This window comes from Flavobacterium pectinovorum, assembly GCF_900142715.1.
Taxonomy (GTDB): domain Bacteria; phylum Bacteroidota; class Bacteroidia; order Flavobacteriales; family Flavobacteriaceae; genus Flavobacterium; species Flavobacterium pectinovorum.
Genome location: NZ_FRBX01000003.1, coordinates 634386 through 692056, shown reverse-complemented (window position 1 = coordinate 692056; position 57671 = coordinate 634386). Strand labels below are relative to the sequence as shown.

General features: G+C 33.1%; 56 protein-coding genes and 1 tRNA gene (1 of these 57 only partly in view). 28 read left to right on the top strand and 29 right to left on the bottom strand.

Features of this window, described 5'->3' with window-relative positions:
* Positions 1–209: 209 nt before the first annotated feature.
* Both BUE22_RS13645 and ribD read right to left on the bottom strand, forming a co-directional pair.
* On the bottom strand, positions 210–812 hold the full coding sequence (locus tag BUE22_RS13645) for an HAD family hydrolase (RefSeq protein ID WP_073395474.1): 603 nt from the start codon (positions 810–812) through the stop codon (positions 210–212).
* Positions 805–1854, bottom strand: a complete 1050-nt coding sequence (ribD, locus tag BUE22_RS13640; protein ID WP_073395523.1) for a bifunctional diaminohydroxyphosphoribosylaminopyrimidine deaminase/5-amino-6-(5-phosphoribosylamino)uracil reductase RibD — start codon at positions 1852–1854, stop codon at positions 805–807. Before ribD ends, BUE22_RS13645 begins: the two co-directional genes overlap by 8 nt.
* Positions 1855–1981: 127 nt before the next feature.
* On the opposite strand from ribD, the gene BUE22_RS13635 reads away from it, so the two are divergent.
* The 3 genes from BUE22_RS13635 (at position 1982) to BUE22_RS23615 (ending at position 3930) form a co-directional block, all read left to right on the top strand.
* Positions 1982–2467: a GNAT family N-acetyltransferase gene (locus tag BUE22_RS13635; protein ID WP_073395473.1), complete on the top strand. Its 486-nt coding sequence runs from the start codon at positions 1982–1984 to the stop codon at positions 2465–2467.
* Positions 2468–2547: 80 nt separating this feature from the next.
* Positions 2548–3411: a peptide chain release factor N(5)-glutamine methyltransferase gene (gene prmC / locus BUE22_RS13630; RefSeq protein ID WP_042565141.1), complete on the top strand. Its 864-nt coding sequence runs from the start codon at positions 2548–2550 to the stop codon at positions 3409–3411.
* A gap of 294 nt (positions 3412–3705) precedes the next feature.
* Positions 3706–3930, top strand: a complete 225-nt coding sequence (locus tag BUE22_RS23615) for a hypothetical protein (protein ID WP_124020534.1) — start codon at positions 3706–3708, stop codon at positions 3928–3930.
* Between the two features lie 182 nt (positions 3931–4112).
* Here the strand turns inward: BUE22_RS23615 and BUE22_RS13620 are convergent, their stop codons facing one another.
* The gene (locus BUE22_RS13620) at positions 4113–5357 is read right to left on the bottom strand and encodes an ABC transporter permease (protein WP_042565142.1); all 1245 of its coding nucleotides are present in this window, start codon (positions 5355–5357) and stop codon (positions 4113–4115) included.
* Positions 5358–5552: 195 nt separating this feature from the next.
* On the opposite strand from BUE22_RS13620, the gene hisS reads away from it, so the two are divergent.
* From hisS to BUE22_RS13560, 12 genes are all read left to right on the top strand, one after another.
* The gene (gene hisS, locus BUE22_RS13615; RefSeq protein WP_073395471.1) at positions 5553–6980 is read left to right on the top strand and encodes a histidine--tRNA ligase; all 1428 of its coding nucleotides are present in this window, start codon (positions 5553–5555) and stop codon (positions 6978–6980) included.
* 291 nt (positions 6981–7271) lie between these two features.
* Positions 7272–7342, top strand: a tRNA-Trp gene (locus BUE22_RS13610).
* A 626-nt stretch (positions 7343–7968) separates the two neighbouring features.
* Positions 7969–8547: a nucleotide exchange factor GrpE gene (locus tag BUE22_RS13605; protein ID WP_042565144.1), complete on the top strand. Its 579-nt coding sequence runs from the start codon at positions 7969–7971 to the stop codon at positions 8545–8547.
* 80 nt (positions 8548–8627) lie between these two features.
* A complete protein-coding gene (gene dnaJ / locus BUE22_RS13600; protein WP_073395470.1) occupies positions 8628–9740 on the top strand; it encodes a molecular chaperone DnaJ in 1113 nt (370 codons plus the stop codon).
* A 164-nt stretch (positions 9741–9904) separates the two neighbouring features.
* Positions 9905–10831, top strand: a complete 927-nt coding sequence (locus tag BUE22_RS13595; protein ID WP_073395469.1) for an ABC transporter ATP-binding protein — start codon at positions 9905–9907, stop codon at positions 10829–10831.
* A 78-nt stretch (positions 10832–10909) separates the two neighbouring features.
* On the top strand, positions 10910–12226 hold the full coding sequence (locus BUE22_RS13590) for an ABC transporter permease (RefSeq protein ID WP_073395468.1): 1317 nt from the start codon (positions 10910–10912) through the stop codon (positions 12224–12226).
* Positions 12227–12416: 190 nt separating this feature from the next.
* Positions 12417–13580 carry a sigma-54-dependent transcriptional regulator gene (locus BUE22_RS13585; protein WP_042565148.1) on the top strand — a complete coding sequence of 388 codons (1164 nt, stop codon included), beginning with the start codon at positions 12417–12419 and terminating at the stop codon, positions 13578–13580.
* Positions 13581–13732: 152 nt separating this feature from the next.
* Positions 13733–14395, top strand: coding sequence for a DEAD/DEAH box helicase (locus BUE22_RS13580; protein ID WP_073395467.1), 663 nt, complete (start codon positions 13733–13735; stop codon positions 14393–14395).
* An 84-nt stretch (positions 14396–14479) separates the two neighbouring features.
* Positions 14480–15295 carry an alpha/beta hydrolase gene (locus tag BUE22_RS13575; RefSeq protein WP_073395466.1) on the top strand — a complete coding sequence of 272 codons (816 nt, stop codon included), beginning with the start codon at positions 14480–14482 and terminating at the stop codon, positions 15293–15295.
* Positions 15296–15314: 19 nt separating this feature from the next.
* The gene (locus BUE22_RS13570) at positions 15315–15533 is read left to right on the top strand and encodes a putative signal transducing protein (RefSeq protein WP_042565152.1); all 219 of its coding nucleotides are present in this window, start codon (positions 15315–15317) and stop codon (positions 15531–15533) included.
* Positions 15534–15606: 73 nt separating this feature from the next.
* On the top strand, positions 15607–16434 hold the full coding sequence (locus tag BUE22_RS13565) for a Cof-type HAD-IIB family hydrolase (RefSeq protein WP_073395465.1): 828 nt from the start codon (positions 15607–15609) through the stop codon (positions 16432–16434).
* On the top strand, positions 16418–16945 hold the full coding sequence (locus BUE22_RS13560; protein ID WP_073395464.1) for a GNAT family N-acetyltransferase: 528 nt from the start codon (positions 16418–16420) through the stop codon (positions 16943–16945). The genes BUE22_RS13565 and BUE22_RS13560 overlap by 17 nt, the downstream gene beginning before the upstream one ends.
* Positions 16946–17052: 107 nt before the next feature.
* Here BUE22_RS13560 and BUE22_RS13555 read toward each other — a convergent pair whose 3' ends face one another.
* Positions 17053–17583 (bottom strand): hypothetical protein, encoded by a 531-nt coding sequence (locus tag BUE22_RS13555; protein WP_042565155.1) that lies wholly within the window; start codon positions 17581–17583, stop codon positions 17053–17055.
* A 505-nt stretch (positions 17584–18088) separates the two neighbouring features.
* On the opposite strand from BUE22_RS13555, the gene mtaB reads away from it, so the two are divergent.
* On the top strand, positions 18089–19423 hold the full coding sequence (mtaB, locus tag BUE22_RS13550; protein ID WP_042565156.1) for a tRNA (N(6)-L-threonylcarbamoyladenosine(37)-C(2))-methylthiotransferase MtaB: 1335 nt from the start codon (positions 18089–18091) through the stop codon (positions 19421–19423).
* Positions 19424–19569: 146 nt separating this feature from the next.
* Here the strand turns inward: mtaB and BUE22_RS13545 are convergent, their stop codons facing one another.
* From BUE22_RS13545 to BUE22_RS13510, 8 genes are all read right to left on the bottom strand, one after another.
* Entirely contained in the window at positions 19570–20079 is a 510-nt protein-coding gene (locus BUE22_RS13545; protein ID WP_073395522.1) for a hypothetical protein, read from the bottom strand.
* Positions 20080–20372: 293 nt separating this feature from the next.
* The gene (locus BUE22_RS13540) at positions 20373–21089 is read right to left on the bottom strand and encodes a 3-ketoacyl-ACP reductase (RefSeq protein WP_073395463.1); all 717 of its coding nucleotides are present in this window, start codon (positions 21087–21089) and stop codon (positions 20373–20375) included.
* Positions 21090–21204: 115 nt separating this feature from the next.
* On the bottom strand, positions 21205–21792 hold the full coding sequence (locus BUE22_RS13535; RefSeq protein WP_073395462.1) for an LURP-one-related/scramblase family protein: 588 nt from the start codon (positions 21790–21792) through the stop codon (positions 21205–21207).
* Positions 21793–21829: 37 nt separating this feature from the next.
* Complete coding sequence (locus BUE22_RS13530; RefSeq protein WP_073395461.1) at positions 21830–22531, bottom strand: SIMPL domain-containing protein; 702 nt, start codon at positions 22529–22531, stop codon at positions 21830–21832.
* A 249-nt stretch (positions 22532–22780) separates the two neighbouring features.
* A complete protein-coding gene (locus tag BUE22_RS13525) occupies positions 22781–24946 on the bottom strand; it encodes a VWA domain-containing protein (RefSeq protein ID WP_073395460.1) in 2166 nt (721 codons plus the stop codon).
* Between the two features lie 81 nt (positions 24947–25027).
* Positions 25028–25993, bottom strand: a complete 966-nt coding sequence (locus BUE22_RS13520) for a hypothetical protein (protein ID WP_073395459.1) — start codon at positions 25991–25993, stop codon at positions 25028–25030.
* 2 nt (positions 25994–25995) lie between these two features.
* On the bottom strand, positions 25996–26496 hold the full coding sequence (locus BUE22_RS13515) for an RNA polymerase sigma factor (RefSeq protein WP_042565163.1): 501 nt from the start codon (positions 26494–26496) through the stop codon (positions 25996–25998).
* Between the two features lie 444 nt (positions 26497–26940).
* Entirely contained in the window at positions 26941–27777 is an 837-nt protein-coding gene (locus BUE22_RS13510; RefSeq protein WP_073395458.1) for a DUF6929 family protein, read from the bottom strand.
* A gap of 136 nt (positions 27778–27913) precedes the next feature.
* Here BUE22_RS13510 and BUE22_RS13505 point away from each other — a divergent pair, with 136 nt between their 5' ends.
* Entirely contained in the window at positions 27914–28795 is an 882-nt protein-coding gene (locus BUE22_RS13505) for a PPK2 family polyphosphate kinase (RefSeq protein ID WP_073395457.1), read from the top strand.
* Positions 28796–28967: 172 nt separating this feature from the next.
* Here BUE22_RS13505 and BUE22_RS13500 read toward each other — a convergent pair whose 3' ends face one another.
* Positions 28968–29486: a hypothetical protein gene (locus BUE22_RS13500; RefSeq protein ID WP_042565167.1), complete on the bottom strand. Its 519-nt coding sequence runs from the start codon at positions 29484–29486 to the stop codon at positions 28968–28970.
* 368 nt (positions 29487–29854) lie between these two features.
* On the opposite strand from BUE22_RS13500, the gene BUE22_RS13495 reads away from it, so the two are divergent.
* Positions 29855–30082 carry a hypothetical protein gene (locus BUE22_RS13495; protein WP_017495128.1) on the top strand — a complete coding sequence of 76 codons (228 nt, stop codon included), beginning with the start codon at positions 29855–29857 and terminating at the stop codon, positions 30080–30082.
* A gap of 60 nt (positions 30083–30142) precedes the next feature.
* On the top strand, positions 30143–32080 hold the full coding sequence (locus BUE22_RS13490) for an LTA synthase family protein (RefSeq protein ID WP_073395456.1): 1938 nt from the start codon (positions 30143–30145) through the stop codon (positions 32078–32080).
* Between the two features lie 60 nt (positions 32081–32140).
* Here the strand turns inward: BUE22_RS13490 and meaB are convergent, their stop codons facing one another.
* From meaB to BUE22_RS13475, 3 genes are all read right to left on the bottom strand, one after another.
* Positions 32141–33238 (bottom strand): methylmalonyl Co-A mutase-associated GTPase MeaB, encoded by a 1098-nt coding sequence (gene meaB / locus BUE22_RS13485; protein WP_073395455.1) that lies wholly within the window; start codon positions 33236–33238, stop codon positions 32141–32143.
* Between the two features lie 171 nt (positions 33239–33409).
* Positions 33410–34051 (bottom strand): NAD(P)-dependent oxidoreductase, encoded by a 642-nt coding sequence (locus tag BUE22_RS13480; protein ID WP_073395454.1) that lies wholly within the window; start codon positions 34049–34051, stop codon positions 33410–33412.
* Between the two features lie 55 nt (positions 34052–34106).
* On the bottom strand, positions 34107–34514 hold the full coding sequence (locus tag BUE22_RS13475; protein ID WP_073395453.1) for an Rrf2 family transcriptional regulator: 408 nt from the start codon (positions 34512–34514) through the stop codon (positions 34107–34109).
* 224 nt (positions 34515–34738) lie between these two features.
* Here BUE22_RS13475 and BUE22_RS13470 point away from each other — a divergent pair, with 224 nt between their 5' ends.
* Complete coding sequence (locus BUE22_RS13470; protein ID WP_073395452.1) at positions 34739–35650, top strand: AEC family transporter; 912 nt, start codon at positions 34739–34741, stop codon at positions 35648–35650.
* Between the two features lie 111 nt (positions 35651–35761).
* Complete coding sequence (locus tag BUE22_RS13465; protein ID WP_042565174.1) at positions 35762–36400, top strand: peroxiredoxin; 639 nt, start codon at positions 35762–35764, stop codon at positions 36398–36400.
* Positions 36401–36485: 85 nt separating this feature from the next.
* On the opposite strand, the gene BUE22_RS13460 is transcribed toward BUE22_RS13465, so the two are convergent.
* From BUE22_RS13460 to BUE22_RS13445, 4 genes are all read right to left on the bottom strand, one after another.
* Positions 36486–38723 carry a cation:proton antiporter domain-containing protein gene (locus tag BUE22_RS13460; protein ID WP_042565175.1) on the bottom strand — a complete coding sequence of 746 codons (2238 nt, stop codon included), beginning with the start codon at positions 38721–38723 and terminating at the stop codon, positions 36486–36488.
* 152 nt (positions 38724–38875) lie between these two features.
* Entirely contained in the window at positions 38876–40222 is a 1347-nt protein-coding gene (gene purB / locus BUE22_RS13455) for an adenylosuccinate lyase (protein WP_073395451.1), read from the bottom strand.
* 90 nt (positions 40223–40312) lie between these two features.
* Complete coding sequence (locus BUE22_RS13450) at positions 40313–40900, bottom strand: sterol desaturase family protein (protein WP_243396846.1); 588 nt, start codon at positions 40898–40900, stop codon at positions 40313–40315.
* A gap of 101 nt (positions 40901–41001) precedes the next feature.
* Positions 41002–41703 carry an SIR2 family NAD-dependent protein deacylase gene (locus BUE22_RS13445; RefSeq protein WP_073395449.1) on the bottom strand — a complete coding sequence of 234 codons (702 nt, stop codon included), beginning with the start codon at positions 41701–41703 and terminating at the stop codon, positions 41002–41004.
* 121 nt (positions 41704–41824) lie between these two features.
* Here BUE22_RS13445 and cysC point away from each other — a divergent pair, with 121 nt between their 5' ends.
* From cysC to BUE22_RS13420, 5 genes are all read left to right on the top strand, one after another.
* Positions 41825–42358, top strand: coding sequence for an adenylyl-sulfate kinase (cysC, locus tag BUE22_RS13440; protein WP_073395448.1), 534 nt, complete (start codon positions 41825–41827; stop codon positions 42356–42358).
* A gap of 16 nt (positions 42359–42374) precedes the next feature.
* Positions 42375–43058, top strand: a complete 684-nt coding sequence (locus tag BUE22_RS13435) for an aspartyl/asparaginyl beta-hydroxylase domain-containing protein (protein WP_073395447.1) — start codon at positions 42375–42377, stop codon at positions 43056–43058.
* Positions 43059–43066: 8 nt separating this feature from the next.
* The gene (locus tag BUE22_RS13430) at positions 43067–44026 is read left to right on the top strand and encodes a sulfotransferase family protein (RefSeq protein ID WP_073395446.1); all 960 of its coding nucleotides are present in this window, start codon (positions 43067–43069) and stop codon (positions 44024–44026) included.
* A gap of 173 nt (positions 44027–44199) precedes the next feature.
* Positions 44200–44481 (top strand): hypothetical protein, encoded by a 282-nt coding sequence (locus BUE22_RS13425; RefSeq protein ID WP_124020533.1) that lies wholly within the window; start codon positions 44200–44202, stop codon positions 44479–44481.
* A gap of 59 nt (positions 44482–44540) precedes the next feature.
* Positions 44541–45203, top strand: a complete 663-nt coding sequence (locus tag BUE22_RS13420) for a TrmH family RNA methyltransferase (RefSeq protein ID WP_073395444.1) — start codon at positions 44541–44543, stop codon at positions 45201–45203.
* Between the two features lie 76 nt (positions 45204–45279).
* Here BUE22_RS13420 and BUE22_RS13415 read toward each other — a convergent pair whose 3' ends face one another.
* The 7 genes from BUE22_RS13415 to BUE22_RS13385 all read right to left on the bottom strand — a co-directional run bounded on the left by BUE22_RS13415 (position 45280) and on the right by BUE22_RS13385 (position 55022).
* Positions 45280–46887: a PepSY-associated TM helix domain-containing protein gene (locus BUE22_RS13415; protein WP_073395443.1), complete on the bottom strand. Its 1608-nt coding sequence runs from the start codon at positions 46885–46887 to the stop codon at positions 45280–45282.
* 110 nt (positions 46888–46997) lie between these two features.
* Complete coding sequence (locus tag BUE22_RS13410; protein ID WP_073395442.1) at positions 46998–49157, bottom strand: TonB-dependent receptor; 2160 nt, start codon at positions 49155–49157, stop codon at positions 46998–47000.
* A gap of 97 nt (positions 49158–49254) precedes the next feature.
* Positions 49255–49632 (bottom strand): hypothetical protein, encoded by a 378-nt coding sequence (locus BUE22_RS13405; RefSeq protein WP_242607202.1) that lies wholly within the window; start codon positions 49630–49632, stop codon positions 49255–49257.
* Positions 49633–49761: 129 nt separating this feature from the next.
* Positions 49762–53106: a preprotein translocase subunit SecA gene (gene secA / locus BUE22_RS13400; RefSeq protein WP_042565187.1), complete on the bottom strand. Its 3345-nt coding sequence runs from the start codon at positions 53104–53106 to the stop codon at positions 49762–49764.
* 89 nt (positions 53107–53195) lie between these two features.
* Positions 53196–53417, bottom strand: coding sequence for a DUF2795 domain-containing protein (locus BUE22_RS13395; RefSeq protein WP_007138072.1), 222 nt, complete (start codon positions 53415–53417; stop codon positions 53196–53198).
* 264 nt (positions 53418–53681) lie between these two features.
* Positions 53682–54251: a cob(I)yrinic acid a,c-diamide adenosyltransferase gene (locus tag BUE22_RS13390; protein WP_042565188.1), complete on the bottom strand. Its 570-nt coding sequence runs from the start codon at positions 54249–54251 to the stop codon at positions 53682–53684.
* A gap of 84 nt (positions 54252–54335) precedes the next feature.
* Positions 54336–55022 carry an ABC transporter ATP-binding protein gene (locus BUE22_RS13385; protein WP_073395441.1) on the bottom strand — a complete coding sequence of 229 codons (687 nt, stop codon included), beginning with the start codon at positions 55020–55022 and terminating at the stop codon, positions 54336–54338.
* A 316-nt stretch (positions 55023–55338) separates the two neighbouring features.
* Between BUE22_RS13385 and BUE22_RS13380 the strand changes: the two genes are divergently transcribed.
* Positions 55339–55995, top strand: a complete 657-nt coding sequence (locus BUE22_RS13380) for a DUF6565 domain-containing protein (RefSeq protein WP_042565190.1) — start codon at positions 55339–55341, stop codon at positions 55993–55995.
* Between the two features lie 115 nt (positions 55996–56110).
* Positions 56111–56629 carry a hypothetical protein gene (locus tag BUE22_RS13375; RefSeq protein WP_073395440.1) on the top strand — a complete coding sequence of 173 codons (519 nt, stop codon included), beginning with the start codon at positions 56111–56113 and terminating at the stop codon, positions 56627–56629.
* Here the strand turns inward: BUE22_RS13375 and BUE22_RS13370 are convergent.
* Together BUE22_RS13370 and BUE22_RS13365 are read right to left on the bottom strand one after the other, a co-directional pair.
* On the bottom strand, positions 56622–57404 hold the full coding sequence (locus tag BUE22_RS13370) for an O-methyltransferase (protein WP_073395439.1): 783 nt from the start codon (positions 57402–57404) through the stop codon (positions 56622–56624). The two genes, BUE22_RS13375 and BUE22_RS13370, sit on opposite strands and share 8 nt — an antisense overlap.
* A gap of 104 nt (positions 57405–57508) precedes the next feature.
* Positions 57509–57671, bottom strand: the end of a protein-coding gene (locus BUE22_RS13365) for an ABC-F family ATP-binding cassette domain-containing protein (protein ID WP_042565192.1). Its footprint extends 1700 nt past the window's final position; 163 of the gene's 1863 nt are visible here — the last part of the coding sequence; its start codon lies beyond the right edge, outside the window — the gene reads right to left on this strand; its stop codon occupies positions 57509–57511.

The window sequence follows — 57671 nt, the reverse complement described above, 5'->3', positions numbered from 1 at the left end:
GTTTTTTTACTGAGTTAATTTTACCGCAAAGTTCGCGAAGGTTTTATTGTTAGTTGTCTGTTTGCAAGCTTTGAAAGTTCGCAAAGCTAAATCATACAAAGCTTTGCGAACTTTGTATTCTTAATTCGTTAAAATCTTGGTGAACTTTGCGTATCCCGATAGCTATCGGGATTGCGTCTTTGCGGTAAATTCTCGCCAAATTCACTTTACTACAATATTTTTTTATCAAATAAATCCACGACATCTTCCTGGCCCACTTGTAAATTCCAGACATGAAGACCTAAAGCTGCGGCGGCATCTGTGTTTTCTTTTTTATCATCTACAAACAAAGTTCTTTTTGGAGATAATTCGTGTTTGTTAATAATGTATTGATAAGCTTCAGGATTTGGTTTTCGTTTTCCAATTTCAAATGAAAAATAAACCTTTTCAAAGCATTGGTAAAAATCGCTGTAGAATGAAATCCCGGTTGTATTTTGAAAAGTTTCAATATGAATAGAATCGGTATTGCTCAATAAAAACAAACGGTATTTTTTCGAAAGCATTTGCAGAAATTCTAATCGGTACAAAGGAAAATCAGCCAAAACGGCATTCCATGCCTGCAGGATTTCTTCTTTAGAGGCATTTGGAAGCTGTTCCTGAAAACCTGCCAAAAAATCATCATACGAAATATCTCCCGTTTCAAACAAAAGATTTAATCGGTCAAATTCAGAATTCCATTCCGTCATTCCTAATTTCTGTAATCCCGAAATAGTGGCTTGTTTATCTAAATTGATAAAAATATCTCCAAAGTCAAAAATTATAGTATCAATCATGATTTCTAACGTATATTAATTCATCGTCCTGAATGAAAGTTTTGGTTGTATTTTTCTTCGAAATGATTGGAGCTTTAGTTCCTTTTTCAAAAGAAGTTTTTCCGATAAAAATTCTCGCTTCATCCCAAACGTTTTCATCTATAAAAGATTGTAAGGTTTTTAAACCGCCTTCAATAATAATCGATTGAATTTGATTTTGATATAAAACATCTAAAATCTGCTGAATTATATTCTGATCAAAATCAATTATTTCAAAAGTTGTGTTTTCTGTAGAAGAGTTGCTTTCAGATTTTGTAAATACAATCGTTTTTACGCTGTCATCAAAAATAAAACTGTCTTTAGAAATTCTATTATTTTGATCTAAAACTACTCTCACCGGATTATTACCAGCCCAATCTCTTGTGTTCAATTTTGGATTGTCATCAATAACCGTCTGTGTTCCCACTAAAATTGACTGTTCCTCACTTCGCCACTTATGAACCAATTGTCTCGAATATTGATTGGTAATCCAAACTGGTTTTCTGCCCTGGTTTATATCTTTTTCGGGCGCTAAAAAACCATCCTGACTTTCCGCCCATTTCAAAATAATATAAGGCCTTTTTTTATTATGAAAAGTAAAAAAGCGTTTATTGAGTTCGTTGCATTCTTTTTCTAAAACGCCAACCGTAACATTGGCTCCGGCGGCAATTAATTTCCTGATTCCGTTTCCGGCTACTTTTTCATTGGGATCGACAGTTCCCACTACAACATTCGGAATTTCATTTGCAATAATTAAATCACAGCACGGAGGCGTTTTTCCAAAATGACTGCAAGGTTCTAAACTCACATAAATTGTTGCTTTTTTTAAAAGTGATTTGTCTTTTACAGATCGAACGGCATTGACTTCGGCGTGAGGTTCTCCGGCTTTTTTATGCCATCCTTCGCCAATAATTCTATCTTCATAAACGATTACACTTCCCACCATCGGGTTTGGATATGTAGTTCCAAAGCCATTTCGGGCCAATTCAATGCAACGCTTTATGTATTTCTCATGTATATTCACTTTACAAAAGTAGTTATTTTTGCCTTTATTGTCGATAGATTTGGTATAGTTGTGAAACATTCTGATTTGTTATAAAACTATCGGAAAAGTATTTCTACTTTTGTAATATATCAGACGAATTTGAAATATGGAAAATTGGATTATCAGAAGAATTATAAAAGAAGACAATCAGGCAGTTGCCCAATTAATAAGATCGGTTTTTGACGAAATGGAAATTCCGAAAGTAGGAACAGCTTATGCAGATCCGTATTTAGATTTGATGTTTGAAGAATATAACAAACCACAATCTGTTTATTTTGTTGTGGAAAATGAAGGTGAAATTGTAGGCTGTTCCGGCATTGCGCCTTTAGAAAATGGTGATCCAAAAATTTGCGAATTGCAAAAGATGTATTTTTTGCCTAAAACCCGTGGATTAGGAATTGGAAGTGAAATGATGGAAAAATGCCTGTCGCAGGCCAGAGATTTTGGCTTTGAGAAATGTTATATAGAGACGATGCCTTTTATGCATGCCGCTCAAAAATTATATAAAAAATCAGGTTTTGAGTATTTAGATGCTCCGTTAGGTTGTACTGGACATAGTTCTTGTCCGGTTTGGATGTTGAAGGAATTGTAAAATAAGATTGTAACAATTTTTAATTTGCACTACTTATTGTAGAACAGGGTTGGATTTAGCTAAAAAATGCTCAAAACGAAATGAGAATCAAACAATATAGAACTCAATTTATAAAAGAACTTTCTCCTTTTTATGATGCTTATGAAGCAGAGAGTTTTTTTTATTTAATATTAGAAAATAAACACAAGCTTAGGCAAATTGATTTGGCGCTCAATCATGAATTAACTTTTTCAGATGCTGATCTTGCTATTTGGGGTGGTTTTTTAAACGAGCTGAAAAAAGAAGTTCCGATTCAGTATTTACTTGGGAAAACAAATTTTTATGGGTTGGATTTTGAAGTAAATGAAAATGTTTTGATTCCGAGACCCGAAACGGAAGAATTGGTCGAATGGATTATTAATGAAAACAAAGAAGGGAAATCTAAAAAAATAAAAATTTTAGATATCGGAACCGGTAGTGGGTGTATTGCAATTTCTTTGGCAAAAAATCTCCCAAATGCCGAAGTTTACGGAATCGATGTTTCAAAAAAAGCGATAGAAACCGCAAAAAGGAATGCCATCAATAACAATGTAGATGTTACTTTTATGTATCAGAATATTTTAGATACAGATGTGCTTACCTGTAATTTTGATATTATTGTTTCTAATCCGCCTTATGTTCGTAACTTAGAAAAAGAAGAAATCAAAAAAAATGTCTTGGATTACGAACCGCATTTAGCACTTTTTGTAGATGATAACGATGCTTTGATTTTTTATAGAAAAATAGCTGCTTTGGCAAAAAGCGGACTTAAAGATAAGGGGCAATTATTTTTTGAAATCAATCAGTATTTAGGAAATGAAATGACTGATTTACTGGAGAAAATGGATTTTAAAAACATCGAATTAAGAAAAGATATTTACGATAATGACCGTATGATTTCCTGCAAGGTTTCTAAAAACTTGTAGGTATAGAACTATAGTTTATAAATGAAAACAACTATAAAGAATAACTACGATTCATCTCAAATGTCTGAAAAGATAGATATTATAATTCCTTCTGAAAATTCATCAAGTTTAAGGGTTTCATATGTTGATTTCAAATTTGATGAATATCCGAACCACGATTTAACTGTAAAAATATTTCTCAATGAAGATATTGATGAATTAATAGAGTTTAACTTTTGTCATTTTAAAAATATTGATCTGGTTTTTTATAGATTTATGTATCAGTGGTGAATAATTGATTTAAAAAACAGAGAATTGAAAAGAAATATTTTTGACAGATCTCTGGACTTTCCGTTTTTTTATTTACATGAAAATTGCATTTTGATAGTTGACGATTTGTTTGCTGAAACTATGACTTTTGATGGCGACACAATTGATATAATTAGTAATGAGCAAACTCATGAAATTGAAGAGTATGAAAAGTATTTTGAATTTGATATAATAGGAGTAGAGAAAAGAAAACTCATGAAAACAAAATAGGTGAATTCTATCTTTAAAATTTTATAAACTTTACAAAGAAGTTCTTGAAAAGTTGAAACTTCTAAATTTAGCCCCGATAGCAGTGGAAATCCTTTTTTGTTGGGGTTCAACAAAAAAGATTGAAACGAATAGCGGGAAAGAAGGTCTTATAAAATGATTATTTCTGCTTCAAATAAATAAAACTACTCATAACGTAAAGCTTCAATAGGATCAAGTTGCGAAGCTTTTATCGCTGGATATAATCCAGAAACAATTGCAACCATAAAGCTAGTTGCAAAAGCAGCAAAAATCGCCATCCACGGAATCACAAATGCAAAACTCATTGCGGCCGCAAAAGCAAAGCCAATTAGGATTCCCAATACAATTCCGACCAAACCGCCAATTTGTCCAATCAATAAAGTTTCGATAAAAAACTGAACTGAAATTGTGATTTTTGTTGCGCCCAAAGCTTTTCGAACACCAATTTCGCGCGTACGTTCTGTAACCGAAACAATCATAATGTTCATTAAGGCAATTGATGAACCTAAAATCGTAATAACGCTAATAATCCAGGAAGCCCAGCCCAGATATTTCGTGATGCCGAGAATTCTATTAATTAAATCGTCGCTTCGGCCAATGCCAAAATTATTATCACGAACCGGACTCAGTTTACGAACTCTTCGCATGGTACTTGTTGCATTGTCAACAGCTTCGTCTAAAAGTTCTTTTTTAGAAACCATTACACTCATTGTATAATTGATATTTGGTGCAGTAAATAAAGAACGTGCGACCTGAATTGGAATCAAAACACGTAAATCCTGACTGTTTCCAAACGTTGAACCTTTTTCTTTTAAAACACCAATAACTTTAAAACGTGCTCCGCGAATTGAAATAACTTTGTCAATCGGGTTAATATCTTTTAATAAGCCTTTTTCAAAATCAGAACCTACAATACAGGAATAAGTATTGTTGTCAATGTCAAATTGGTTGAAAGAACGCCCTAAAGTGGTTTCTAACCCTGAATTTGAAATAAAATGCTCGTCGACACCAACAATGGTAATTTCCGGATCTGTTTTTTTATCTGAATATTTTACCTCTGCCGTTGTAGTTGCGGTAAAAGACAACGATGTTTCGGTAAAAGGATATTTGAATTTGTTTTTGAAAGCAACCGCTTCAGGATATGAAATAATCGGATTTATAATTTCGCGTTCATTTCCTCCTCGGTTTTTAACATTATTTTCGTATTGATTGATGTTGAAAGTATTAGCTCCCATTGAAGCAAAATTGGTAGAAACAGTATTTTCAAGCGCTGTTACAACGGTCAAAATTCCAACCAAAGCTGTAATCCCGATAGCAATAATTAATACTGTAAGAATGGTGCGCAGCAATTGTGTTTTGATTGAACCAAAAGCAATTCGGATATTTTCTTTAAATAATTTTAGCATCATGACCAATTTGTCACGAAAATACGTTTTTTGTTACAAGTTTGTTTTCGAACTGCCAATATTTATTTTAAAAAATAAGATATTTGCAGTCCATTAGAAATAGAGAAATCTAAAAATAAATAATCCAAAAAAGATTTTAATTCAGATTTGCAATAAAATCTAAAATCTAAAATCAGAAATCTAAAATATCAAAAAAAGATGGCTTCAAAACCAAGCATACCACAAGGAACAAGAGATTTTTCGCCTGCAGAGGTGTCAAAACGTCAATATATTATTCAGACGATAAAAAGTAATTTTGAGAAATTTGGCTTTCAGCCAATTGAAACTCCGTCGTTTGAAAATTCAGATACCTTAATGGGAAAGTATGGGGAAGAAGGAGATCGCTTGATTTTTAAAATACTGAATTCAGGTAATTTTTTCTTCAATAAAAATAAAATTGAATTACCGGAATCAATAGCATCTTTACAAGTTAATTCTGCAGAAACGATTGATTTGAATCAAAGAATTGAGTTGAATAAATTTACCGGAAAAATTTCTGAGAAGGCTTTACGTTACGACTTGACAGTTCCGTTTGCAAGATATGTTGTACAGCACCAAAACGAAATTGAATTTCCTTTTAAAAGATATCAAATTCAACCGGTTTGGAGAGCAGACAGACCGCAAAGAGGTCGTTACAGAGAGTTTTATCAATGTGACGCCGATGTTGTAGGTTCAAAATCACTTTGGCAGGAAGTTGAATTGGTTCAGTTATATGACACTGTTTTTACTTCTTTAGGTTTAGAAGGCGTAACCATTAAAATCAATAACAGAAAAATTTTATCTGGAATTGCAGAAGTTATTGGCGCTTCAGATAAATTGATCGATTTTACGGTAGCTCTTGATAAGCTGGATAAAATTGGTGAAGATGGCGTTAAAAAAGAAATGATTGAAAAAGGAATTGCCGAAGAAGCATTGGTTAAAGTACAGCCGCTTTTTAATTTTACAGGAACATTTGCAGATAAAATCAATCAGCTTTCAGATTTATTAGCTTCATCAGAAGAAGGAATGAAAGGTGTAGAAGAATTGAAATTTATTTGTGACAATGTGGCTACTTTAGGTTTAGCGACTGCGACATTAGATCTTGACGTGACACTAGCGCGCGGACTAAATTATTATACCGGAGCTATTTTTGAAGTAGCAGCGCCAAAAACGGTTTCGATGGGTTCTATCGGCGGTGGCGGAAGATACGATGACTTGACTGGTATTTTTGGTTTGAAGAATATGAGCGGTGTCGGAATTTCTTTTGGACTAGACAGAATTTATTTGGTTCTGGAAGAGTTGCAATTATTTCCTGAAACTGTTGCTGCAACATCAAAAGCATTATTTATTAATTATGGAGATGCTGAGGCTTTATATGCTTCGCAGGCAATTCAGAAATTAAGAAAAGAAAATATAAAAGTAGAATTGTATCCGGATAATGTAAAAGTAGGGAAACAGTTTCAATATGCAGATAAACGCTTGATTCCGTTTGCAGTAATTGCGGGCGATCAGGAAATTGCTTCCAATTCATATTCACTTAAAAATTTAGTTTCAGGCGAACAGGTTTCTGTTGATTTTGAAGGATTGAAAAATGCTTTGTTGTCATAATTGAATGGTAAAGTGTTTTACCACTCCCGATAGCTATTGGGATAAAAGGATTATTAGATTTTTATTTCACGCAGATTTTGGCAGATTTAATTTGATTGTTATATAAATAAATCTGCTTTAATCTGCCAAAATATTTTTTAAAATCTGCGTGAAATAAAAAATATAGGTTAACTATTTGAAGCAAAGGTTTTTGCTTCGGATCGTGCATGTTTAAAGGATTTTCTTTTTAAATCTCTGCCTGAAATAGTTGGTAGAGAAGAAAAAAAACTTTTAATTTGCCGACCTTAAGTTACGGGCGTAGTTCAAGGGTAGAATAGCGGTCTCCAAAACCGTTGATGGGGGTTCGAATCCCTCCGCCCGTGCAATATTTCTTTACCGCAAAGAACGCAAAGATTTATATCTAAGAATAATTTTAAAATCATATCCCGAAGCTTCGGGACGCAAAGCTAAATAATACAAAGCTTTGCGAACTTTTCGTTTTTGAAGATCAAGGCTAATTTTTTTGGAGAACATTAAAAAATATACATACAAAGTATTTTTACCGCAAGGAACGCAAAGGTTTTTCGCAGAGTTCACTAAGATTTAAAGTTGTGTTTACACAATCTAAGTGCGCAAAGCTTTGCGAACTTTGTATTTTTTATAAAGTTAAGAGTAAAAAAACTTTGCGTTCTCTGCGGTAAATTTTTTTCGTTCAACAAAAAAAAGCTTCGTCTCATAAGGCGAAGCTTTTTTTAATATAAGGTAAATTTGAATTAATAATTATTTTGAGGCCGAGGCCAACCCTTAAATTCAATTTTGATAGGTAATAATTTAGATTATAATTTTGTCTTCAAATATACCACAAACTAAAACGTAATAGTCTTAAAATTATACTAAATTTTAAAGTAAGAAAATTATTTATATAAACAGTCAAATTTTAACAGCGTGACAATTTGACATTTTATAAGATTTGGCAGTACTTTTGCAATCCAAAAGAAAGAAATTGAAAATGAAGTTTAAGAATATTTTTAAAAATACAAGTAATATGACTACGGAAAATACAGAATTCGATCAGGAATTAGATGATGTAACGTTAGAAAACAATGCCAACGGTGAGCAGTTAATTGTTGAGGAATTAAGTGTTGAAGAGCAATTGGCTCAAGACTTGGCAAAAGAAAAAGATAAGTTTTTGAGATTATTTGCCGAATTTGAAAATTACAAAAAAAGAACTTCAAAAGAGCGTATGGATTTGTTTAAAACAGCAAACCAAGAAGTTTTGTTAGCAATGCTTCCTGTTTTGGATGATTTTGACAGAGCAACTGTAGAAATCAACAAGTCTGACGATGAAAATTTGAAAAAAGGTGTGGAGTTGATTCATGAAAAATTGAAAAGCACTTTGGTTTCTAAAGGTTTAGAGCAAGTTGAAGTAAGAGCAGGTGATGCTTTTAATGCTGATTTTGCTGAAGCAATTACCCAAATTCCAGCTCCGTCTGACAAATTAAAAGGGAAAATTGTTGACGTTATTGAAAAAGGATACAAATTAGGAGACAAAATCATTCGTTTCCCTAAAGTGGTTATCGGAAACTAAAAAAACAAATAAATATTCTGAAAGTCAATTTTTTAAGTATTGGAATTTGGAATTTTTAGATTTGGAATTTAACCTAAATTATGAAAAAAGATTTTTACGAAATACTAGGCATTTCAAAAAATGCTGACGCTGCCGAAATAAAAAAAGCTTACCGAAAAAGTGCTTTAAAATATCACCCGGATAAAAATCCAGGCGACAAAGAGGCAGAAGAAAACTTTAAACTTGCGGCAGAAGCTTATGAAGTTTTAAGTGATCCTAACAAAAAAGCTAAATACGACCAATACGGACATCAGGCTTTTGATGGTTCTGGCGGATTTGGCGGTGGTGGTCACGGTGGTATGAATATGGATGACATTTTCAGCCAGTTTGGTGATATTTTTGGTGGAGGATTTGGCGGTTTCGGCGGAGGCGGAGGCGGTCCTCGTCGCGCTAAAGGAAGCAATCTTCGAATTAAAGTTAAACTGACTTTAGAAGAAATTGCAAATGGTGTTGAGAAAAAGGTAAAAGTAAAACGTAAAGTTCAGGCAAAAGGAGTTACATACAAAACGTGTTCGACTTGTAATGGTCAGGGACAGGTAATGCGTGTAACAAACACAATTTTGGGTAGAATGCAATCTGCATCAACTTGCCCTACTTGTGGAGGTTCTGGACAAATTTTAGATAAAAGACCATCTGAAGCAGATGCTCAGGGGATGGTTTTGGAAGATGAAACAGTTTCAATCAAAATTCCTGCTGGAGTTGTTGACGGAATGCAGCTTAAAGTTTCTAACAAAGGAAATGATGCTCCTGGAAACAGCGTTCCTGGTGATTTAATTGTTGCAATTGAAGAGTTGGAACACGAATTTTTGAAACGTGAAGGAGAAAATATTCATTTCGATTTATATATCAGTTTCCCTGAAGCAGTTTTAGGAGTTTCTAAAGATATTGAAGCAATCAACGGAAAAGTTCGTATTAAACTGGAAGAAGGAATTCAATCAGGAAAAATATTAAGATTAAAAGGAAAAGGTATTCCAAGTATTAACGGTTACGGAAGCGGGGATTTACTAGTTCACGTAAATGTATGGACGCCAAAAACACTGAATAAAGAGCAAAAACAATTTTTTGAAAATGCTCTTAACGACGAACACTTTGTTCCGAGTCCTGAAAAATCAGAAAAATCATTTTTTGAAAAAGTAAAAGATATGTTCTCATAACAGAAACTTTTTCTAAAAAGAGAAAATAAATTTTTAAAACCCATTCTGAAGTAAATTTAGAATGGGTTTTTTATGTATTATTACTTAGAATCGGTACTAATTATTTACTTTTACACTCGCTAGGCCACAATGGTCAAACTGACGTAGAAAATTCTAAAAACAGCATGAGCAACTTACTCGAAGTACATAAAGTCGTAAAACAATATGGCGATTATGTAGCGCTTAACGAAGTTTCATTAAATGTGCCCAAAGGCAGCATTTACGGATTGTTAGGTCCAAATGGAGCTGGAAAAACTTCCCTTATTCGAATCATCAATCAAATTACACTACCGGATAGCGGTCAGATTATTTTGGATGGAGAAAAATTGCAGCCAAAACATGTGCAGAATATCGGTTATCTTCCGGAAGAAAGAGGTTTATACACTTCTATGAAAGTGGGAGAGCAATGTTTGTATTTGGCACAAATGAAGGGACTTTCTAAAGCCGAGGCTAAAAAACAACTGGATTTTTGGTTTGATCGTTTGGGAATTCAGGGTTGGTGGAACAAAAAAATTCAGGAACTTTCTAAAGGAATGGCGCAAAAAATTCAGTTTGTAGTTTGTGTATTGCATAAACCTAAATTGCTGATTTTTGATGAGCCATTTTCCGGTTTTGATCCCGTAAATGCTAATGTTATTAAAGATGAAATTTTGGCATTAAAAGAACAAGGCGCCACAATCATTTTTTCGACACACCGTATGGAAAGCGTTGAGGAACTTTGTGATCATATTGCCTTAATTCATAAATCAAATAAATTAATCGAAGGACAAGTCAGTGATGTAAAACGCGAGTTTAAAACCAATAGTTTTGAAGTTGGAATCCTGACCAATAATGTTGAAGGTTTGATGTATGACATTACCCAAAAATTTACTGTTTCGCCTGCCAGTTTTAAATCTTTAAATGACGATTTAAAACTAAATATTCAGATAGGAAATGCAGCTCCAAACGAGTTATTACATATTCTGACACAACGCGGACAAGTAACACATTTTGTAGAAAAAATCCCGAGTGTAAACGATATTTTTATTCAGACAGTTACTGAAAAAGTTTAGATTTCAGATTTCAGATTTTAGAGTGAAAACCTGGAATCTAAAATCTAAAGTCAACAATCTAAAATAAAAAATAAAAAAATGAGCATCATTTCGCTGATTATAAAAAGAGAATTTATTGCCAAAGTGCGCAATAAGTCTTTTGTTGTCATGACTTTTTTGAGTCCGTTATTGTTTGTGGCAATTGCCGGATTTATTGGTTATTTAAGTTCAATGAAAGCTGAAACCAAACGAATCGCAATTCACGACGAAACAGGTTTATTTGCAGATGATTTTGTAAAACAGAATAAAAAAGACGGAGAATACAGATATTTAAATCTTTCTGAAATTGATACAAAATCTTTGAAAGACAGTATTGTCAAAGAGAATTTTACAGGTTTAATTATTATTCCAAAAACGAGTAATTTAAAAGACTTAGAAAGTAAAATAGATTTTATTTCGAATAATAGTCCAAGTATTGCTTTTATAGAAAACACGCAGGATGTTATTGCTGATAAAATTACAAAGCTCAATTTCGAAGAGGCAAAATTAGATACATTAGCCATTCAAAAAGCACATGCTGAGGTTAATATCCATTTGGCAAAAGCTTCAGGAGAAGAAAGTTTAAAAGGTCTGAACGAAATAAAAATCGGAATTGGGGGTGCTTTCGGATATTTAATTATGATGTTTATTATCATTTACGGAAATATGGTAATGCGAAGCGTGATCGAAGAAAAAACCAATAGAATTATCGAAATCATCATTTCATCAGTAAAACCATTTCAGTTAATGATTGGTAAAATTGTTGGAACTTCTCTTGCCGGACTATTACAATTTATAATCTGGGCCATCATTGGTTTGGGATTAATGTTTGCAGCTTCAGCTTTTTTTGGAGTAAATGTTGGTCCAACAGCCAAAATTCCACCAGGATTAATGCATTCGGCACAACAGGAATTTTCGGGAACAGCACAAATGTATATTAGTGAATTATGGAATTTACCAATTGCCAGTATCATTATTGGTTTTGTTGTTTATTTTATTGGAGGATATTTTCTATATAGTTCATTTTATGCCGCAATTGGTGCAGCTGTAGACAATCAAACCGATTCACAGCAATTTTTGCTGCCTATTATAATGCCGCTTATTTTAAGTGTTTACATCGGATTTTTTACCGTAGTAAACGATCCACACGGAACTGTTGCAATTGTGTTTTCAATGATTCCGTTAACCTCGCCGATTGTTATGTTAATGCGAATTCCGTTTGGCGTACCGTGGTGGCAAATTGCAATTTCGGTATCATTATTGTTTGCAACCTTTTTCTTTGTTGTCTGGTTCGCTGCAAAAATTTACCGAGTAGGTATTTTAATGTACGGCAAAAAACCAACCTGGAAAGAATTGTATAGATGGCTGAAATATTAGTTTTTGTAGTTACAAAGGATCAGAGATGCAAAGGAACAAAGGTTTTTTGAACACTCACTTTCGTAATTTAGAACAAAAAATATCTTAGGAAAAGCATAAATTAATAAAATAACGTAGTTTCAAAAGTATATGTTGACAAAGATTTAAACTTTGTACCTCTGAACCTTTGCAACTTTGAACCTCAAAAAGAATGAGTAAAATACTAATTATAGAAGACGAAGCGGCGATCAGACGCGTTTTGGTAAAAATTTTATCAGAAGAAAATGATACGTATCAGGTTGATGAGGCGGAAGATGGTGCTGCGGGACTTGACAAAATAAAAAACAACGACTATGATTTGGTTTTGTGCGATATCAAAATGCCAAAAATGGACGGTGTCGAAGTTTTAGAAGAAGTAAAAAAGATTAAGCCCGAAATTCCTATGGTGATGATTTCAGGTCATGGCGATATGGAAACGGCTATTCATACAATGCGTTTGGGAGCTTTTGATTATATCTCAAAACCACCGGATTTAAATCGTTTATTGAATACCGTTCGTAATGCTTTAGACAAAAAACAACTTGTAGTTGAAAATAAAATCCTAAAGAAAAAAGTTAGTAAGAACTACGAAATGGTAGGTGAGAGCGAAGCTATCAGTCATATTAAATTGATGATTGATAAAGTAGCGCAAACCGAAGCCAGAGTTTTAATTACAGGACCAAACGGAACCGGAAAAGAATTAGTGGCGCATCAATTGCATGAAAAAAGCGAACGTGCTAATTTTCCTTTAATAGAAGTAAACTGCGCTGCGATTCCGAGTGAATTGATTGAAAGCGAATTGTTCGGTCACGTAAAAGGTGCTTTTACATCGGCAGTGAAAGATCGCGCAGGAAAATTTGAAGCAGCAGATAAGGGAACTATTTTCTTAGATGAAATTGGCGATATGAGTCTTTCGGCGCAAGCCAAAGTTTTACGTGCTTTGCAGGAAAGTATGATTACCAGAGTTGGGGCAGAAAAAGATATCAAAGTGGATGTTCGTGTTGTGGCTGCAACTAATAAAGATTTGAAAACGGAAATTGCCGAAGGTCGTTTCCGAGAAGATTTGTACCATCGTTTGGCAGTGATTTTAATTAAAGTTCCGCCATTGAACGAAAGACGCGATGATATTCCGGCTTTGATACGGCACTTTGCAGAGAAAATTGCTTCGGAACAAGGAAATGTTGTTAAAGTATTTTCGCAGCCAGCCATAAAATTATTGCAGGAATACGACTGGACAGGAAATATCCGTGAACTTCGAAATGTAGTCGAAAGACTAATTATTTTGGGAGGAAACGAAATATCTGAAACAGATGTAAAAATGTTTGCAAGCAAGTAGGTGCTTCGCGCAATAGGCTTTAGGCAATAAGCTTTAAGCTATTAATGATGTAGAATTTTTGCCTATAGCTTATTGCTTAAAGCTTATAGCATTTTAAAATATAAATAATTTTTGCTTATGGCTTATTGCCTAAAGCTTAAAGCATAAAAGAGATGAAATTAAAGAAGATAAACGAGAAGTTACAAGACGCATTAATCGAAAATGGTTTAACAGAAGCTAATATTCTGCAAAAAGAAACTTTTTCGACTATAAAAAGTGGTGCAGATTGTATTATTCTTTCTCCGGAGGGAAGTGGAAAATCGACGACAATTGTATTGAATGTGATTCAGCAATTAGCGGGTCAGACAGAAGAATCGCCACGTGCTTTGATTTTTGTGGAAGACAAAACCAAAGTATTAGAAATGGTAGACCTTTTCGCGAAATACGGAAAATACACTAATCTTGAAGTGTACGGAGTGCATGACAAAGGCGATATGGATTATGATAAAAATTATATTTCAACCGGAATTGATGTTTTAATAGGTACGCCAAATAAATTAAGTGATATGTTTACAACAGCGGGTTATAATGTAAACCGTTTGAAAATGTTCATTTTGGATGATGCAGATCCTATTTTGAAATTGCGTCATGAAACTAAAATTATGCGTATTTCTAATAGTATTCCTAAAACACAGCGAATCATTTTTGCTGAAATACTAACAGAACGTATAGAAATTTTAGCAGATAAAATGTTGCTTGAACCTTTTTTATTCGACATGGATGAAGAAGGTGAAGAAGAATTGGACGAAGAAGAAGGTTTTATCGAAGAGGAGTAATTTATAGTCTCAGTTCTCAGTCTCAGTTTTCAATACTATAAACTGAGACTGGAACCGAGAACTGCAAACTAGAAACTAAACTATATGGAAATACTCAAGACCTTTAAATTTCTAACAATTGTGCTTTTACTATTTTTTGTTGTTATTTATATTTTGGTAGTTTCTTATGTATATTTTAATCAGGTTGGAATGATTTTTCAAAGTGCAAGACTTCCAAAAGATTTTAAGTTTGATTATCAGCAAAAATTTGAAGAATTAAATATTAAATCGTTTGACGGAATTAATTTGAACGGTTTGTTATTCAAAGCTGAAAACTCTAAAGGTTTGATTTTTTATCTCCATGGAAACGCCGGAACATTAGAAACCTGGGGAAAAATTGCAAAAGTGTATACCAAACTAGGGTATGATATTTTTATTTTGGATTACAGAAGTTTTGGGAAAAGTGAAGGAGAAATCGAAAATGAAGATCAATTAAATAAGGATGTTTCTGTTGTTTATAAAAAAATGCTTGAAAGATATCCTGAAGATAAAATCATTATTACGGGTTATTCAATAGGTTCTGGATTGGCAACTATTTTAGCTTCTCAAAACAAACCTAAAGCTTTAATTCTTCAGGCGCCTTATTATAGTTTTACAGAACTATCGAGTTCGAGAGTTCCGTTTTTTCCTAATTTCATGAAGAAGTTTAGTTTAGAAACGAGGGATTATTTGCCAAAAATAAAAGGACCCATTTATATTTTTCACGGAATAGAAGATCAATTGATTCCATTTAAAAATTCAGTTCGATTGAATGAATTATTGAAGTCAGATAAAAATTTGTTTCTGCTGAAAAACCAGGATCATATAGGAATAAATGAAAATGAAGATTTTCAAAATCAGCTAAAAATAATATTACAATAAAAAATTAAAAATAAATGTTATGGGACTAATGAAGGTGTTTTCAGGAAGTGAAGTATTAGCAATTGCTTTACAGGAAAGATTAGAACAAGCGGGAGTAGAAACCGTAAAAAAAGATAATATTCAATCAGCGCGTATGGGAGGTTTTCCTATGTCAGACGTTGCGGTAGAAGTTTTTATTCAGGAAACAGATTTTGCAAAAGCAAATCCGGTTATTGAAGATTTTAGAATGAGTATCTAAATTAGTTTTCAGTCGCAGTTTACAGTCTCAGTAAAGATGAAAACCGCGACTGAAAACTGAAAAACTACAAAATATGCAATATAAAATGCTGGTACTCGACATGGATGATACCTTGTTGACAGACGATCATAAAATTTCAGAATTAAATAAAAAAGTTCTTCTTGAAGCTCAGGCAAAAGGGGTGCATGTTGTTTTGGCTTCGGGTCGCCCAACATCGGCAATGACGGCTTATGCCAAAGAATTAGAATTAGACTTAAACGATTCGTATATTATTTCGTTTAATGGCGCTGTAATTAGTACGGCAAAAGATGACCTTATATTATTTGAACAGTGTTTAACTCCGGAGCAAATTCATGATTTATACGATTATAGTGTAAAGATGAAAACACATATCATCACCTATCTTGATGGTGAAATAGTAAGTGAGACAGACTCTGAATATATCGAAATCGAAAAAGATATCACAGGATTGCCTCATAATAAAGTGTCTGATTTTAAAGCTGCAGTAACTAAACCTGCTGTAAAATGTATTTTATTGGCAGAACCTTCATACTTAAAAGAAGTAGAAAAAGATTTAAAGTTAGCAATGCCACATTTGAGTGTCGCTATGTCTAAACCTTTTTTCCTGGAAGCTGCTCAAAATGGCATTGATAAAGCAAACAGCTTAAAACTTTTGGCAGAAAAACTAAATATTCACCAAAGTGAAATTATTGCTGTTGGAAATGCAGGAAATGATTTAACAATGATCGAATATGCCGGTTTAGGTGTTTGGGTTGATAATGTGACACCAGAATTGCGTGACAGAGCCAATGTAATTGTGGCTTCAAATAACAATGACGGAGTTGCTGAAGTGGTACAACGTTATATCTTAAATAATTACATTCATGAAGAAATCAATTGAGACAGAACGTTTGCTTTTGAGAGAATTAAACCTTTCAGATGCAGCTGGAATGTTTGAATTGGATTCTAACCCAAATGTGCATATTTTTCTGGGGAAAAAACCAGTAAAGAATATTGAGGAAAGTATAAGTCAGATTGAAAATATCCAACAGCAATATGCAGATTTTGGAACTGGCCGCTGGGCTGTTGTCCTTAAAGAAACCAATGAGTTTCTAGGCTGGTCAGGAATAAAATTCATTACAAATGAAATCAATAATCATAAAGATTTTTATGAAATTGGTTATCGTTTCATAGAAAAACATTGGGGAAAAGGATACGCAACCGAAGCAGGAAAAGCTTTTATAGCATATGCTTTTAATGAAATGAAGGTAGACTCTCTTTATGCTTATGCAGATGAAGGAAATGAAAACTCAAGAAAGATTCTTGAAAAACTGGGTTTTCAGTACATAAATTCGTTTTTGTATGAAGACGAATTAGAAGTTTGGTACGAATTTAAAAATCCGAACAAATAATATTAAATCAGAGAAATGTGTCCCAAATCTTTATAAACTTTCGTAATGAGTTTGCAAAGATTTGGAAAACAGCTCGTTGTTTTTATTCTCTGAGAAATTAATTCTTATTATTTTTTAGCTACAGAAACAAAGTATTTATTTCCATCACCCATTGTTAATTTTACACGTTCGTCGCAAAGATCAATAGCAAAATTTACACTTTCGTAACAGCTGCAAGTAGTGTTTTTATCTTTAGACATTTCAGTTTTGCAATTGTTGTTTTTAAAAGTAGCTAATTGCGGCGTATACAAGCTTACTAAATCTGTAGAAGCCGTTACTAAAGAAATGATACTTGCAGAATTGTTGTTCGCAATTCTATATACAATTCTATCAGTATAGTTTACTTCGTTTACAGTTACTTTACGAATGTAGGTATAAGCAGTTGATCCTTCACCTGGTTCTTTTACTTCAAACTTAAAACCAACCGCACGAATAGCAATGTCAAATTGTGATTGAGAGTTTAAACTCGCCCAATTTGTCAAAGTACTAATAGATGGGAATGGATTAGTAGTAGCGGGAGCAGCAGGTTGTTGCGTTTGCGCTTGCGAAGTGAAAAAGGTTAAGAACATCAAGCAGATTGTGGGTAAAAATGCTTTCATAATAAGTGTGGATTTTTTTAATTTTTTGCCTACTCTTTATGGTTTTCGGCTTACCCATTTTTATTTATAACAAAACAACAATATAACGACTAAATTTCAAAATTGTTATCGTTAAATCTACGGTTTATTAAATTATTTTATGTTAAAATTTTTATCTAATAATTGCATAACTTCAAACGATGATTTTTTTAAAGCTAAATGTAAGAAAAATTTAATTTAACTGTAAAAAAAATGTACTTAACCGACAAAATTTGCTTTTAATCGATGTTTTGTCATTTTATTCTTATTGAATTATTTTTTTCTCTTTACAAATAAAACTTATTTTTTGATTCTACGAATAGAGTTTAATGTTTTTTTAGTCCTGTTTTAATAGATGTTTACTGCAAAATATTGATATATAGTATATTATTGATTTTATTTTAAAGAATATTGTATGTAAATTTGCAAACTCTCTAAATTGAGATGTAAATATAATATCTTACTACTTAAAACGTAGTGTATTCCTATGGAAAATAGAAAAAAAGTTGCTTTTTATACGCTTGGATGCAAATTGAATTTCTCAGAAACTTCTACAATTGCCAGAAACTTTAATGATGAAGGGTTTGATCGTGTTGATTTTGAAGAAGTAGCCGACATTTATGTGATCAATACCTGTTCTGTAACTGAAAATGCAGATAAACAATTTAAGCAGGTTGTAAAAAAGGCGATGAAACTAAACGAAAAGGCTTTTGTTGCCGCCGTGGGTTGTTATGCGCAATTAAAACCAGAAGAATTAGCTGCTGTTGATGGCGTTGATTTGGTTTTGGGAGCTACCGAAAAATTTAAAATTACCGATTATATTCACGATTTAAGCAAAAACGATATGGGTGAAGTGCACTCATGCGAAATTGCTGAAGCCGATTTTTATGTAGGAAGTTATTCTATTGGAGATCGTACCCGCGCTTTCCTGAAAGTTCAGGATGGCTGCGATTATAAATGTACTTATTGTACAATTCCGTTAGCAAGAGGGATTTCGAGAAGTGATGCCTTAGAAAATGTTTTAGAAAATGCCAAAGAAATTTCGAAGCAAAACATCAAAGAAATTGTTTTGACCGGAGTAAATATTGGAGATTACGGAAAAGGAGAATTCGGAAATAAAAAACACGAACATACTTTTCTTGATTTAGTTCAGGCTTTGGATAAAGTAGAAGGAATCGAACGTTTGAGAATTTCGTCCATCGAACCTAATTTACTGAAAAACGAAACGATAGAATTTGTTTCTAAAAGCAGAACTTTTGTACCGCATTTTCATATTCCGCTGCAATCCGGAAGCAATGATATTTTAAAATTGATGAAACGCCGTTACTTACGTGAAGTATATACAGAACGCGTGAATAAAATTCGTGAAGTGATGCCGCACGCTTGTATTGGAGTTGATGTAATTGTTGGCTTTCCCGGAGAAACTGACGAGCACTTTTTAGAGACATATCATTTCCTGAATGAAATGGATATTTCATATTTACATGTCTTTACCTATTCTGAAAGAGACAATACTGAAGCTGCCAATATGCCTGGAATTGTTCCTGCGAATGTTAGAGCAAAGCGCAGTAAAATGTTGCGAGGATTATCCGTAAAAAAACGCCGCGCCTTTTATGAAAGTCAGTTAGGAACAAACAGAACCGTTTTGTTCGAAAGTGAAAATAAAGAAGGATATATACACGGTTTTACCGAAAACTACGTAAAAGTAAAAACACCGTGGAACCCTGAATTGATTAATACATTGCAAGAAATCAATTTAACAAAAATCGACGAAGACGGAAGCGTTCGCTTAGAGTTTTTAAACAAATTAGCAGAAGCTTAAAAGTATACGGAATTGTAGTTTAGATCTTTGTCAAAGTTTTAAACTTTGACAAAGATTACACATACAAAGATTTACAGTTTGTGATAAAAAACAAAAAAAGCCCTTTTTATTTAAAAAGGGCTTTCTCATTTTCTATAAAAATTAGTCTATTTCTTTTCTTGCTGAAGCATTAATTTCAATGAATTAATATAATCTGTGTCAAATTCAATTACTCTGATTTTTTCAGGATTAAAACTTAATTCACCACCAAACTGACCTTTTGTATCTAAAAAATCAATCGTAAGTTCTTCATCATTCAATTCGATCAATTTACCCAAATAGGCTGATTTTGCTGATTTTTTGGAAATCTGTAAAATGCCATATTTATTGTTTATGAAATTTACAATCGACGCCAAATCCCTAATCGGAATAATATCTTCGGCATTTGTTTTTAAACCTTTCAGGCGAATTACTTTTTCGGTAAATTCCAGATCTTCATCTCTGTGAACAGCTTCGATATTCTTGTTTTTTAAAATTACAAATCCATCCAAAATAAAATCTACCGGATTGTTTCTTAATAAAATCCAGTCATCAGAATAATCAATAAGAAAGCCTGTAAAAAGCTCTTTTTTGTCGCTAAATTCTATAGCGATTAATTGTCTTAAATATTGCTCCATCATAATTTTTTTAAAATTCCAATTTTTTAAAATTCCAATTCCAATTCTCGCTGCTCGATTCCAATTTCAACAAATAATTGGAATTTGGAATTTGTTTTTTAGAATTTATGTTTTTAAGGCTTTTAGATCTTTGTCAAAGTTTCAAACTTTGACAAAGATTAAGGTACGATAGTTTTTATGAAATTCCAATAAATAATTAAATTCCAAAAATAAATTCCAATTCCCGTAATTCAATTAAAATTTCCACAAGCAATTGGAATTTGGAATTTAAAAATATTGGAATTTAATTCACCTTATGGGTTTGTCGACCAAATACTGCTATTTTTTATAAAAACCCTGCTGTTTAATTTCAGTTGTGCAATAATTAATTCAGCAATATCTTCAGATTGCATAACCTTTTCAGGATTACCATCTGTCAGGTTCAAGTCTTTTGCCATATCAGTCGCAACTGTACTTGGCGTTAAAGCAGTTACGCGAATATTGTGTTTTCTCATTTCCTGCATTAAAGAATCAGTTAATCCTAAAACAGCAAATTTTGAAGCACTGTAAGCACTTGTTAACGCATTTCCGTTTAATCCTGCAGTCGATGAAATATTAATAATATCTCCTGTTTGTCTTTCAATCATATTGGGGATAACGGCACGGGTTGTGTAATATGTCCCCATTAAATTTACCTGAATAATTTTTTCCCACTCTTCTGGTTCTAATTCCAGGAATTTCCCAAAAGAAGCAATTCCGGCATTATTAATTAAAATATCAATGGTTTTAAATTCTGCCAAAGCTTTTTCAACTGCTTTGTTTATAGAGTTAATGTCTGAAACATCTGCAGAAAGAGCTAATGATTTTACACCCAAATGTGAAGTTTCAATCGCAAGCTGATCAACGTCTGTTTGTGTTCTTGAAACTAGAATTACATTTACGCCTTCTTTGGCTAACGCAATCGCGATTGCTTTTCCAATTCCCTTTCCTGCTCCTGTAATTAGTGCATTTTTATTTTTTAAGTCTGTCATGATTTATATATTAGAAATGCAAAAAGCATCATTTTAAGTCATACAAAAATAAAGCTTTTGATAACTAAAATGATGCTTTTAGAAGTTTTCTTAAACTAAGTTTAACAAACTGTTTTTATTCTTTTAAAACCATATCAATGCACATTACGGCTGCAAGAATTAATTGTCTTAACGGACTTTCTGGTGCTACAGTTTCTTCTATTTGAAGAACGTAATTATCGGCACTCGTAAACAATTCTTTGCCCATTCCTGCCCACTTTTTGCTTACTTGCGCAAGCTGTTTGTTTTCGTGCGAAAATTTAAAATCCCAACCCGTCCATTTTCCCTGAAGCGTTGCAACCGGTTTTTCATTTTTATCCAAAATTTCAAATTTCCCTCCAAATGAAAAGAATTTCTGTTTAAAAGTTCCTACCAAACGATCTTTTTCATCCAAAACTTCAACAGTAGAACGAAACCAGGCAATGCCACGTCTCACTGAAATTAATTTTTCTCCGGAAGCTGTTGTAATTTCAATATTAAAAGGCGTCATTCTTTTATAATCGGTAAAACGAAAAACTTTGGTAAAAAAGCCAAGATTATTTTCACGGCAATTCATGATAATCTGATTGCTTTCAGTATCATAAATGTCATAATTGTTTGCGGCCTTGAACATTCCAACGTGTTCTTTTACAAGAAATAGATTTTGATTTAGGATTGGGTTCATTAAGTTTTGTTTGAAATTGATTTATAAATATTTTAATTTATTCTAAGAGAAAGCGAACTTGCACATTGCTTACAATTTTTATTTTTTCAAATTCAATGTTAGGTTGATTACTTGATTCTTCAGAATAATAGCTTCCCCCTGTTCTAACTGCTATTCCGGCAACGCTGCCCATTAATTGATTCGAAATATCTTCAAAGTTATTGATTTGAATGGCATTTCCAACTTTTTGGCTTAAAGGTTTCGTTAAACTTTCGGCAATTTGTTTGGCACGAAGAATGGCTTTTTCATTTATTAAAAGACGAATGTTTTTTTGCTGGTCGTTTTCAACTTTCTCAATTTGAACATTCGAGATGCCAATTTTTTCTAATCCCAGAAAAACCTTTGAAGCCGTTTTAGCATCGCCAACCAAAACAGAATAGGATTTACTTTTGAAAACGTCATTTTGTTTTAAAAGATAAAATTTAAAATTGCTCGACATATCGCTCACACTCACATTTTTATCTGTGTTGATTCCAATTTCCTTTAATTTCTGGATCATTTCTTTTTCAAGATCTTCTACAGATTTTTTTCCTTTTGAATCTTTTTCGGTTAATAAAACATTAATCCAGATTTTATTAGGTAAAACTAATGTATCGGCCTGACCGGAAACTTCAATAAAAGGTTTTTCATAAATACTTTTAGTTTGAGAAAAAGCATTTATGGTGATGAATATTAATAGTGCAAAAAGTAGATTTTTCATTTGTATAAAAAATTAAATAATAAATGAGTGTAATTTGTAAAGTTTAATTAAACACATAGAAACATAGGTCTCTATTTGTGAAAAAGAATATAAAAAGAAACTAGTTCCTCAAACATAGTCCCGAAGCTTCGGGATGTGTTAATGCAAGTGAAACACCTTTTTAGGTTTGCAAAAATCTATGTTTCTATGTGTTAAAATATTTTATGCTCAACAGTTTAAATAGTGACTAATATGTAATAAGACATTGATTTAATATACCTGTTTTGCGCTTTCAATAAGTCGGATAAATTCTGCTTTATATCCTTCTGAATCATTTGTTGTTCCTTGTTTAGCTAATTTTAAAATATCTTCGGATGATTTATTTGTAATTAGTTTTGAATCTCTCAATTTTAATCCAAACCACGCAACCGCCGTACTGAATTTAAAATCATCACTTGATTTTTCTAAAGAAACCGATTTGTTTTCGATCACTTTTATCATTTCTATGCTTTTATCGCCATCTGGTTTTTTGTAACGGAATTTTACCGTAGCCAATTCACCAGCATAGTTATTCGTGCTTTCGGGAACTGTAGTATATTTTAAAGCATCAGGCTGTTGGTTTAAGTAGTCGCTTGTAACTCCGGCCGGAATAATTTCATACAAGGCCGTAACGGTATGATTACTTCCTAATTCTCCCGCATCGATCGCATCATTTTTAAAATCTTCCGGACGTAATTTTCTGTTTTCGTATCCAATTAAACGATACGCCTGAACTTGTTTTGGGTTAAATTCTATTTGAATTTTTACATCTTTTGCAATCGCAAACATTGAACCTTTAAACTCTTTTCCTAAAAATCGATTTGCTTCCTGAATGTTGTCGATGTACGCATAATTTCCATTTCCTTTATCAGCCAGCGTTTCCATTTTGCTGTCTTTGTAATTGCCCATTCCGTAACCCAAACAAGTAAGGAAAACGCCTGATTTTCTTTTCTCTTCAATCAGTTTTTCCATGTCGGAGTTAGAAGTACTGCCTACATTAAAATCACCATCCGTTGCCAGAATCACTCTGTTATTTCCATTTTTAATGAAATTTTCAGCAGCAATTTTATATGCCAGTTCAATTCCGGCTCCTCCGGCAGTACTTCCTCCGGCATTTAAGTTTTCGAGCGCATCAACAATTGTTTTTTTCTCATCTCCGGATGTCGGAGCTAAAACCAATCCAGCAGCGCCCGCATAAACTACAATCGCAACTTTGTCCTTATTACGCAACTCGTTTACCAATATTTTTAAAGATTGTTTCAGCAAAGGCAATTTATTAGCATCACTCATTGAACCCGAAACATCAATTAGAAAAACAAGATTGGATGCCGGTAAATCGTTTGTTGGAATGTTTTTTCCCTGTAAACCAATTTTCAAAACTCTGTTTTTAGCATTCCACGGAGATTCGCTTATTTCTGTATTAATAGAAAAAGGATTTTGATCTTGCGGTTGCGGATAAGTGTATTTAAAGAAGTTGACCATTTCCTCCACACGAACAGCATCTTTAGGAACTTCTTGTCCGTTATTAATAAAACGTCTCACATTGGTGTAAGAAGCATTGTCAACATCAATCGAAAAAGTAGAAAGCGGTGCCGTTTTTGGGCTTTCAAAAGCATTTTCTACAAAAGCATCGTAATCTTCGTTGTTTGGTTCAGTTGGCTGAGGTACATTGACAGGTTTTAATTTGTTGCTAATTTCTTTTTCAGAAAGGTTTTTATACATTTCATTTTTAGTAGCAATAACTACAACGCCGTTTGCACCTTTAGTTCCATAAATAGCAGTTGAGTTCGTATCTTTTAAAACTTTTACATCCTGAATGTCATTTGGGTTTATTTGTGCCATTTGGTCGGCTTTTATGGCAACTCCGTCTACAATATACATTGGTTCATTTTTAGATGAAATAGATTGAGTACCACGAATTGCAATAGTCGATCCGGAAATATATTGCGAACTATTTTGTACACTTGGCGCAATTAAAGTTCTTCTCTGAACAGATTGGCTGACTGATTTCGTCGCCATCTTTCTTTTCTCAGATCTATAACTATTATCTTCATATTCTGAAGCAGTTCCATAACCTACGACTATAACTTCTTCTAAATGATTACTTTCATCTGCCATTTTTACATTGATGACATTTGATTTTTTAACTGAGATATTTTGGGTTTTCATTCCGATATAGCTAAAAACCAAAACATCTCCGGTTTGTGCCTGAATAGAATATTTTCCATCAAAATCTGTTAGTGCTGTTTTTGTAGTTTTTTTAACGGTTACTGTAACTCCCGGAAGTGGTACATTAACATTATCGGTTACTATTCCCGTAATCGTTTTTTCCTGTGCAAATGTTACGAAACATATAAGCATAGTAATAGCTGATGAAATAAGTTTTAGACTTTTCATGATAGTGATTTTTTAAATTAATGTTCGGAATTTATCTTTGCCAAAGCCTCAACCTCTGGCAAAGATTTTTTGAAGTAAGAATTATTTTTTGTTGATCGGTTTTCCTGTTTTCGTGGTGATGATTACAACTCCTTTTTTTCCTTTTTCGCCATATTTTGATGTGGCTTCCAGATCCTGAAGTATCGTAATGGTTTTAATTTCCTGTTTATCCAAAGGCGCATACGGACTCGTTGGATTTGGGCCGTATAAATCATTTTCAGAATAATAAATTCCGTCAATAATATATAAAGGTTCGTCCAGAATTACTAATGAATCTACATTTGAAGGTTCAAGATTTGATATTTCAGCAGACATCATTTTGTCTTTTTTGGCGTCATCGCTATTGGCCATCGCATTTCCGTTTATAACCACCAGCGGAGCACTTTTTTTAGCTTTTACAGAAGATTGCTTTTCAGCGAAAGCTACTCGGGCAGATTCTTTTTGTACTGCTTTTGAATAACCGAAACTTTCATTTTTATCTTGTTCGACAGCAACTTCTTCTTCTGCGTATTTTGGTGCAGATTGAACCGGAGCTGCCACAACGACCTCATTAAGAACTGGTGCTGCCGATACTGCATCTGCGGTTCCTTCGCTAAACGAACGTTGTATTTCGTTTACCGCTACTTTTTGCTGTTGTTGAATTTGTTTGTCCAGAATTTTAACAGCATCTTCTTTCGGAACTATTTCAGAATTTTCAACAGCAACACCATCTTTTTCTACAACAGCATTCTGAGTTTTCGTTTCAACAGAATCAGTAACGACAACTTGATTATTTTGAATTTCTTTTGTTTTATCTGATAGAAAAAACTGAGATCCTAAAGAAATTAATAATAATAGAGACGCTGCAATGGCAATTTTTTTCCATAACGCGATTGTTTTTTTATCTTCTTTTTTGTCGAGTTTCTCTTCAACGCGCGACCAGACTTTTTCCATTCCCGGAAAATCTTTCAGCTCAGAGTTTTGCGCTGCCTCTTTAAATTTATCGAATATTTTATCTTGATTGTCCATGACTACTTTGCTTTTTGGTAATACAATTTGTTTACTAATTCCTTCAACTTAGTTTTAGAAGCATTCAATTGTGATTTTGATGTTCCTTCAGAAATGTTGAGCATGCCGGCTATTTCCTTGTGTCCGTAACCTTCTATAACAAAAAGGTTAAAAACAGTTTTACAGCCATCCGGAATATGATTCAATAAATTGAGCAAATCTTCTTCTTCGAGCGAATTAATCTCGTCGGTAAAAGGTTGCGAAAGCAGTTTGACATCATCCAAATACATATTAAAGTTTGTATTTTTCTTGATCGTTGCCAAACAGTGGTTGACGGCTATTTTTCTTGCCCAAGCCTCAAAAGCTTTATCTTCTTTTAGCTGTTCTATTTTTGTAAAGATGGTATAGAAAGCATCAGCCATGGCTTCTTCAATTTCTTCTTCCTTCTTTAAGTATCGTTTGCAAACGCGATACAGTTTTGGAGCCATATGCTCATAAACCTGACGCTGAGCGTCGCGGTTCATTTTTTTGCAGCCGGATATTTGATTTTCGTTTATCACAATTGGTGTCTTTCTTATATAGAGAGATAAAAAGATAAAAAGGTTGGGACGAGGTTAAAAAAAGTTTTTTTTTTAAAGGTTCAAAGTAACAAAGATACAAAGGTTCAAGGTTTTATCGTTGAACATATTTGTAGAGGCGCATTTGTAGAGGCGCACAGCAGTGCGTCTTCCTCAAAGAATTTCCACATTCATATATTTAGAATGATATATGCATTGTCGATTCAATTGCGAATGATGGATTAAAATCCATCCCTACAATATGATCCGTTCCTCCGGAACTTTTTATAAAATTCCGTGGGAATGATTTATTTTGTAGCCAGGGATTTTAATCCCTGGAAACGCAAAGTAGATCGATAAAGATTGGCGAATATCTTTGAGGGAGTTAACGTTGTGGTTATGAATTGTGTATTACTTAACTGGTAAAACCAACTTAAAAATCTTCGTTTCTAAAAGTTCAGTATCATTATCCTCACACAATAAAAACTCAATTTTATCATTTGATGTTTTATATAAAGTCAAGCCTTCAAATTTATTTGTGGACGTTATTTTTTGAGTAAAATCGATTTTCATGGTTTTAAGATCTATTCTTCCAATGAAGCTTCCGAGAATATCGCCGTCGTCGTAAGTTGATTTTGTGTCTTCGGCAGTTGAGAGAAAATAAATTTTGTCTTCGACCAAAATAGCATCGGTAAAACTAGAGCGAACACCTTTTATTTTTGGCAGTTTATAATTGGTTGCCACCAAAGCAAATTCTTCACCCAGACTTTTAGCATGAATCGTAAAAATGGTGTTTTTGTTTGAAATTCCATTTCCGCGATTGAATAAATACCAGTTTTCGCCATCAAAAATAGCGCCTTCCAAATTAAAATCTTCCGGTTTTATAGATCCAAAACTTTGCATTACGGCATATAAATCGACTAGATTGTTTTTTTGTAAAATGGTTTTGGTTTTTAAATCAAAGGCAATCATTTTGTTTCTGTTTTCGGTTGAACCGGAACCAAAAACATAAAGCGTATCATTATGATGCGTAACAGATTCAAAATCTGGTTTGATGTTTTTCGGAATATTTTGCGACGGATTATCAATTAATGGATGATGGCTTAATTGCTGATTCTGCATATTGTATTCGTATAAAAATCCGCTGTTATCGCCAATGATATACAATGAATCGTTATTGAAAAATAATCCTGATGCCGAACCGATTCCGATGATTTGAAATAATATTTCTAATGTGAATTTTTCCATGAATGTTGTTTTGAAAACTAAATGTAGCCTTAATAGTCCTGAAACTCCGGGAAAAACTATTGCAATGAATAGCAGTTCCGATAGCTATCGGAATTCGTAAAATTAGTATATTTATAATACAAAAAAATAAAAACATATGAAATCTATAGATCCGAATGATTTTAAAGTTACAGATAAAATAAAATTATCCAAGATTCCAACTTTGTTAGATATAGAAGCTGATGAGGAGGAGAAGGAAGAAAAAATGGACAAAGTGAGAGACAAATTAAGCGATTTGCAGGACGTAATGTATTCGCATAATAAATACAGCGTTTTAATTTGTTTGCAGGGAATGGATACATCCGGAAAAGATAGTTTGATTCGGGAAGTTTTTAAAGAATTTAATCCGCGTGGAGTAGTGGTGCATAGTTTTAAAACGCCCAATTCGACTGAGTTAGAACACGATTATTTATGGCGCCATTATATTGCTTTGCCCGAAAAAGGAAAATTTGCGATTTTTAACCGCACGCATTATGAGAATGTTTTGGTTACGCGTGTACATCCGGAATATCTTTTGGCAGAGAATTTACCGGGAATAAATTCTGTGGATGATATTACGCCTAAATTTTGGAAAAAAAGAATCGAGCAAATCAATAATTTCGAAAGTCATATTGCTGAAAACGGAACGATTGTCATGAAATTTTTTCTGCATTTGAGTAAAGAAGAGCAGAGAGAACGATTATTACGCCGTTTGGAAGAAGGAAAGCACAATTGGAAGTTTTCTCCAGGCGACCTGAAAGAACGCGAGCATTGGGACGAATACCAACAATATTATGAGGAAGCTATAAACAGGACTTCGACAGAGCACGCGCCTTGGTTTGTAGTTCCTGCCGATGATAAAGAAATGGCCCGCTATATTGTGGCCAAAATTATCTGGGAAGAAATGAAAAAATACACGGATATTAAAGAACCGGAATTAGACGATAAAATAAAAGCGAACTTTGAAATGTATAAGAAGGAATTATCGGGGAATAAATAATTAGATAATTTGTCAATTGAGATAATTAGATAATTTTTGTCAGGATGAATAATGGCTGTTCCTTATTATTATATAGATATTTTAGAACTTCCATAAAATTATAAACCCGGCAGATTGTGAGGATCTGCCGGGATTATTACCAAAAACAAAAGAATAAAAATGAAAGTATTTTTTACAAATCAAATCCATACGCTAAACGAAGCGCTACCTGATTTGTTTTGAATTTATTGTAATCTTCGTAACGTACACTGATATCAATGTATTTGTTAGCATATCCAATTCCGGGTGCCCATAAAAAAGTAGTATCGTCATAACCGTTTGTTACGGCAAAACCGGCACCAACTTCACCAAGAACATAAAATTGATCTTCCCATACAAAAGCTTTAAAACCAGCTTTTGCCGGAATAAATCCAAGATCATTTACATCAACTCCATTTTCATCTTTTCCCATAAATAAATTGGTGAAACCAGTAGTTAATGTAAGTGAAGTTCTTCTTGATAAATCATATTGTAAACGAACGTCACCACCAAGAGACCAATCGTAAGCATTATCAGTTGGCAAACCACCGTTTACCCCAAAACCTAATCTAAATCCCTGATCGTAATTTTTTACTTCACTGTCTTGAGCGAATGTTGTGTTGGTGTATAAAAAAGCAAAAGCAGCAAGGCATATAAATTGTAATTTTCTCATGACAATATTTTTTAATTATTAATAGTGTAAAATTAAACGCAAGGCATTTGGTGTTTGTTATATAATTTTTTGAAATTTTTATATAATCTCGTATTGAGCTATTAAATGCTTAATATTTGCTTATAATTTTAATAATACCTAAGAATTCAAAGCTTCTGATTATCTTTGCCGGGATTAACGACAGCAGCAATATTTGTGTATATTCGCTTTCATTAGTCAACCAAAAAATTAATCCATAATTCATCTTCAAATAACTAAATTTGGAGATTAAAATATAAGTAACAGATTCTCATAGATTATTTTTAAAATAATTTTAATCCGTTCAATCTGTGGTAAAAAATATAAACAAAAAAATAAATTAAATAAAAATGGAATTACCTAAATTTTTACTTGGAGATAATACTGATTTCCCGGATGATATTTTCATCATTCACCTTGATTACCCAAGGTTTATAATCAATTTAAAAGATGATGAGGTTGAATTTATGGAAGAAGCCGAAGATCTTGATGAAGCTGAATTGAATGCTGAAATGGAAGGACTAATTGTTTTGGCTAATGAGTTTTACGATAGAGAAATAAACCGTTACGAAGAATAAAGATACTTTTGCGGAATCTGTAAAGTATCGGCCTCAGCCCAAAACATTTAAATCTTTTTGATGAAAAATTTACGTTTTTTAAAACCTGTTTTTAATTTTATAGCAATCGGATTGCTAATTACCACTTTAAGTAGAATCTTTTTATTTTTTCTTTTTAAAGATAGAGTTGTCGAAACGCCTAATTTCTGGTATATTTTTCCAATCGGTCTTCGGATGGATTTGATTTTACTTTGTTATTTGTCTTTTCTTCCCGCTGTACTAATTACATTTTTGCCTAATAAATGGCTTAAGTTTACGAATACATTTTTGGTAATTTATAGTTTTTTATTCCTGTTTCTGATTTTGTTTGTAGAATTGGCTTCGCCGGATTTTGTAAAACAATACGATACACGTCCGAATAAAATTTTCTTAGATTATCTGATTTATCCTAAAGAAGTAGTTGGAATGCTTTTAAAAAGCTACCTGACTTCGATTATTGTGACTTTCCTGATTTTGGGAGTTGTGATTTATTTTGCTTTCAAAAAAGGAAAACAGCTTTTTCATTCTACAAGTGCTGAATATAAATTCAAACTGATGATTTTTCCATTAGTGGCTTTTTTATTGTTCTTTGGAGCACGTTCAAGTTTGGTTTCAAAACGTCCAATTAACGCCAGTAATGCTGTTTTTTCTACAGATCAATTGACAAATTGTTTGGGATTGAATTCATTTTATACCGTTGCTTTTGCTGCCTATTCGATTAAAAACGAAGGAAACACAAAAATGTATGGTAAAATGGACGAAGCCGAAGCAATTGCTCGTGTAAAAAAATACATGATAGCCGGAAAAAGTGATTTTAATGATGCTGATATTCCATTTTTACATGTGCAGCAGCCGGATTCTCTTATGAAGAAACCATATAACTTAGTAATCTTTTTGCAGGAAAGTTTAGGAGCTGAATATGTTGGAATTTTAGGTGGAAAACCATTAACACCTGAATTTGATAAATTATCCAAAGAAGGTTTGTTGTTTACCAACTTATATTGCACAGGAACCCGAAGCGTACGCGGAATTGAAGCGGTTGTAACCGGATTTTTGCCGTCACCGTCTGAAAGTGTTGTGAAGTTAGGAAACTCCCAACAAGGATTTTTCACGCTTGCAGATGCTTTAAAACAAAAAGGTTATGACACTAGTTTTATTTATGGCGGAATGGCAAATTTTGATAATATGGCTTCATTTTTCAACGGAAATGGCTTTGAGGATATCGTAGATCAAACAGATTTTGAATCGGACGGAAATAAATATGCTTTTAAAGGAACCTGGGGTTATTCTGATGAAGATTTGGTAACAAAAGCAAATAATTATTTTAAAGCAAAAGGGAATAAGCCTTTCTTTTCTTTAATGTTTTCGACTTCAAATCACGAACCTTTTGAATATCCAGCAGGAAGAATTAAAACGTATGACAAAACGGCTGCGACAGTAAATAATGCAATGAAATATGCCGATTTTTCGATTGGGAAATTCTTTGAAATGGCAAAAAAAGAAGCTTATTTTAAAAACACGATTTTCATCGTAATTGCAGATCATAATACAAGAACCTACGGTAAAAATTTAGTACCAATAAACAAATTCCATATTCCGGCTTTAATTATGGGGCCAGGAGTTGCAAAAGGAGTTTCGTACAGCAAACTGGCAAGTCAAATTGATATTCCACCAACATTATTGGGTTATTTAGGAATTCCTTTTGAAACACCAATGGTAGGTAGAAACCTAAATCAACTGGATCCAAAAACACAAGGAAGATCGATTATGCAGTTTAATGATATCAACGCATTTAGAGTTGAAAATCAGGTTGTAATTATGCAGCCAAATTTGAAACCTCTGCAATTCGAAATCAAAAATGATACAACCTTAATTCCTGTAAAATTAAATGAAGAATTAGCAAAAGATGCTTTGGCGCATGTTATTACAGCAGGGAATTTATATAAGGAGAATAAGTATAAGTTGAGAGGAACTAAATAGGTCCAAAGTAGCAAAGGTTCAAAGCGATAAAGGTTTTTACTCTGTCCCTTTGAACCTTTGCTACTTTGGACCTTTATTAAAATACAATTTTAATAAACTCTGAGCAGCTGCAAAAGGTGAAATTTCATCGTTTTGCACTGCTTTTTTGTTTTGTTCTAATTGTGAAATGATTTCTGGCTGATTGTAGAAATTCTGTTTCAATTGTTCGTTTATGGTTTCCATCATCCAGAAATGATTCTGCTCTTTTCGTTTTTCCTGAAAAAAGCCTGTTTTATTTGTCATTTCAAAATAAGCAGAAATTGTGTTCCAAATCTCTGATACACCTTCTTTTGTAATTGCGCTGCAAGTGGTAACTTTTGGCTGCCAATTTGATTTTTTTGGAGGAAATAAATGCAAAGCCCTGTTGAATTCCAATTTCGCCTGATTTGCTTTTTTGATGTTATCGCCATCTGCTTTATTGATGACAATAGCATCTGCCATTTCCATAATGCCGCGCTTAATGCCCTGAAGTTCATCTCCGGCACCTGAAATTTTTAGAAGTAGAAAAAAATCAACCATACTGTGTACAGCAGTTTCACTTTGACCAACGCCAACGGTTTCTATAATGATCGTATCAAAACCTGCGGCTTCGCATAAAATAATTGATTCACGGGTTTTTCTGGCGACTCCGCCCAAAGTATCTCCGGAAGCACTTGGTCTGATAAAAGCATTTTCATCTTTCACCAGTTCTTCCATTCGGGTTTTATCGCCCAGAATACTTCCGTGCGAAAGCGAACTGCTTGGATCAACGGCCAAAACAGCCACTTTTTTGCCCAGCTGTGTAAGGAAAGTTCCAAAAGCTTCGATAAAAGTACTTTTTCCAACGCCTGGAACACCTGTAATTCCTATTCTGATCGATTTATTTGCATATGGCAAACATCCTTTAATAACTTCATTTGCTTTTTCAGCATGTTCGGGATTTGTGCTTTCTACTAAAGTTATGGCACGGCTTAAAGAAGTTCTGTTTCCGTTAAGAATTCCGTCAATTAATTCATCTGAAGAAGGTTGCTTTTTCCTGTTTTTCTGAATTTGATTTATAGCAGAAATACTGGTAATTTCTGGGGGCGAAATTCCGGCTTTTTCTTGTAAACTGCTCGATTGTTTATTTGGACTTGGCAAAATACTTTTTTTGGTATTGTAAAAGTACAGAAAACAAAAACAGTTTCAAAAACTATAATAGCTTTTGAAACTGTTGAGGTTTTGCCACGAATTCACGAATTATTTTAAACCTGTTTAGTAGAAATACAGTTTAAATTATACGCAATAATTCGTGAATTCGTGGCGAAAAAATTAGTAACCCGCTGTAAAACGAACTTGATGGTGTTTTGGAGTTTCTGTTTCGTCAGCAATAACGACTGCTAAATCTTCTACAGAAAGAATACTTCTTTGCTCATCATTAAAAACAGGATTTTCTAAACCTAAACGGTATTTTCCTGTTCTTCCGGTTGTTGTTCCTGCGTGCATTTCGAAAGCCGGACTAAAAAATGCCCAATCTAAATCTTTTTCTTCTTTAATAATATTCAAATAATCTCTTGCGGCGCTGGCTCCCGGATAGATTTCTTTAGGAAAATCAGGAGTGTCAACTGCTTGTAAATCTGGCGCAACAAATAAACTTCCGGCACCACCGATCGTGATAAAACGTTTTACACCAGATTTTTTTGCAGCTTCCTGAATTGCTTTAGAGCCTGCCAGAAAATCATCATAAATATTAGGATTGGTCCAACCTGGATTATAAGCGTTTATAATAACGTCATGTCCCTTTAAAACATCTGCCAAAGCATCAATATTAAAAATGTCTGTAGCAATCCATGTTGCGTTTGATGTTTCTTTCGGGTTTCTGGCAATAGCAGTAATGTTGTGATTTCTGTTTGCTAATTCGTTTAAAATAGCTGAGCCAACAAATCCTGTTGCTCCAATAATTGCGATTTTCATAATATATAATTTAATAGTAATAAAAAATGTTACAGTTTTGTATAAAAAAATAGTTTTAGAACTGATTCGAAAAATCTTCCAAAGAAATTCCTTCCAGTTGTAAACTAACTTTTTGATTCATATCTGCATATAAAGCAGATAGATTTTGATTGATTTTTTTTCCAACTGGACAATCCGGGTTGGGTTGATTTTTGGCATAACCTAAATTAATGGTTTCAAAAGTCATTTCGAAAATCTCTTTTAAGGTGATTTTACCTGGATCAACAGACAATTTTGTTCCGCCATTTTTACCTTCTTTACTTTCTACAACGTTGTGTGATTTTAAGTTGGCAATTTCTTTTCTAACCAAAACAGGATTCAAATTAATGCTTCCCGCAATAAACTCCGATGATAAATAATCATTTGGGAATTTAGTAAGCAAAGTAAGAATGTGAATTGTTATGGCAAATTTACCTGAAATCATACTGTAATAAAATATGTTACAAATATAAGGCGTTTTATCACATAAAAAAAGATTTTAAAGGTTTTTTAGTTCCTAGTCATTAATTCTTAGTAATTATTTTTGGAGAATGAGTAATTGTTTGGAATTTCAGTGAAACTATCTTTAAAAATGTACTAGACTAATTACTAACGACTAAGCACTAATTACTAAATTATAAATCCTTATTTTTGTGCTTAACCTCTGATATGAACAACTTTATTCTAATATTCTTCTTTTTGTTTCTAGGATTGCTTTTGAAAAATATAAAGCAATTTCCAACGCATATCTATAAGAGTATCAATAAAATTGTCATTTATTTATGTCTGCCGGCTATCACTTTATATCATATTCCGAAAATAAAATGGAGCAATGAGTTATTGTTTCCAATAGGAGCGGGCTGGATTAGTTTTTTACTGGCTTTTGTTTTTTTTCATTTCTTAGGAAAAAGATTAGGCTGGTCAAATAAATTGATTGGTTGTTTAATTCTGACTGCAGGATTAAGCAATTCATCTTTTCTTGGATATCCAATCGTTGAAGCTTTATTTGGGAAAAAAGGTTTAGAAACAGCTGTTTTGGTAGATCAGCCAGGAACTTTTGTTGTTGTTTCCACTTTAGGTGTTTTCGTTGCCGCTTTTTATTCTAAGGGAAGTCCGGATGCTCTGAGTATTTTTAAGAAAATCATCTTTTTTCCACCGTTTATTACATTTGTTGTCGCTTGTTTGATGAATGTTTTTGAGTACGATTTAGAACTTAATCTTCAATCTCTTTTATTGAAATTGGGAAGTTTAGTTACGCCATTAGCTTTATTTTCAGTTGGATTGCAATTGAGTTTTGATCGAAAAAGTCAGCACTGGCAATTTTTGCGACTAGGACTTTTTTTTCGGCTAATTGTCACTCCGTTTATCATTTTGGTTTTATACGTTTTTGTTTTTAATCAGCATTCTGAAGCTATAAAAATCACCATTATTGAAATTGCAATGGCACCGATGATAACAGGTGCAATTTTGGCTTCGACTTATGGTTTAAAGCCAAAATTGAGCAGTATGATGATTGGTTTCGGAATTCCAGTTTCGTTTGTAACCCTTGCTATATGGTACTTTGTCGTTAGTTTTATTTAGCTTAGAATAGTAATTAGATAGAAAAGATAGAATTTTAACTTTTTTTTCGGAATTGAATGTTTTCCTTGTTCTTTTTTTGATTAATTTTAGATGAACTAAAAAAATACAATTATGTCAACATTAAGATTAGGCGATATAGCTCCGGATTTTTCTGCAGAAACTACAGAAGGACCAATTCATTTTCACGAATGGTTAGGAGATTCATGGGGAGTTTTATTTTCGCATCCTTCAGATTTTACACCGGTTTGTACAACTGAATTAGGAACAGTTGCTAATTATCTTCCTGAATTTACTAAAAGAAATACAAAAGTTATTGCTTTAAGCGTTGATGGTTTAGAGTCACACAAAGAGTGGATAAAAGACATCAATGAAACTCAAAATACAACAGTAAATTTCCCGATAATTGCTGATGAGGATAAAAAAATAGCCACTTTATATGATATGCTTCATCCAAATGCAAGTGACAAATTTACAGTACGTTCTGTATTTGTTATTGGTGCCGATAAAAAAATAAAATTGACGCTTACGTACCCGGCTTCGACAGGAAGAAATTTTGATGAATTGCTTCGTGTTATCGATAGTTTGCAATTAACAGCAAATTACAGCGTTGCAACACCTGCAAATTGGAAAGATGGTGAAGATGTTGTAATTACGCCAGCAGTTCCGGATAGTGATATTCCTGCAAAATTTCCAAAAGGGCATACTCCGATAAAACCTTATTTGAGAATGACACCGCAACCGAATAAATAATTTTTTAGGTCCTAAGATGCTAAGGCTCTAAGTTTCTAAGGTTAAATTCTTAGCAACTTAGAGCCTTAGTACTTTAGCAACTTTACTAAGCTTTCTTCATCAACTCATTCATTCTTTTTTTATCACCAACAACCCAGATAATATCGTTTTGTTCTAAAACCAAATGCGATTCTGGATTTAATATTCTGTTTCCGTTTCGTTCTATTCCAACAACCATTCCGTTAGTTTTTGTTCTGAATTGTCCGATACTTTTTTGAATAAATTCTTCGTCAGCAACTTCTAACTGGCGTAATACAATTTGAGATTCCTCTACAGATTTGGCCGTTTCGGTTTCATTCTGATTCAGATATTTTGTAAACTCCGTAACCTGTGCATCGGTACCAATTACACAAATTTCATCACCTGGAAATAATCGCTCGGTTTTGGTCGGAATAGGGATTGTTACTTCTCCACGTCTTATGTAGGCAATATTAATTCCCAGTTGTTCACGAATACGCAATTCCTGTAATGTTTTACCAGCCAGATTCGACTCTTTTCCAATTTCAAAAATAGACATGTGACCATCCCAAGGCATTAAATTAGCATAACGTCTGTCTATTTTTTTGTTTTCACGATCATTGAAATTCTTTAAAAAGTGATTTTCAATTTTATGATATTGTTCGTTGAGTTTTTTCGGGAATATTTGATAAGCTACAATAGCTATGATCAAGGCAACAAAAGCAACTAATGGAGAGAAGAAAATATTTAATAAAAATCCGATAAAAAATAATCCTAAACTCATTCGGATTAAAATCATCATCAAAAGAGCTCCGCGATATTTACGTTCTTCCCAAAGTAATTCTACTTCCTCTACAGCAACGCGTCGTAATGAAAGTGCCCATAAAAAAGGAGCAATTATAACTAATGTAATAAGTGCAGCCAACGTATTTCCAAATCTTGTATCTGCGACCAATGGAGCAACAAATTTTGATGACAATAGAATAATGGCAGCAATGATAATCGTATTTAAAACAATTTGTATAATATAAGTATTAAGTACTTTTTGCCAGGTACTAACTGATTTTATTGCTTGTGCATTTAAGCTATAACGATTAATGTTTTTAACCCATTTTTTTGGTAATTTTTCCTCTAAATATTGTGAAAAAGGATCTGAATATTTAATTAAGAAAGGTGTCGTAAAAGTTGTAATGGCTGACACGGCAACAATTATCGGATATAAGAAATCACTTGTTACTTTTAGGCTCATTCCTAAAGTCGCAATAATAAAGGAGAATTCTCCAATTTGCGCCAAACTCATTCCCGTCTGAACAGATTGTCTAAGCGGCTGACCGGATAATAAAGCTCCGGTTGCAGAACTGAATGCTTTTCCAAAAATGGTTACCAACGTAATAATAGCAACAGGAAGTGCATACGTAACCAATGTTTCGGGATTAATTAACATACCCACCGATACGAAGAAAACAGCACCAAATAAGTCTTTTACGGGCTGAATCAAATGTTCGATCTTTTCAGCCTGAGTTGTTTCGGCAATAATAGATCCCATTATAAAGGCGCCCAAAGCTGGAGAAAAACCAACATTTGCAGCGAACATAACCATCATCAAACAAAGTGCTAATGAAATAATTAGCAACATTTCATCTGTCAAAAGATGCTTTGCTTTTTTCAAAATTGTGGGAATAATGAAAATTCCTCCCAAAAACCAAATGATTAAAAAGAAAACTAATTTTAAAACAGATTGTAATAGTGCAGCGCCTGAAACCTGATCGCTTACGGCAACCGTTGCCAGCAAAACCATCATCAAAATGGCAACTATATCTTCAACAATTAAGGCTCCAAAAACAATCCCAACGAACTTTTTTCCTTTTACGCCAAGTTCATCAAAAGCACGAATAATAATTGTGGTTGAGGAAATTGAAAGGGTAGCACCCAGAAAAATACTGTCCATTTTTCCCCAGCCCATCCATTGTCCAATAAAATATCCAATGACGACCATGAATAAAATTTGAGTAATGGCTGTTATGGAGGATGTTCCGCCCACTTTCATCAGCTTTTTAAAACTAAATTCGAGTCCCAAACTAAAAAGCAAAAATATAACCCCAATTTCAGCCCAGACTTCAACACTTTTCATGTCTGTAACCGACGGAAAAAAATCAAAATGGTTACCGGCTAAAAATCCGGCAATTAAATATCCTAATACTAAGGGCTGTTTCATTTTTTTAAATAACAATACAGCAATTCCGGCGGTCATCAGGATTAATCCCAAGTCACTAATCAAAGGTTCTAAGTGGTGTGAAGTTTCTGCGGCGGCATTTAAGGCAATCATAAAAACGGTGTTTTAGTTCGGAGCTTCCTCCAGTTTGATTATGAGCTTTTACTAAAAAGCTTACATTTTAATCTGGTCTGGCTTCCCGAGGTAAATAAAAAAAGCTATCTCGATAAAGATAGCTTTTTTTAGCAAAATATTTTGTGTTTTATCTAAATTCCTGTGAAATTGCTAGGTGTTATCTGCATTAATTCTTCCTTAATTGCATCAGAAACCTCTAAAGTCGCAATAAAATTGTGAATTGCTTTTTTGTCAATAGCTTCATTGGTTCTCGTTAAACCTTTTAGAGCTTCATACGGATTTGGATACGCTTCACGACGTAAAATAGTCTGAATAGCTTCTGCTACAACTGCCCAGTTTTTCTCTAAATCTTCAGCAAATTTACCTTCATTTAAAAGTAGTTTGTTTAAACCTTTAAGAGATGCTTCAAAAGCAATAATAGTGTGTCCCATTGGAACGCCTATATTACGTAAAACAGTACTGTCTGTTAAATCACGCTGTAATCTTGAAATTGGTAATTTAGCTGCCAAATGTTCAAAGATAGCATTTGCAATTCCTAAGTTTCCTTCAGAGTTTTCAAAATCAATTGGGTTTACTTTATGTGGCATTGCAGATGATCCAATTTCTCCTGCTTTGATTTTTTGTTTAAAATAATCCATAGAAACATACGTCCAGATATCACGGTCTAAATCGATAATGATATTGTTGATTCTTTTTAAAGCATCAAAAAATGCAGCAAAATGATCATAATGTTCAATTTGTGTTGTTGGAAAAGAATGGTGTAAACCAAGTTCGTCCTGAACAAATTTACTTCCAAATTGTTTCCAGTCAATTTGCGGATAAGCAACATGATGTGCGTTGTAGTTTCCTGTTGCTCCACCAAATTTAGCAGCAAACGGAATATTAAACAACAAACGCATTTGCTCTTCAAGACGCTCTACAAAAACCAAAAGTTCTTTACCCAAACGAGTAGGAGAGGCTGGTTGTCCGTGCGTACGAGCTAACATTGGAATATCTTTCCACTCAATGCTTAATTCTTTCAATTTAGAAATTAAAGCAATTAAAGATGGCATATAAACCTGCTCAAACGCTTCTTTTGTAGAAAGCGGAATTGCGGTATTGTTAATATCCTGAGAAGTTAATCCGAAGTGAATGAACTCTTTATATTGAGATAAGCCTAATTTTTCAAAAGCATCTTTAATGAAATATTCTACTGCTTTCACATCATGGTTGGTAACTTTTTCAGTTTCCTTAATCCAAAGTGCATCTTCAGTAGAGAATTTTTTGTAGATGTCTCTTAAACTGTCAAATAAACTTGGATTTACACCAGAAAGCTGTGGTAATGGCACTTCGCACAAGGCAATAAAGTATTCAATTTCAACCAATACACGGTATTTGATTAAAGCTTCTTCTGAGAAAAAAGGTGCTAATGAAAGGGTTTTGCTTCTATATCTTCCGTCAATTGGCGATATAGCATTCAATTCGTTTAAAGTAGTCATTGTTATGTTGTTTGTTCGAAAGTTGCAAATATAAGGTATTGTTAAAACTTCTGAAAATTACCGAAGCGTTATTATATCTCAACTTTAAAATTAAATGATGGTTTTGAAAATTTTATCCCAAATTGTAAAATAGAAACCAAAATTATGAGATTCATTTTTATGATGATTCGAATGAAATTTGGTTGTAGATATCCATTTTGTGATGTTATTATTGTACCAAAATTTAGGAAAAATATCCGTTTTTAAATGACCAAATATTCCGTACGCCAAGTTTAAAATCAGGTAAATAATAATACTCAGATAATTGAAATCGAGTATTGTAATCGAAAATAACCAGATGCATCCAAAACCCAAAGTTTCTATAGGATGAAGTACATACAGGCTGTAAACACTGGTTTCGACATGTGTGTGATGAAGCTTATGAATAGGGCTGAACCATTTTAAATAATGCGCCAGAAAATGAAAGCAAAACATAAAAAAATCCATTACTACAATCAATATTAAAGTGTCGAATAATACGGAGAAAAGAGATGGCGAAAAATCTATTTTGATAATTTCATATTGATACAATTCAAATCCTAAAAGGGTTATTACTGTGTTGCAAAACAAAGTTGCAATAATCCATTTGCGGTCTTTTTTACTCAATTTGGTATTTTCGTATTCTATGATTTTTGCCAAAATAACTGACAGATAAATCAGCGTTAGATTTTCAATCAAAAAGAAAACAAATAAGCACCCTAAATTGTACTCCGATAAATAGTGTAACCAACTTTGGAAGATCATATTTTCTTTTCTATTTCAAATAATTTCTCTCTTAAAATTGCAACGCCTTCAGATGCCGGTTTAGCAATAACTTCGACTTTGTTTTGAATATTAGGAATCGAAATTGGTTTTGGATCAATATAAAAAACCGGCGTAATGCTATACGTATATGAAATTAATCCTGCGGCAGGATAAACCTGTAATGAAGTTCCAATAACGGCAAAATAATCTGCGGTTTCCGTAATTTCAATGGCGCTTTCGAGTGCAGGAACTTCTTCGCCAAACCAAACAATATGCGGACGTAATTGATGCCCGTTTTCGTCAAAATCGCCTGTATATAAATCGTCTGTCCAATCAAGAATTAAATCACGATTTTTTGTACTTCTTACTTTTAATAATTCTCCATGCAAATGCAACACTTTTGTGCTTCCGGCGCGCTCGTGTAAATCATCTACATTTTGCGTAATAATATGAACATCAAAATCCTGTTCTAATTCGGCTAAAATTTGATGGCCTAAATTCGGCTGAACTTCTTTAAGCTGCTGACGTCTTTTATTATAAAAATCCAAAACCAATTCCTGGTTTTTATGCCAGCCTTCCAGCGTTGCCACTTCCATAACATCATGACCTTCCCACAAACCATCGCTGTCACGAAAAGTTTTTATTCCGCTTTCGGCACTAATTCCTGCTCCGGTTAAAACAACAAGTTTCTTTTTCATTTTATTTAATTAAAAGATAAAAATAATGATTTAGCCAAACAATAAAAGGGTATTTATACTTATTGTTTCATTCTTACAAATTATTTAATTTTAAGGTTAAAAAAATCAAAGAAAATTAGCCATGATTTTAATACAATTTACAGGATTATCAGGTTCAGGAAAAACGACATTGGCGCAAAATGTTCGTGGCTTGTTAATTGAAAATGGTTATAAAGCCGAAATTGTTGACGGTGATGTTTACAGAGAAACGATTTGCAAAGATTTAGGATTTTCTAAAGATGACAGATGCGAAAATGTCAGACGCCTTTTTAATGTAGGGCAAAATTTTATTAAAACAGATACGATTGTTTTGATGTCAGTAATAAATCCATACGAAAACCTGAGAAATGAATTGAGAATACACGAATTTGTCAGAACTGTATTTTTGGATTGTTCCATAAATAATTTGATCAAAAGAGATCCGAAAGGGTTATATAAAAAAGCTTTATTGCCAGATCATGATCGTAATAAGATAAACAACTTTACAGGAATAAGCGATGTTTTTGAAATTCCTTCAAGTGCCGATTTAATATTAAAAACCGATTTTGAAACGGTGCCTTTTTCGACAAATAAACTCTATAATTTTATAATTGACAACATAGCTGGTTTGGCCTAATCTAATTTAAAATCATATGAATCCTTCTTCTAGTAAACTTCCGATTTCTTTTTCTATTGATAAATTACAAAAAGAATTCGCTATATGCGAAAATGATTTATGGACGCCCCATTTTAATACCAATCGTTACGAAGGCAATTGGACAAGCGTCTCATTAAGATCGCAATCTGGTTTGGTCAATGATATTACATCTTTTGCAAATACGGAACATAAAAACACTAATCTGCTGGATCGCTGTCATTATTTTAAAGAAATTATGGATTGGTTTCAATGCGAAAAAGAAGCCGTTCGATTATTGAGATTAGGACCAGGAAGCGAAATAAAAGAACATGTAGACAATGATACTTCTTATGAAGATGGTTTTTTTAGAATTCACATTCCAATTATAACAAATGAAGAAGTGTTTTTTTATGTGGATAAAAAACGGGTTCCGATGAAAATGGGGGAGTGCTGGTATGCCAATTTTCAGCTTCCGCATAGCGTCGAAAATAAAAGTACAGAACCGCGCATTCATCTTACACTTGATTGTATCAGAAACGATTGGTCTGATAAATTATTTGCAGAAATGGGTTTTGATCTCCATTTCTCTCCAGAAACTACTTCATATTCTGATGGAGTAAAACAGCAAATTATTGATGAACTTTCCCGAAATCCATCAGAAGTTAACACTAAAATTATTGCTGATTTATTAGCAGAATAAAATATAGAATGGAAAATATAAATCACCCTCTTTTAAATTGGATTCCATATAAGCTGGTAGAAAAAGACAACGAAATTTATTTTGAATGGATTTATCTGGCCGATATAAAATATGCAGAACCCTTTTTTGATGAAACAATTGCAAAATGTAGAAGTCATGCTTATAATTCAAAGCCATTTAAAGTAATTACGACTGTCGAAAATCTCCTGGATTGGTCTGCTGCATTACTTTCTGTCGAACTAAAATCGCTTGTATTTCACGTATCACGATGTGGTTCTACAATGTTGAGTCAGTCTTTGGCAACTTCTTCTGAAAATATCATGATCTCAGAAGCGCCCATTATCGATGAAATTTTAAGAAGTGATAAATTTGATCGGAGAAAAAAAGCTTCTCTTTTAAAAGCTGTAATAACATTATTAGGTCAGAGAAGATTTCCGGAACAAAAGAATTTAATTATAAAACTAGATGCCTGGCATATTTTTAATGCCGATTATTTGCGATCCATTTTTTCTGAAATACCTTTTGCATTGCTTTACAGAAATCCGGTAGAGGTTTTAAAGTCGCATCAAAAACTGGCAGGAATGCACATGGTTCCGAATTTATTGTCATTTCAGGTTTTTGGAATTTCCGAAGAAGAAATGAACGAAATTAGTTTTCATCAATATGGAGCTTTGGTTTTAGAGAAATATTTTCAGGGATTTCTTCACTTTTCCGAAACAGATCAAAATGTAATTAAACTGAATTATAATGAAGGAATGAAAAATGTCGTTGAGAAATTTATCTCCTTTATTAATGTTAATTATGCTAATAAAGAACTTGATAAAATGTATGAAAGATTAGAGAAACATTCAAAAAATGAAAACACTGTTTTTAAAGGTGATTCTTTTAAGGAAGAAGAATTACAAGTTGATTTTACAGAAGTTAATCTTTTGCATGAAAAGCTCAATAATAGTTTTATTGAATTATAATATGTTTTTTCGTCACTTTTTATAGTATTTTTATTCCATGAAAAAGTTGATTGTATTACTAGTATTTTTATTCCATGAAAAAGTTGATTGTATTACTAGTCTTTTTTTTGAATACCGTTTTATTTGCCCAATCAAAAATTAATAGAATTCATTCTTTTAGTTATAATGGAAATATGGAAAAATTTGAATTTTTTAAAAGGGATAATTATATAGTAGATTATCATAAATACTTAAATTTTCCTGTTGAGTTTTCTATTTACAATCCTAAACCTGGTTTTACCCCGACTAAAATTGAATCACAAAAATATTATTCTTTTAAAAACACCAATTTATTGCTCAAAAGAGAAATGAGTAATAAAGAACCGGAGCCAATTTATCCGAATCAGGATAAAAAGAAAAGTTTTGGTGAAGCTATTTTTAGTGATGTCTTAGAAGGTGTTTTTAGCAAAAAATAGAAATAAAGCAATTCAAATACTTCTTTTAAAATGTATTTTTGCTTTAAATAAGATTTAAAATGATTGATTTAGATTACCTCGCTTTTCTTGAAAATATACTAACAGATAATCGTAAGGAAAAATTCCTAAAAGTACTAGGAGACCGCACCAAACATTTTACAATTGTTGTAGAAGACGTTTTTCAAATGCATAACACAAGTGCTGTTATGCGTAGCTGTGAGGTTTTTGGAATTCAGGAACTCAATGTGATCGAGCAGCGTTACGGAAAAAAAATCGACAAGGAAATTGCCATGGGTGCTCAAAAATGGGTTGACATCAATCAGTTTGATTCGGTTACCAATTGTATTTCAACTTTAAAAAATCAAGGTTATCAAATTATAGCGACAACTCCGCACGAAAATGACTGTTTGCTGGAGGATTTCGATATTACAAAACCAAGTGCTTTGTTTTTTGGAACAGAAAGAGATGGTTTATCAGAAGAAATTTTAGAAAAAGCAGATGGTTTTCTTAAAATACCAATGGTTGGTTTTACAGAAAGTTTGAATATTTCTGTTTCAGCCGCAATCATTATTCAAAACCTGACAAACAGATTGCGCAATTCAGATATCAATTGGCAATTATCAGAAAATGAAATTCTGGAAAAACGTTTGGCCTGGGCGAAAAATTCGATTAAAGATATTAAACGAATTGAAGCGCGTTATTTTGAAGAAAATCCAAGATAATCGTTGTCAGGTTGAGCGGAGTCGAAACCCTTATGAATTCAAAAGAATCTCGACTCTGCTCGATTTGACAATATTTTTACTTTTTCAGGAATAAAATAAAACCAAGAATACTAACAATCAAAATGGTTAAAGCGGCTAAAACCATTGTTAGATCGCGAATATTTTTCCCGGCCCAATCCATAAATAAAAACTTGTGGAGAATAGCAAACGAATAGCCTTCAACCATATCAGAGCTTTCAATTTTAGCCGCCAGTCTTGAAGTCGAAGTTTCTATGAAATAAGTAGTTTTTTCCGGTGTGTCATAAGCCAATTTTACAACTGGTAATCTTTTATTGACAAAACCGTATTCTCGACTTTCAAAATCAGTTAAAACTTTTGATTCTAATAATTTTGCATTTTCCAATGATGTTTCAGGTTCGTCTGAGCCTTCTACCATTTCACAGCAAGCCGCTTTTGGCGCTCCGTCTGTAAAATAATAAGCCAGAAACTCAGCGTATTCCAGATCAATATTGGGCGTAATTTTATTTGTTGTCGCATTAATGTAAACCACTTCAGATTTTTTATCGTCTTTTTTGCCCCATTTTGAGCTCGAGTCAGCTTTTGGCTTTTTAAATTTCTGTTTCTCTAATAATTGACAACGGAAATAAGTAGTGTCATTTAGCGTGATAATATTGATGTTTTGAAAACGATTCCAATCTAAATTTAAGGCATTATTAGCTACAGAAATTTCGTTGGTTTTAAAAGTGGGCTCGTAAATCATTTGCGATAAAGTATACGGTGTCCATTTTGTTGTGGCATGATATGCGCCGCTAAAAGCAAATGTCAAAGTAAAGAGTGAAACCCAGATTCCAATTTGGCGATGGTATTTTCTCAATCCTTTTTTTGGTGCTAAACTATCTGTCTTTTTGAATTGTTTCCATAATAAACCATAAATTAAGATACCGCTCAGGGCAGAAAAACCAATAATAGACAATAAAAAAATCATCGTAATAATTCTAATACTATTGTTTGTAATAGCATCTATAAACGACCAGTTATGAAAGGTGTCAAAAAAACAAATAAACCATTGTCTTGAAGTTGGATTATAAGTTGCTAATTTTCCTGAGGAAGTTTCTACATACACTTCCATTGTGTCAGGGCGATCAAAGCTAAGTTTGTAAACTGGTAAATAACGGTTTACATATTTATATTGCGAAGTGAATTCGGTAACAACTTCACTTTTTGTTATGGCACTTTTTTGATCATCTAAAAAATATCTTGAGAGCCATTCTGCATATTTTTGATCTCCATTGTCTAGTTTTTCAGCTGTTGAGGTATCAAAATACCATAACTCACCAAAAATCGTTTTTACCTGATAATAAGTTGCATTGTTAAAAGAAACGATTCGGAAATTTTTGAATTGTGTTAGCTCGTTTTTCTGTAAAACTTCCTGAATTGAAAAATGTAATTGATTTTTATCAATAATTTGTTGTTCCAGTTTGTCATGGGCAATTTCAGGTTTGAAAAAATGTGCCATAAACGGATGCATCAAACCAGATAATGTCCAAAAGATTACAGGAATAACTGTAATCAACCCAATTGTACGATGCCACTTATACATGTGTTGTTTGATTTTCTTGACAATCTTAGTACCGATAGTCTTCGGGATCTTTTTAGACTTTTTCTCTTTTATTTCTTTGCTCATATTTGAGTTGTTTTTATTTGTCTAATTATGTTTTTTACCATTAAGAGATTAAGAAAATTAAGTTTTGCTTGATGAAATTTAATCCCTTAATGGTTCAATTTTTTTTAATATTACTTTTTTAATGAAAAATTGTACTGAATTCCAAACACAAAAGTTCTTGGCGCTGCAGCTGTATAGGTTGGTTGTGCATTTGTGGTATTTGCTCTTGAAACATTATAAGCATATAATTTATCGGTTAAGTTTAATACATTTCCGTAAACTTCTATTCCCTTCCATTGATAGCCAACTCTTGCATTAAACAAATTGTATCCGCCATATTTTATAGTGTTGATTTGATCCTGGTAATAGCTTCCTACAAGTTGCCATTCTACAGAAGTTCTTAAATTCGGAAGCCAGTTTGGGTAGTAACTTAATTCTGAATTTCCAGACCATTTTGGTGCTGCCGGCATTTCTTTTCCGTTTAAATCCTGAACCGGATCAGTCGATTTGTCAGAAAGTTTAAAATCAATATAAGTGTGCTGAGCATAAGTTCCGCCCAAGCGAAAGTTGAATTGTTTTGAAGGACGATAAGAAGCTCCAAATTCAATCCCTTTATGACGGGTTTCTCCAGCCGAGCGATAATCGGTCGAATTATCAGCAAGTTTGATGTTTAATAGTTCATTTTTTCCTTCCATATAATAGAAAGCATAATCAAAATTTAATTTATTTTGAAGGAAAGAAAACCATCCGCCAACTTCGTAATTATTGAAAGTAGCAGGTTCCAGATTATAATAGAAATCAGCAGGAACACCAGTTGTTCCGCCAGTTCCGGGTTTTGTTCTAAAAATAGAGGTAATTCCGGGAGGAGCAAAACCTTGCGAATAATTGCCATAAAAACCGGCAAATTCAAATGGATTATAATTTGCACCGGCTTTAAAAGTCATTTTGTCGTAAACTTTACTTCCTGTAGAATTATCCAATGCGTTATCATAATTCACTTTCATATTATCATAACGACCGCCAACAGTGATGACTAATTTTTCTATCGGATTAATACTTACTTGTGCATAACCAGCCGTGTTGAAGATATCGGCTGTGTAATCTGCTAATTTAGAATCAGGGTGTTCTGCAATAATTTCATAAGAATCTACAGTTTGCTTTCCTGTTTCTCCGGGATTTAAATTTGCTTTCAAATCAATTACATAAGACCAATAGGTAACAGGTGAATAATCATATAAGGCTCCTGCAACAATTTTAGTATTTAAGAAATCAAATTTTTGAGTATGCTGTCCTATTGCTCCATAACTTTTAAAATTATTAGAATTAACTTCTCCTTTTGCAGCTGTAGAATTTACAGTCGGGCTCCATTTAATGCCATATGAAGGATTTTGACCTAATTTATTGTCACGCAAATAGGCTGTAATGTAACTGCTTGAATTACTATTCCAATCGTGTTCTAATGTCAATCGTGTTCTTAAAGCATCAGATTTTCTATAAGTAAAATCGGTTGCGCTTTTATAAGTTCTGTTATTAAAAGCATCTTCGTTTACGCTTCCGCTCATATCTGAATAGTATTTTCCATACATGGTATTGCTAATCAATCGGGTAGAAGGTGAGATGTTGTAATCGATTCTCGCATTCAGATTATCTTTGTTGTAATCAGAATACGTCATCCAGCCATTTTCTTGCAGACTTGAAATCCCGGCAATATGAAAACCAACTTTTCCAATTGTTGCACCACCGGCAGCCTGAAATCTATGGTAGCCATAATTATCAGCCTGAACTCCAAATTTAAATTCAGGATCAACGGGTGGTTTCAGCGAAATTAAATTGATGGTTCCGCCAACTGCTTCAGGGCCATATAATGAAGAAACCGGACCTTTTACCACTTCAATACTTTGTAAGTTATATTGATTTATTTCTAATAATGCGTTATGATTGAAAATTCCCATTGGGCGAATTGGCAAACCATCTTCCAGATATAAATAATACGCATTTGTTGTCATTGGCTGACGAATCGACATCATGTGCTGTTCGTTTCCTAAATTGACCATTAAAACTCCGGGTGTTTTGTTTATAATCTCGTAAACAGCTGTTGCTTTGGTTTCGTTGATTGTTTTTGCCGTTATTTTACTAATAGCAACAGGTGTTTTTTTACGTAAAGTAGCTGTACGATTGGCTGTTATAAAAACGTTTTCCAATTCTTGAGATTTTGTAGTGTCTTGTTTTACTTCATTTTGTGCAAGAACACATTGCCCTATGATTAATAGGGTAAAGTATATTTTTTTCATTTTAAATTATATAAATTTTAAAAGTAACATGTTTTTTTCCTGACTTTAAGACAAGAAAAAATCTTTTCAGGTTTGAACTGAAAAGTGTAGCTAAAATTTATATAAAATAGGATGGTGGATGAAAGGTAGCATTTGAAACCGAAATTGGTTTAGTATCGAATGAAGCAAAAAGTTTGGCTTGTGATTCGATTGGTGCTATTAATTTGAAATTATTTGTGGATGAACTCTGAATGTAAACAACTTCTGCTTTTTCTTTCAGGTTGTTTTGCATTCTTTTTTCGTTATCAGAATACTTTTTTAAACTTTTTTGAAGTTCGCATCGACCGTTACAGCTGTTAAAAACCATTTTTCGTTGTACACAGATGGTTTTTGAAATTTCTTCCTGGTTTAATTTGAATGAGGTATAAACAAAAAAACTGCCAAAAGATGGCACTAAAAGCATGCAGGAAAGAAATATGATTAAAATTCGCTTCAAAGCTTTTTTTATTGTTTACGATTGCAAAAGTACTGTTTATTCAATTTAGAAAGAATAAATATTAGATTTTTAGCAAAAAAAATCCGCAATTACAAAGTAGTTGCGGATTTTCTATTTAAGATGTAAATATTATTTAACCAGAACCCATTCGCCAGAAGCGATTAAAGATTCTGCTTTTTTAAATTTCATTTCTTCAGTTTTGCCTGTAGCAACTTCCTGAACTGTTACAGTATCATTACGGTTGATTTTTGGCATATCTCTAACAATCGTTTCTGTAACCTGACGTTGTTGTGTTTCTCCAGCTTCACGATTGATATCTTCGCTGTTAACAATTTCATCTTTACTTAATTTGAAATTTTCTTTTTGACGAACTTCTCTTGCTTCGTGAATTTCTGAAGTAACGTTTTGAGCTGGTAAATCACCTTTAAACAAGAATGAAATTACTTCTTTGTTAACGTTGTCCAACATTCCTCTAAACAAATTGAAAGCTTCTAATTTGTAAATAAGCAACGGATCTTTTTGTTCGTGAACGGCTAACTGAACAGATTGTTTCAATTCATCCATTTTGCGTAAATGTTTTTTCCAGGCCTCATCAACAATAGAAAGAGTGATGTTTTTCTCGAAATCAGCAATTAACTGAGCACCTTCACTTTCGTAAGCTTTTTTCAAGTCAGTTACTACATTTAAAGTTTTGATTCCGTCAGTGAATGGAACTACAATACGCTCAAAATGATTGTTTGGCTCTTCGTAAACTCCTCTAATGATAGGGAAAGCCTCTCTTGCACTTCTTTCTGTTTTTTCGGTGTAAAAAGCCAGAGCTTCTTTGTATACTTTTCCAGTAATTTCGACATCTGATAATTTCGTAAAATCAGCTTCAGAAATTGGAGAAGTGATTCCGAAATAACGAATCAAATCAAAATCAAAAGTTTTAAAATCGTTTGCTGCTTTATTGTTGCTTACGATTAATTCGCAAGTATCATAAAGCATATTGGCAATATCCAGTTTTAAACGCTCACCAAACAATGCATGACGACGACGTTTGTAAACTACTTCACGTTGCGAGTTCATAACGTCATCATATTCTAATAAACGTTTACGAACACCAAAGTTGTTTTCTTCTACTTTTTTCTGAGCACGCTCAATTGATTTGGTCATCATAGAATGCTGAATAACTTCACCTTCCTGTAATCCCATTCTATCCATTACTTTTGCAACTCTTTCAGAACCAAATAAACGCATTAAGTTATCTTCAAGAGAAACGTAAAATTGAGAACTTCCCGGATCTCCCTGACGTCCTGCACGACCACGTAACTGTCTGTCAACACGACGAGAATCATGACGTTCTGTACCCACGATTGCTAAACCTCCGGCAGCTTTTACTTCTGGAGACAATTTAATATCGGTACCACGACCAGCCATGTTTGTTGCAATAGTTACAACTCCGGCTTTACCAGCCTCTTCAACGATTTGTGCCTCTTGTTTGTGCATTTTAGCATTCAAAACGTTATGTGTAACGCCTCTCATTTTTAACATACGGCTTAATAATTCTGAAATCTCTACAGAAGTTGTACCAATTAAAACTGGTCTTCCTGCGTTTGATAATTCAGTTACATCTTCAATTACAGCGTTGAATTTTTCACGTGTAGTTTTGTAGATATAATCTTCTTTGTCTTGTCTTGACATCGGACGGTTGGTTGGAATTTCAACAACATCCAATTTATATATCTGCCATAACTCGCCAGCTTCTGTAACGGCTGTACCAGTCATACCACCCAATTTGCTGTACATTCTGAAATAATTCTGTAATGTAACAGTTGCAAAAGTTTGTGTAGCAGCTTCGATTTTTACATTTTCTTTAGCCTCAATCGCCTGGTGTAAACCGTCAGAATAACGACGACCATCCATGATACGACCTGTTTGCTCATCGACAATCATAATTTTGTTGTCCATGATTACATATTCTACATCTTTTTCAAAAAGAGCGTATGCTTTTAAAAGTTGAGTAAGAGTATGAATACGCTCGCTTTTTACTCCAAAATCCTGGAATAATCTTTCTCTTGCTTCTGCTTCCGCGTCTTTATCTAATTTTTGTTTTTCAATAGCAGCAATTTCAGTTCCGATATCCGGAAGTACGAAAAAGTCAGCATCAGTATCTCCAGAAAGGTATTGAATACCATTATCAGTCAATTCTACCTGATTGTTTTTTTCTTCAATTACAAAATACAAAGCTTCATCTACTTTGTGCATTTCGCGATTGTTATCCTGCATGTATTGGTTTTCGGTTTTTTGAAGCAATTGTTTGATTCCTTCTTCACTCAAAAATTTAATTAATGCTTTATTTTTAGGTAAACTTCTGTAAGCTCTCAATAATAAGAATCCACCTTCTTTAGTGTTTCCTTCTTTGATTAATTTTTTAGCTTCAGCTAAGAAACCATTTGCTAACTGACGTTGTTGTGCAACTAAGTTTTCGATTTTTGGTTTAAGTTCATTAAACTCATGACGATCTCCCTGCGGTACCGGTCCTGAAATAATAAGTGGCGTTCTTGCATCATCAATCAATACAGAATCGACCTCATCGACAATTGCGTAGTTATGTTTTCTTTGTACAAGATCGCTTGGCGAATGTGCCATGTTATCTCTTAAGTAGTCAAAACCAAATTCGTTGTTGGTTCCGTAAGTGATATCGGCGTCGTATGCTTTTTTTCTTTGTTCTGTACTTGGCTGGTGATTATCGATACAATCAACAGTTAAACCATGAAATTCAAATAAAGGTGCTTTCCATGTACTATCACGTTTTGCCAAATAATCATTCACAGTTACTAAGTGAACTCCGTTTCCGGTTAAAGCATTTAAATATAACGGAAGTGTAGCAACCAAAGTTTTACCTTCACCTGTTTGCATTTCGGCAACTTTACCTTCGTGTAAGACCATACCACCAATTAACTGAACATCATAATGAATCATGTCCCAGGTAATTTCTTTACCGGCAGCATTCCATTTATTAGCCCATGTTGCTTTGTCACCCTCAATAGTGATGTATGTTTTAGTAGCCGAAAGTTCGCGGTCTTTTGGAGTTGCAGTAACTTCAATAAAAGAATTGTCTTTAAAACGACGCGCTGTTTCTTTAACTACAGAAAATGCTTCAGGAAGAATTTCCAATAAAGTTTTTTCTGAAATTTCATAAGCTTCCTTTTCAAGAGCATCTATGGCATCATAAAGATCTTCTCTTTTGTCGATGTCTTCGATGTTTTCTACTTCTGCCTTAAGCGAAGCAATTTTAGCATCTTTATCCGCTCTGGCTTCTTTTATCTTTTCCTTAAAATATGCGGTTCTGGCTCTTAATTCGTCGTGAGACAAACTCATTAAACTAGTTTCGAATGTTTTAATTTTGTTTAAATAAGGTTGTAAAGCTTTGACATCTTTCTGTGATTTATCACCTACAAAGACTTTTATAATACTGTTTATGAAACTCATGATTTATTGTATTTCTATTATATGTAAATGTTGTATTTAGAACCAAAAAAAAAGCCTCTGTGATGAGACTTTTTCCTTTGGTTTATTTTTTAATATTCATCCTCATTCCAAAGATAATCTTCGTCTGTTGGATAATCAGGCCAAATTTCTTCCATTGATTCGTATATCTCACCTTCGTCCTCGATAGATTGAAGATTCTCTACTACTTCTAACGGAGCACCAGCTCTAATAGCGTAGTCAATAAGTTCGTCTTTGTTAGCAGGCCATGGCGCATCACTTAAATAAGATGCTAATTCTAATGTCCAATACATCTGTTATCTTGTTTAGTTTGTGCAAAAATAAATTTTTTACTGAAAAAGACAAGTAAATTTTGATTTATTTTAGTAAAATTTAAGAACGTCTCTTGTTAAATTCCAATATTTAAACTCCAAATTCCAAAAATATTCTTGAAATATCAGTATTTAAATTCCAAATTCCAATATTTGGAACTGTAATTTGTGATCTTAAAATTAAAAGAATTTTAAATTCTTTTAATTGGAATTTGGGATTTCAAAAATTGGAATTTTAAAAAAAAATTATTTTCTTGGTATCCACTTTACTTCATCCGCTTTTAAGTCAAACGACAACTTCCGTGCCAAGACAAAAAGGTAGTCAGAAAGTCGGTTTAAGTACATGATTGCGATTTCTGGAACGTGTTCATTATGGCTTAAATGGACTGCCAAACGCTCTGCACGACGGCATATGCAGCGTGCTATATGACAATGTGACACGGTTGGATGTCCACCCGGTAAAACAAAATGAGTCATTTGTGGAAGACTTTCTTCCATTTTATCAATTTCATTTTCTAATAATTCAATATCAGTATCAATTATTCCAAGGTTTTTTAATCGAAGTTCTCCATTCTTTAAAACCTCTTTTTCTTGAGGAGTTGCCAAAATAGCACCAACTGTAAAAAGTCGATCCTGGATTTCGATTAAAATATCTTTATAATGCTTGTCTATTTCCTGATCACGAATGAGACCTATATAAGAGTTTAATTCATCAACGGTTCCATAACTATCAATTCTGATATGATCTTTAGGAACACGAGTACCTCCAAAAAGAGCTGTTGTTCCTTTATCTCCTGTTTTTGTATATACTTTCATTTTTTTGATTTTAGATTTCTGATTTTAGATTTTAGATTTTAGATTACAGCATTCAATCTGAAATCTAAAATCTACAATCTAAAATTACCTTGTTGTGTCGCTTTCAATTAAACCATCACGTAAACGGATTACACGGTGTGCATAAGCAGCAATATCTTCTTCGTGCGTTACCAGAATTACGGTGTTTCCCTGTGCGTGAATGTCGCCAAAAAGCTTCATAATTTCTACAGAAGTTTTACTGTCTAAGTTTCCGGTTGGCTCATCGGCTAATATAATAGAAGGTTTGTTGACCAAAGCGCGGGCAATGGCAACACGCTGACGTTGTCCTCCGGAAAGCTGATTAGGCTGATGATCCATCCTGTCAGCTAGATTTACTTGTTTCAACACTTCTTGAGCTCGTACAGTACGTTCTGACTTTGAATGTCCGGCGTATATCATTGGCAAAGCAACATTGTCTAAAGCCGTAGTTCTTGGTAAAAGATTGAAAGTCTGAAATACAAATCCAATTTCTTTATTTCGAATTCCGGCCAGTTCATCATCTTTCATTTTGCTTACATCTTTTCCGTTCAAAACATAATGTCCCGAAGTTGGAGTGTCCAAACAACCTAATAAATTCATTAAGGTTGATTTTCCGGATCCTGATGGTCCCATTAAAGCTACATATTCTCCTTTATTAATCTCTAAATTAATTCCTTTCAAAACATAAACGATTTCATTACCAAGTACAAAATTTCGTTTAATGTCTGTTATTTTAATTAATGGATTTGCCATTTCGTTTTACAATTTTGGATTTAAAAGTACAAAACACTTTTCAATAATATAATAAGTAGTGTTTAATTGATTTTTGTTACAAGATTAAAACTGGTAAAATGACTAATAAGCTTACTTAATTATTATTTATTTATTAAAAAGTATAAACCAATACAAGAAAATGTTGTTATATGATTTTAGATTGTTTTTATATAATTATCATATTTTTCATTTTATATTAAATTATTTTTATTTTAAGTATTAATTTTTTAGTAATTATGTATAATAATTCGAATATTTAACTATATTTGTTGTAATAACTTTTAAAATCAAAATTATGAAAAATATACAAATTGTATCAGGAATTGCATTAATTGCACTAGGTTTTGCGTCATGTAAAGATGAAAAACAGGAACAGGCTAAAAAAACAATCGACTCATATGTAACATATGTAGATTCAGTAAAGAATGTGGCGGCAGATGATTTAAAAGCCGATTGGAAAGATGTTGAAGCTGAATACAACAGAAGAGCAGAAAATGCACAATTGGCTCTTGCAGATATTAAAGACAATGCAGCAGAGACCGAAAGAATAAATGCCAGCAAAATGAAATATGAAGAATTCAAAACCGGAATGGCAGCAACTCTCGCACCTCCTGTAAGTGCAAAACAACAATTACGTAATGCGTTGTTTGGTGAAGGAAAAATTGGTGATGATATGAGTTTTGCCTGGGTAAATGCTCAAAATATTCATAGTGTATATCAACAATTTGTACATACTGTAGAAGACAATAAAGACAGTTATTCTCGTGAAGACTGGGATGAAATTAAATTGATGTATGAAGCGCTTGACAGCCGTAAAAATACCGTTGAAAAAGAAGGACTTTCATCTGAAGATAACAGAAAAATTGCCGGTTTAAAAATAAAATTTGCCCCAATGTATACTGTTAACAGAATGGGAGCCAAATCAGAAGAAACAGCAGCAGCTAAAAAATAGGTTATTAGTTTAAATTCGATTTGAAAAATGGCAATCAGAAATGGTTGCCATTTTTTTATGTCTATTTTTTTGAGAGTTATAATAAAAATTTACTTTAGCTATTTAAATACTGAAAATGGAATTTTTATTTACTATGAACCCTTTTTTTTATGCACTTATTGTAATCTTCGTTACGATATTGCTTTTTCGACTTTGTTACTTTTTTGAGAACTTTTCTACATTTAAAATTTCGAATTTACTTGCTATTTTTGCTTTATTATTTATTGGTGTTTTTTTATTCTTCAAAGCTTTGAAAGAAACTTATTCTGTTATAAAAATAAAAGAGAATTATGGCTTAACACAAGGAAAAATTACTTATTATAAATCTGGAAGAGGACGAAAAGTTAAGGGACAAGTTGATTATGATTATGTTGTCAATAATATATTAATATCGAACGTTGTTGAAGAGAATGATTTTGTAGATATTCCGGATAAAAAACCTGATACGACCATAAATTATTTAATTATTTATGAACAGAAAAGACCTCAAAATAGTTTTCTATTATTTAATTATCCTGTGGTAGAATCTGATGATATCCTGGAATATCAGGAATTATTTAAAAAAGGAATACCTGATGACGTTTTTGTTAATTAACCCGAATTACAAAATGTTCTTTCTTTTGTTCTCTTCTAAAGAAAACAAATCCCCACTGAAAAGTATCAATGGTTACAATTACTTTTGGATGATTTTTTATAATTTCCCAGGCTTCTTCCATTTCTTCCGACCAGTGAATGTCATCAAATATCCAAACAGAATCATTGTCTATTGTTGGTAATAAAAGATCAAAATAGGCTAAAGTTGCTTTTTTAGAATGATTACCGTCGAAGTATATTAGATTGTAGATTGTAGATTGTAGATTTTCAGAAATTAAAAAAGATTCAAATTCTGAAATAATATTTTCTACATTTTTACAATCAAATTGATTTAATTGATTTTTGGCCACATTTGATGTTTGAGGACAGCCTTCCAGAGTAATAACGTTTGCTTTTGTGTTGCCTAAAGCCAAAGCAGAAGTCGCTAATCCTAAAGAAGTTCCTATTTCAAGAATATTTTTTGGCTGAAAATAATGGGTTACTCTAAATAATAATTCAGCTCTTTTTGGAGAAATTCCGGCAGTCGAAGCAATTTTAGAAATCTGTCTTTTATTCGATTTAAAAACTCTTGAACCAGCACCAAAATCTGTAACTTCTATGAAATTTTTATTTCGAAGAAGAGATTTTCTGTAGTTTTTTAAAATAGAATATTCTGGTTTTGACTTTTTATCATAAAAACATTTCGTCAATAAATTAAATACAAACGGCGAATGAACAGCATGTTCATTTTTAGAGTTCCAAAGGAATTTGATGTATGATTTTATGATGTGCAACATGATTTATTTCACAAAGGTTCACAAAGAAAAGAGAAGATTCACAAAGAAAAAATAAAGTTTAGTGTAACTCTGTGTTTTTCTTTGTGCATCTCTGTGGAATAATCTTATCCCTCAATTTTAGCTGATAATTCAAACCAGCGTTCTTCTTTCTGATCTATTTTATTAATGATATTTTGTAATTCGTTTGCTTTTTTCTCGATATCGGCGTCAGCTACCTTACCATCAGAGAATAATTGTTCGATTTTAGTTTTTTCGATTTCTAAATCT

Bases quoted from the DNA above. Each gene is read 5' to 3' on its own strand.
- cysC (WP_073395448.1), top strand. From the start codon at position 41,825: ATGATTTTAATACAATTTACAGGATTATCAGGTTCAGGAAAAACGACA.
- BUE22_RS13645 (WP_073395474.1), bottom strand. From the start codon at position 812: ATGATTGATACTATAATTTTTGACTTTGGAGATATTTTTATCAATTTA.
- BUE22_RS13620 (WP_042565142.1), bottom strand. From the start codon at position 5,357: ATGATGCTAAAATTATTTAAAGAAAATATCCGAATTGCTTTTGGTTCA.
- BUE22_RS13540 (WP_073395463.1), bottom strand. From the start codon at position 21,089: ATGACAGACTTAAAAAATAAAAATGCACTAATTACAGGAGCAGGAAAG.
- BUE22_RS13480 (WP_073395454.1), bottom strand. From the start codon at position 34,051: ATGAAAATCGCAATTATTGGAGCAACAGGATTTGTTGGCTCAGCTATT.
- BUE22_RS13435 (WP_073395447.1), top strand. From the start codon at position 42,375: ATGAATCCTTCTTCTAGTAAACTTCCGATTTCTTTTTCTATTGATAAA.
- BUE22_RS13420 (WP_073395444.1), top strand. From the start codon at position 44,541: ATGATTGATTTAGATTACCTCGCTTTTCTTGAAAATATACTAACAGAT.
- BUE22_RS13475 (WP_073395453.1), bottom strand. From the start codon at position 34,514: ATGATTTCAGGTAAATTTGCCATAACAATTCACATTCTTACTTTGCTT.
- BUE22_RS13375 (WP_073395440.1), top strand. From the start codon at position 56,111: ATGGAATTTTTATTTACTATGAACCCTTTTTTTTATGCACTTATTGTA.
- BUE22_RS13555 (WP_042565155.1), bottom strand. From the start codon at position 17,583: ATGAAAGCATTTTTACCCACAATCTGCTTGATGTTCTTAACCTTTTTC.
- secA (WP_042565187.1), bottom strand. From the start codon at position 53,106: ATGAGTTTCATAAACAGTATTATAAAAGTCTTTGTAGGTGATAAATCA.
- BUE22_RS13545 (WP_073395522.1), bottom strand. From the start codon at position 20,079: ATGGAGCAATATTTAAGACAATTAATCGCTATAGAATTTAGCGACAAA.
- BUE22_RS13490 (WP_073395456.1), top strand. From the start codon at position 30,143: ATGAAAAATTTACGTTTTTTAAAACCTGTTTTTAATTTTATAGCAATC.
- dnaJ (WP_073395470.1), top strand. From the start codon at position 8,628: ATGAAAAAAGATTTTTACGAAATACTAGGCATTTCAAAAAATGCTGAC.
- BUE22_RS13530 (WP_073395461.1), bottom strand. From the start codon at position 22,531: ATGAAAAATCTACTTTTTGCACTATTAATATTCATCACCATAAATGCT.
- BUE22_RS13585 (WP_042565148.1), top strand. From the start codon at position 12,417: ATGAGTAAAATACTAATTATAGAAGACGAAGCGGCGATCAGACGCGTT.
- BUE22_RS13430 (WP_073395446.1), top strand. From the start codon at position 43,067: ATGGAAAATATAAATCACCCTCTTTTAAATTGGATTCCATATAAGCTG.
- BUE22_RS13605 (WP_042565144.1), top strand. From the start codon at position 7,969: ATGAAGTTTAAGAATATTTTTAAAAATACAAGTAATATGACTACGGAA.
- BUE22_RS13395 (WP_007138072.1), bottom strand. From the start codon at position 53,417: ATGTATTGGACATTAGAATTAGCATCTTATTTAAGTGATGCGCCATGG.
- BUE22_RS13595 (WP_073395469.1), top strand. From the start codon at position 9,905: ATGAGCAACTTACTCGAAGTACATAAAGTCGTAAAACAATATGGCGAT.
- BUE22_RS13410 (WP_073395442.1), bottom strand. From the start codon at position 49,157: ATGAAAAAAATATACTTTACCCTATTAATCATAGGGCAATGTGTTCTT.
- purB (WP_073395451.1), bottom strand. From the start codon at position 40,222: ATGACTACTTTAAACGAATTGAATGCTATATCGCCAATTGACGGAAGA.
- BUE22_RS13465 (WP_042565174.1), top strand. From the start codon at position 35,762: ATGTCAACATTAAGATTAGGCGATATAGCTCCGGATTTTTCTGCAGAA.
- BUE22_RS13515 (WP_042565163.1), bottom strand. From the start codon at position 26,496: ATGAACCGCGACGCTCAGCGTCAGGTTTATGAGCATATGGCTCCAAAA.
- BUE22_RS13370 (WP_073395439.1), bottom strand. From the start codon at position 57,404: ATGTTGCACATCATAAAATCATACATCAAATTCCTTTGGAACTCTAAA.
- prmC (WP_042565141.1), top strand. From the start codon at position 2,548: ATGAGAATCAAACAATATAGAACTCAATTTATAAAAGAACTTTCTCCT.
- BUE22_RS13560 (WP_073395464.1), top strand. From the start codon at position 16,418: ATGAAGAAATCAATTGAGACAGAACGTTTGCTTTTGAGAGAATTAAAC.
- BUE22_RS13470 (WP_073395452.1), top strand. From the start codon at position 34,739: ATGAACAACTTTATTCTAATATTCTTCTTTTTGTTTCTAGGATTGCTT.
- BUE22_RS13635 (WP_073395473.1), top strand. From the start codon at position 1,982: ATGGAAAATTGGATTATCAGAAGAATTATAAAAGAAGACAATCAGGCA.
- BUE22_RS13570 (WP_042565152.1), top strand. From the start codon at position 15,315: ATGGGACTAATGAAGGTGTTTTCAGGAAGTGAAGTATTAGCAATTGCT.
- BUE22_RS13565 (WP_073395465.1), top strand. From the start codon at position 15,607: ATGCAATATAAAATGCTGGTACTCGACATGGATGATACCTTGTTGACA.
- BUE22_RS13385 (WP_073395441.1), bottom strand. From the start codon at position 55,022: ATGGCAAATCCATTAATTAAAATAACAGACATTAAACGAAATTTTGTA.
- BUE22_RS13505 (WP_073395457.1), top strand. From the start codon at position 27,914: ATGAAATCTATAGATCCGAATGATTTTAAAGTTACAGATAAAATAAAA.
- BUE22_RS13495 (WP_017495128.1), top strand. From the start codon at position 29,855: ATGGAATTACCTAAATTTTTACTTGGAGATAATACTGATTTCCCGGAT.
- BUE22_RS13590 (WP_073395468.1), top strand. From the start codon at position 10,910: ATGAGCATCATTTCGCTGATTATAAAAAGAGAATTTATTGCCAAAGTG.
- BUE22_RS13380 (WP_042565190.1), top strand. From the start codon at position 55,339: ATGAAAAATATACAAATTGTATCAGGAATTGCATTAATTGCACTAGGT.
- BUE22_RS13580 (WP_073395467.1), top strand. From the start codon at position 13,733: ATGAAATTAAAGAAGATAAACGAGAAGTTACAAGACGCATTAATCGAA.
- BUE22_RS13425 (WP_124020533.1), top strand. From the start codon at position 44,200: ATGGAAAAATTTGAATTTTTTAAAAGGGATAATTATATAGTAGATTAT.
- BUE22_RS13575 (WP_073395466.1), top strand. From the start codon at position 14,480: ATGGAAATACTCAAGACCTTTAAATTTCTAACAATTGTGCTTTTACTA.
- BUE22_RS13525 (WP_073395460.1), bottom strand. From the start codon at position 24,946: ATGAAAAGTCTAAAACTTATTTCATCAGCTATTACTATGCTTATATGT.
- BUE22_RS13460 (WP_042565175.1), bottom strand. From the start codon at position 38,723: ATGATTGCCTTAAATGCCGCCGCAGAAACTTCACACCACTTAGAACCT.
- BUE22_RS13510 (WP_073395458.1), bottom strand. From the start codon at position 27,777: ATGGAAAAATTCACATTAGAAATATTATTTCAAATCATCGGAATCGGT.
- BUE22_RS13500 (WP_042565167.1), bottom strand. From the start codon at position 29,486: ATGAGAAAATTACAATTTATATGCCTTGCTGCTTTTGCTTTTTTATAC.
- mtaB (WP_042565156.1), top strand. From the start codon at position 18,089: ATGGAAAATAGAAAAAAAGTTGCTTTTTATACGCTTGGATGCAAATTG.
- BUE22_RS13520 (WP_073395459.1), bottom strand. From the start codon at position 25,993: ATGGACAATCAAGATAAAATATTCGATAAATTTAAAGAGGCAGCGCAA.
- hisS (WP_073395471.1), top strand. From the start codon at position 5,553: ATGGCTTCAAAACCAAGCATACCACAAGGAACAAGAGATTTTTCGCCT.
- BUE22_RS13390 (WP_042565188.1), bottom strand. From the start codon at position 54,251: ATGAAAGTATATACAAAAACAGGAGATAAAGGAACAACAGCTCTTTTT.
- BUE22_RS13445 (WP_073395449.1), bottom strand. From the start codon at position 41,703: ATGAAAAAGAAACTTGTTGTTTTAACCGGAGCAGGAATTAGTGCCGAA.
- BUE22_RS13415 (WP_073395443.1), bottom strand. From the start codon at position 46,887: ATGAGCAAAGAAATAAAAGAGAAAAAGTCTAAAAAGATCCCGAAGACT.
- BUE22_RS13535 (WP_073395462.1), bottom strand. From the start codon at position 21,792: ATGAACCCAATCCTAAATCAAAATCTATTTCTTGTAAAAGAACACGTT.